The 57671-nt window shown below is 65.9% G+C and carries 51 protein-coding genes (1 of these 51 running past the window's edge); 27 read left to right on the plus strand and 24 right to left on the minus strand.

The annotated features are described in order from the left end of the window. Positions 1-265: 265 nt before the first annotated feature. The 9 genes from CSC94_RS17485 to CSC94_RS17525 all read right to left on the minus strand — a co-directional run bounded on the left by CSC94_RS17485 (position 266) and on the right by CSC94_RS17525 (position 13202). Positions 266-1216: a GlxA family transcriptional regulator gene (locus CSC94_RS17485; protein WP_099307667.1), complete on the minus strand. Its 951-nt coding sequence runs from the start codon at positions 1214-1216 to the stop codon at positions 266-268. Between the two features lie 225 nt (positions 1217-1441). Then, the gene (locus CSC94_RS17490; protein ID WP_099307668.1) at positions 1442-2548 is read right to left on the minus strand and encodes a mandelate racemase/muconate lactonizing enzyme family protein; all 1107 of its coding nucleotides are present in this window, start codon (positions 2546-2548) and stop codon (positions 1442-1444) included. Positions 2549-2602: 54 nt separating this feature from the next. Continuing rightward, entirely contained in the window at positions 2603-4159 is a 1557-nt protein-coding gene (locus tag CSC94_RS17495) for a trimethylamine methyltransferase family protein (protein WP_099307669.1), read from the minus strand. Between the two features lie 251 nt (positions 4160-4410). Continuing rightward, positions 4411-5928, minus strand: a complete 1518-nt coding sequence (locus CSC94_RS17500; protein ID WP_099307670.1) for a sugar ABC transporter ATP-binding protein — start codon at positions 5926-5928, stop codon at positions 4411-4413. Then, positions 5925-7025, minus strand: a complete 1101-nt coding sequence (locus tag CSC94_RS17505; RefSeq protein ID WP_099307671.1) for a hypothetical protein — start codon at positions 7023-7025, stop codon at positions 5925-5927. The genes CSC94_RS17500 and CSC94_RS17505 overlap by 4 nt, the downstream gene beginning before the upstream one ends. Next, on the minus strand, positions 7022-9154 hold the full coding sequence (locus CSC94_RS17510) for an ABC transporter permease (RefSeq protein WP_099307672.1): 2133 nt from the start codon (positions 9152-9154) through the stop codon (positions 7022-7024). Before CSC94_RS17510 ends, CSC94_RS17505 begins: the two co-directional genes overlap by 4 nt. A gap of 70 nt (positions 9155-9224) precedes the next feature. Beyond that, positions 9225-10208, minus strand: a complete 984-nt coding sequence (locus CSC94_RS17515; RefSeq protein ID WP_245408402.1) for a sugar ABC transporter substrate-binding protein — start codon at positions 10206-10208, stop codon at positions 9225-9227. Between the two features lie 59 nt (positions 10209-10267). After that, positions 10268-11239, minus strand: coding sequence for an ABC transporter permease (locus CSC94_RS17520; RefSeq protein WP_099307674.1), 972 nt, complete (start codon positions 11237-11239; stop codon positions 10268-10270). Positions 11240-11516: 277 nt separating this feature from the next. Next, on the minus strand, positions 11517-13202 hold the full coding sequence (locus CSC94_RS17525) for a winged helix-turn-helix domain-containing protein (RefSeq protein WP_165784490.1): 1686 nt from the start codon (positions 13200-13202) through the stop codon (positions 11517-11519). 207 nt (positions 13203-13409) lie between these two features. On the opposite strand from CSC94_RS17525, the gene CSC94_RS17530 reads away from it, so the two are divergent. Both CSC94_RS17530 and CSC94_RS17535 read left to right on the plus strand, forming a co-directional pair. Further along, positions 13410-14090 carry a hypothetical protein gene (locus CSC94_RS17530; RefSeq protein WP_099307676.1) on the plus strand — a complete coding sequence of 227 codons (681 nt, stop codon included), beginning with the start codon at positions 13410-13412 and terminating at the stop codon, positions 14088-14090. Between the two features lie 189 nt (positions 14091-14279). Next, positions 14280-15461: a 4-hydroxybenzoate 3-monooxygenase gene (locus CSC94_RS17535; protein WP_099307677.1), complete on the plus strand. Its 1182-nt coding sequence runs from the start codon at positions 14280-14282 to the stop codon at positions 15459-15461. A gap of 51 nt (positions 15462-15512) precedes the next feature. On the opposite strand, the gene CSC94_RS17540 is transcribed toward CSC94_RS17535, so the two are convergent. The 4 genes from CSC94_RS17540 to CSC94_RS17555 all read right to left on the minus strand — a co-directional run bounded on the left by CSC94_RS17540 (position 15513) and on the right by CSC94_RS17555 (position 21947). Further along, positions 15513-16031 carry a phosphatidylglycerophosphatase A family protein gene (locus CSC94_RS17540; RefSeq protein WP_099307678.1) on the minus strand — a complete coding sequence of 173 codons (519 nt, stop codon included), beginning with the start codon at positions 16029-16031 and terminating at the stop codon, positions 15513-15515. A gap of 16 nt (positions 16032-16047) precedes the next feature. Next, complete coding sequence (locus CSC94_RS17545; protein WP_099307679.1) at positions 16048-16686, minus strand: CDP-alcohol phosphatidyltransferase family protein; 639 nt, start codon at positions 16684-16686, stop codon at positions 16048-16050. An 11-nt stretch (positions 16687-16697) separates the two neighbouring features. Next, positions 16698-18395, minus strand: coding sequence for a 2-hydroxyglutaryl-CoA dehydratase (locus CSC94_RS17550; RefSeq protein WP_099307680.1), 1698 nt, complete (start codon positions 18393-18395; stop codon positions 16698-16700). A 144-nt stretch (positions 18396-18539) separates the two neighbouring features. Next, positions 18540-21947 carry a BadF/BadG/BcrA/BcrD ATPase family protein gene (locus CSC94_RS17555; RefSeq protein ID WP_099307681.1) on the minus strand — a complete coding sequence of 1136 codons (3408 nt, stop codon included), beginning with the start codon at positions 21945-21947 and terminating at the stop codon, positions 18540-18542. A 168-nt stretch (positions 21948-22115) separates the two neighbouring features. Here CSC94_RS17555 and CSC94_RS17560 point away from each other — a divergent pair, with 168 nt between their 5' ends. Then, a complete protein-coding gene (locus tag CSC94_RS17560; protein WP_099307682.1) occupies positions 22116-22583 on the plus strand; it encodes a hypothetical protein in 468 nt (155 codons plus the stop codon). An 18-nt stretch (positions 22584-22601) separates the two neighbouring features. On the opposite strand, the gene CSC94_RS17565 is transcribed toward CSC94_RS17560, so the two are convergent. Continuing rightward, positions 22602-23300, minus strand: coding sequence for a polysaccharide deacetylase family protein (locus tag CSC94_RS17565; protein ID WP_099307683.1), 699 nt, complete (start codon positions 23298-23300; stop codon positions 22602-22604). A gap of 194 nt (positions 23301-23494) precedes the next feature. Here CSC94_RS17565 and CSC94_RS24275 point away from each other — a divergent pair, with 194 nt between their 5' ends. Both CSC94_RS24275 and CSC94_RS17580 read left to right on the plus strand, forming a co-directional pair. Continuing rightward, positions 23495-24547: a glycosyltransferase family 4 protein gene (locus tag CSC94_RS24275; protein ID WP_165784491.1), complete on the plus strand. Its 1053-nt coding sequence runs from the start codon at positions 23495-23497 to the stop codon at positions 24545-24547. A gap of 142 nt (positions 24548-24689) precedes the next feature. After that, positions 24690-26495 carry an LTA synthase family protein gene (locus tag CSC94_RS17580; RefSeq protein WP_099307684.1) on the plus strand — a complete coding sequence of 602 codons (1806 nt, stop codon included), beginning with the start codon at positions 24690-24692 and terminating at the stop codon, positions 26493-26495. 34 nt (positions 26496-26529) lie between these two features. Here CSC94_RS17580 and CSC94_RS17585 read toward each other — a convergent pair whose 3' ends face one another. Then, positions 26530-27837 (minus strand): glycosyltransferase family 4 protein, encoded by a 1308-nt coding sequence (locus tag CSC94_RS17585; RefSeq protein ID WP_165784492.1) that lies wholly within the window; start codon positions 27835-27837, stop codon positions 26530-26532. Positions 27838-28003: 166 nt separating this feature from the next. On the opposite strand from CSC94_RS17585, the gene CSC94_RS17590 reads away from it, so the two are divergent. From CSC94_RS17590 to CSC94_RS17620, 7 genes are all read left to right on the plus strand, one after another. Beyond that, on the plus strand, positions 28004-28810 hold the full coding sequence (locus CSC94_RS17590; protein ID WP_165784493.1) for an ABC transporter permease: 807 nt from the start codon (positions 28004-28006) through the stop codon (positions 28808-28810). Next, entirely contained in the window at positions 28800-30101 is a 1302-nt protein-coding gene (locus CSC94_RS17595) for an ABC transporter ATP-binding protein (RefSeq protein WP_099307687.1), read from the plus strand. Before CSC94_RS17590 ends, CSC94_RS17595 begins: the two co-directional genes overlap by 11 nt. Beyond that, the gene (locus CSC94_RS17600; protein ID WP_099307688.1) at positions 30098-31390 is read left to right on the plus strand and encodes an ABC transporter ATP-binding protein; all 1293 of its coding nucleotides are present in this window, start codon (positions 30098-30100) and stop codon (positions 31388-31390) included. Before CSC94_RS17595 ends, CSC94_RS17600 begins: the two co-directional genes overlap by 4 nt. Positions 31391-31462: 72 nt before the next feature. Continuing rightward, positions 31463-32551, plus strand: coding sequence for an inositol-3-phosphate synthase (locus CSC94_RS17605; RefSeq protein WP_099307689.1), 1089 nt, complete (start codon positions 31463-31465; stop codon positions 32549-32551). After that, entirely contained in the window at positions 32544-33317 is a 774-nt protein-coding gene (locus CSC94_RS17610; RefSeq protein WP_099307690.1) for an ATP-binding cassette domain-containing protein, read from the plus strand. The genes CSC94_RS17605 and CSC94_RS17610 overlap by 8 nt, the downstream gene beginning before the upstream one ends. A 39-nt stretch (positions 33318-33356) precedes the next feature. Next, entirely contained in the window at positions 33357-34508 is a 1152-nt protein-coding gene (locus CSC94_RS17615; protein WP_099307691.1) for an LptF/LptG family permease, read from the plus strand. Next, on the plus strand, positions 34505-35707 hold the full coding sequence (locus CSC94_RS17620; RefSeq protein ID WP_099307692.1) for an LptF/LptG family permease: 1203 nt from the start codon (positions 34505-34507) through the stop codon (positions 35705-35707). Before CSC94_RS17615 ends, CSC94_RS17620 begins: the two co-directional genes overlap by 4 nt. Positions 35708-35750: 43 nt before the next feature. Here the strand turns inward: CSC94_RS17620 and CSC94_RS17625 are convergent, their stop codons facing one another. The 3 genes from CSC94_RS17625 to CSC94_RS17635 form a co-directional block, all read right to left on the minus strand. Next, complete coding sequence (locus CSC94_RS17625) at positions 35751-36635, minus strand: ATP-dependent Clp protease adaptor ClpS (RefSeq protein ID WP_099307693.1); 885 nt, start codon at positions 36633-36635, stop codon at positions 35751-35753. Continuing rightward, positions 36622-37410 carry a glycosyltransferase family 32 protein gene (locus CSC94_RS17630; protein WP_099307694.1) on the minus strand — a complete coding sequence of 263 codons (789 nt, stop codon included), beginning with the start codon at positions 37408-37410 and terminating at the stop codon, positions 36622-36624. Before CSC94_RS17630 ends, CSC94_RS17625 begins: the two co-directional genes overlap by 14 nt. 168 nt (positions 37411-37578) lie before the next feature. After that, complete coding sequence (locus CSC94_RS17635; protein ID WP_099307695.1) at positions 37579-38676, minus strand: class I SAM-dependent methyltransferase; 1098 nt, start codon at positions 38674-38676, stop codon at positions 37579-37581. A gap of 327 nt (positions 38677-39003) precedes the next feature. On the opposite strand from CSC94_RS17635, the gene CSC94_RS17640 reads away from it, so the two are divergent. Both CSC94_RS17640 and CSC94_RS17645 read left to right on the plus strand, forming a co-directional pair. After that, positions 39004-40401 (plus strand): sensor histidine kinase, encoded by a 1398-nt coding sequence (locus CSC94_RS17640; RefSeq protein ID WP_099307696.1) that lies wholly within the window; start codon positions 39004-39006, stop codon positions 40399-40401. Beyond that, the gene (locus CSC94_RS17645; protein ID WP_099307697.1) at positions 40394-41044 is read left to right on the plus strand and encodes a response regulator; all 651 of its coding nucleotides are present in this window, start codon (positions 40394-40396) and stop codon (positions 41042-41044) included. The genes CSC94_RS17640 and CSC94_RS17645 overlap by 8 nt, the downstream gene beginning before the upstream one ends. Before the next feature lie 39 nt (positions 41045-41083). Here CSC94_RS17645 and CSC94_RS17650 read toward each other — a convergent pair whose 3' ends face one another. Together CSC94_RS17650 and CSC94_RS17655 are read right to left on the minus strand one after the other, a co-directional pair. Next, positions 41084-41560, minus strand: a complete 477-nt coding sequence (locus CSC94_RS17650) for a hypothetical protein (protein WP_099307698.1) — start codon at positions 41558-41560, stop codon at positions 41084-41086. Between the two features lie 331 nt (positions 41561-41891). After that, the gene (locus CSC94_RS17655) at positions 41892-42221 is read right to left on the minus strand and encodes a hypothetical protein (RefSeq protein WP_099307699.1); all 330 of its coding nucleotides are present in this window, start codon (positions 42219-42221) and stop codon (positions 41892-41894) included. A gap of 276 nt (positions 42222-42497) precedes the next feature. On the opposite strand from CSC94_RS17655, the gene CSC94_RS17660 reads away from it, so the two are divergent. Continuing rightward, positions 42498-42953, plus strand: a complete 456-nt coding sequence (locus CSC94_RS17660; RefSeq protein WP_099307700.1) for a hypothetical protein — start codon at positions 42498-42500, stop codon at positions 42951-42953. Positions 42954-43093: 140 nt separating this feature from the next. On the opposite strand, the gene CSC94_RS17665 is transcribed toward CSC94_RS17660, so the two are convergent. The 4 genes from CSC94_RS17665 to CSC94_RS17680 all read right to left on the minus strand — a co-directional run bounded on the left by CSC94_RS17665 (position 43094) and on the right by CSC94_RS17680 (position 45396). Beyond that, positions 43094-43516, minus strand: coding sequence for a c-type cytochrome (locus CSC94_RS17665; RefSeq protein ID WP_099307701.1), 423 nt, complete (start codon positions 43514-43516; stop codon positions 43094-43096). After that, positions 43513-43908 carry a Cu(I)-responsive transcriptional regulator gene (cueR, locus tag CSC94_RS17670; protein ID WP_099307702.1) on the minus strand — a complete coding sequence of 132 codons (396 nt, stop codon included), beginning with the start codon at positions 43906-43908 and terminating at the stop codon, positions 43513-43515. The genes CSC94_RS17665 and cueR overlap by 4 nt, the downstream gene beginning before the upstream one ends. 95 nt (positions 43909-44003) lie before the next feature. Beyond that, complete coding sequence (locus CSC94_RS17675) at positions 44004-44366, minus strand: hypothetical protein (protein ID WP_099307703.1); 363 nt, start codon at positions 44364-44366, stop codon at positions 44004-44006. A 46-nt stretch (positions 44367-44412) separates the two neighbouring features. Then, the gene (locus CSC94_RS17680; RefSeq protein ID WP_099307704.1) at positions 44413-45396 is read right to left on the minus strand and encodes a LysR family transcriptional regulator; all 984 of its coding nucleotides are present in this window, start codon (positions 45394-45396) and stop codon (positions 44413-44415) included. A 144-nt stretch (positions 45397-45540) separates the two neighbouring features. Here CSC94_RS17680 and CSC94_RS17685 point away from each other — a divergent pair, with 144 nt between their 5' ends. The 12 genes from CSC94_RS17685 to CSC94_RS17740 all read left to right on the plus strand — a co-directional run. Continuing rightward, complete coding sequence (locus CSC94_RS17685) at positions 45541-46329, plus strand: transporter substrate-binding domain-containing protein (RefSeq protein ID WP_099307705.1); 789 nt, start codon at positions 45541-45543, stop codon at positions 46327-46329. A gap of 59 nt (positions 46330-46388) precedes the next feature. Then, on the plus strand, positions 46389-47180 hold the full coding sequence (locus CSC94_RS17690; RefSeq protein WP_099307706.1) for a creatininase family protein: 792 nt from the start codon (positions 46389-46391) through the stop codon (positions 47178-47180). A gap of 36 nt (positions 47181-47216) precedes the next feature. Continuing rightward, entirely contained in the window at positions 47217-47864 is a 648-nt protein-coding gene (locus tag CSC94_RS17695) for an amino acid ABC transporter permease (protein WP_099307707.1), read from the plus strand. A gap of 30 nt (positions 47865-47894) precedes the next feature. Next, positions 47895-48551, plus strand: a complete 657-nt coding sequence (locus CSC94_RS17700) for an amino acid ABC transporter permease (RefSeq protein WP_099307708.1) — start codon at positions 47895-47897, stop codon at positions 48549-48551. 12 nt (positions 48552-48563) lie between these two features. Next, on the plus strand, positions 48564-49337 hold the full coding sequence (locus CSC94_RS17705) for an amino acid ABC transporter ATP-binding protein (protein ID WP_099307709.1): 774 nt from the start codon (positions 48564-48566) through the stop codon (positions 49335-49337). Between the two features lie 6 nt (positions 49338-49343). Beyond that, the gene (locus CSC94_RS17710; protein ID WP_099307710.1) at positions 49344-50684 is read left to right on the plus strand and encodes an aminotransferase family protein; all 1341 of its coding nucleotides are present in this window, start codon (positions 49344-49346) and stop codon (positions 50682-50684) included. After that, positions 50681-51172 (plus strand): GNAT family N-acetyltransferase, encoded by a 492-nt coding sequence (locus CSC94_RS17715; protein WP_099307711.1) that lies wholly within the window; start codon positions 50681-50683, stop codon positions 51170-51172. Before CSC94_RS17710 ends, CSC94_RS17715 begins: the two co-directional genes overlap by 4 nt. Then, positions 51169-51861 carry a CoA transferase subunit A gene (locus CSC94_RS17720; RefSeq protein WP_099307712.1) on the plus strand — a complete coding sequence of 231 codons (693 nt, stop codon included), beginning with the start codon at positions 51169-51171 and terminating at the stop codon, positions 51859-51861. The genes CSC94_RS17715 and CSC94_RS17720 overlap by 4 nt, the downstream gene beginning before the upstream one ends. Further along, positions 51848-52501: a 3-oxoacid CoA-transferase subunit B gene (locus tag CSC94_RS17725; RefSeq protein WP_425356532.1), complete on the plus strand. Its 654-nt coding sequence runs from the start codon at positions 51848-51850 to the stop codon at positions 52499-52501. The genes CSC94_RS17720 and CSC94_RS17725 overlap by 14 nt, the downstream gene beginning before the upstream one ends. Positions 52502-52517: 16 nt before the next feature. Next, entirely contained in the window at positions 52518-53810 is a 1293-nt protein-coding gene (locus CSC94_RS17730) for an ArgE/DapE family deacylase (protein WP_099307714.1), read from the plus strand. A gap of 116 nt (positions 53811-53926) precedes the next feature. After that, positions 53927-55678, plus strand: coding sequence for a methyl-accepting chemotaxis protein (locus CSC94_RS17735; RefSeq protein WP_099307715.1), 1752 nt, complete (start codon positions 53927-53929; stop codon positions 55676-55678). A gap of 258 nt (positions 55679-55936) precedes the next feature. Then, a protein-coding gene (locus CSC94_RS17740; RefSeq protein ID WP_165784494.1) for a methyl-accepting chemotaxis protein crosses the window boundary here: on the plus strand, positions 55937-57671 show its 5' portion. Its footprint extends 242 nt past the window's final position; the window shows 1735 of its 1977 coding nt (coding positions 1-1735); the start codon lies at positions 55937-55939; its stop codon lies off the right edge, out of view.

Below are 57671 nucleotides of genomic sequence, written 5' to 3' on the forward strand. Positions count from 1 at the left end.
GATACCGTTCGAGTGATCCGCATAAAATACGGAAATTGCGTACTTAATAGCATTCCCTCGCAATCGCTTCATCAACCAATTTACAGATTCCTAATCTGAGGGTCGCAGGTTCGAATCCTTTCGGGTGCGCCATTCCTTTCAAGCCTCATCGCTGTCCAACTCCTTGTCCCCTCGCCCTTCTGGCCAATACAGTCGGCCGGGAGTTCTTTGACCGATGCCCCGGGACGCCATCGCACGACGGCGAAAGCCCGCGATCCGGCCCTGATCAGGAAAGACGCGCCCGCTGGGCGGTCGGCGACACGCCGTAGGCGACACGGTAGGCCCGGGAAAAGTGGCCGAAATTCTCGAAGCCGCAGGCGATCGCCACTTCCGACACCATGTTGTCGGTCTGCAGCAGCAGATGACGCGCGCGGTCGAGCCGCATTTCCATGAAGTATTTTTTCGGCGTCGTGTTCAGGTACTTGGCGAAAAGGCGCTCGAACTGCCGGGTCGAAATGCCGAGTTCCCGGGCGATCTCGGCTTGCCTTATCGGATCCTCGATCCGTTCGCGCATGATCTGGATGGCACGCACCAGGTGCCGGTTGCGCAGCCCGTTGCGCGATTGCAGCGAGACCTTCTGTGCGGCCGTGCCCTGGCGGACCGCGTTGTAGACCATCTGGTCGGCGACCGCGACCGAGAGGTCGTAGCCGTGATCGCGCTCGATCAGGTGCAGCATGAGATCGGCCGTGGCGGTGCCGCCCGACGCGGTGGTGAACGCCTCGTCGGCCACGAACACGTTGCGCACCAGGTTCACTTCCGGGAACTCCTCCATGAAGCTGTCGTGGTATTCCCAGTGGATGGCCGTCGCCAACCCGTCCATGAAGCCCGCCTTGGCCAGCACGTAGGCGCCCGAGCAAAGGGCGCCGATCTTCGTTCCCCGGACCCGCTCGCGGCGAAGTGCCGTGATCAGCCTGCCGTGGTCCTTTTGGCGCATGTGGATGCCGGACAGGACGAAGAGCCGGTGGCTGGCCGGCAGCGTGTCGAAGCGGTGATGAACCCTGAGAACGGCACCGTCGGAGGCCGTTGCCGTCTCGCCGTCCTCGGAAGCAAACGACCAGCGGTAGAGTGCTTCGCCGCTGATCAGGTTGGCGATCCGCAGGGGATCGACCGCGCAGGCGAAGGCAATGTGGGTGAAATCCTCCACCAGGGCAAAAACGACATGCTGCGTATCCGCCATTGGCCGTCTTTCATCCTCTCTGGCACCGCGCACAGGATACTTGAACCTCGAATGTAGACAATATGTATTGGAACGACTTGCCAGGAGCCGTGAACCGATCGGCCGATGGCCCTGGTGCGCGACCGCGATGCCAGGCCAATGCAGCAAATCGGCACCGGCCTCGTGGCGCGCCGGAGGGGTTGGAAGGCCTGCGGAGAACAAGGGCGGAGGCGTGTTTCGCCCGTCTCAGCCGAAGCTGGCCACCGGATTGCCGAACCGGCTTTCATCCGGCTCGATACCGAGTCCCGGTCCCTTCGGCAGGCGGATGTGGCCGCCCTCGATACGGACCCCGTTTTCGCTGTCATAGTGACCCGCGACATGGGGCGCGGCCAGCCAGACCCCCTCGTTCAGGCGGGGCAGGACCGTGGCGCCGGCATGGGCGCAGGCCGCGTTGATGATGTCACCGCCCCACGCATCGTCGCAGGTATGCGGCAGGTTCCGCGCGGCGCAGAGGTCGCGGAACGCGCGCATCGGGTGAAGCCCGCCGATGCGTGTCACCTTCATGCCGAACCCGTCGACGAGGCCTGTTCCGGCCGCCGTGATGGCCGTGTTCAGGCTGGTTCCGTTCTCGTCCATGTACAGCGGATGCGCGATCAGGGGCCGGATCGTCCGAAGGTCTTCCAGGGTGTTGCAGGGCTGTTCGAGGACAAGCGGGATGTCCCGGCAGGCCTGGCTGAGCCGGATGGCATCGCGCGTTGGCAGCCCGCGGTTGCCATCGACGGCCAGGCGCATGCCGGTCGACCCGATCGCCTCCCAGACCTTCTTGACCGTCTCGATATCCGTCTCGACATCGCGGCCGCCGATCTTGACCTGCAGTCGCGGATAGCCTTCGCGCTGCCTTTCCGTCGCCATGCGTGCGATGTCATCGGGGTCGCCGACGCCGGTCGCATAGTAGGAGGGGACCCGTTCGGTGAGCGCGCCGCCGAGAAGGTCGCAGACCCGCATGCCCAGCGCCCTGCCGACCAGGTCATGGGCGGCGATGTCGATGGCGGCCTTGGCGTAGTTGTGACCGTTGAGGAGCGTGTCCATGGCGCGGTGCAGGGGCAGGGGCAGCAACGGCGCGCCGATGAGACCCGGTGCCATCGCCTGCAGCGCGGCAAGCGCGCCGGCGGCATGCGCCTCGGCATAGGTCGGGCCCACCGGACAGGTTTCTCCCCAGCCGGCAAGGCCATGGTCGGCAACCAGTTTTACGAGCGTCGTCGTGAGCGACCGGACTTCGGCATTGGCCATCCTGTAGGGGCCGTTCTGCACCGGAAGGTCATGACGATAGAGATGGATCTCGGTGATGCGCAAGGACGGGTCCCCAAGAGAAGACCCGCCATTCTGCGGGCCAGGTTGCAGGCGAGGTCAGTAGCTCTGGTTCAGTTCGTCCGCGGCGGGAATTTCCCGTTCGCGCCGGGCGATGTAAGCGCGCAGGGCCTCGTCCCTGGCAATGTCGAGGGCGGGCTCCTGGTAGTCGGCCAGCAGCCGGCGGGCATGGTCGAGAGCACGCCGCGTGATCTCCTTCTCGCCTTCCGCCATCCACTGCTCGACGGAATTGTTGTCGAACAGTTCGGGCATGAAATAGGCGGTCTGGAAATTCTCCTGCGTGTGCGGGTGGCCGAGGTAGTGGCCACCGGGGCCGACGTCGGGAATGGCGGACAGCGCCTGGTCGAAATCGTCCCACTTCGGACCCTCCGCCATGCGGTAGGCCATGGCGCATTGTTCCGCGTCGACCACGAACTTGGCGACCGAGCAATGCATGCCGGCCTCGTTCCAGCCGGCCGAGTGCCAGATGTAGTTGGCCCCGGCGTGCAGCGTCGCCGACAGCGTGGTCGCGCTCTCGTAGCCGGCCTGCGCGTCGAATGTCTTGGCACCGCCGAGGTTGGACGAGGTACGCCAGGGAACGTTGTAGTGGCGCGCCATCTGGCCGATCATGAAGTTCATCAGCGAGATTTCCGGCGTGCCGGCCATGGGCGCCCCCGATTTCATCGACACGGTCGAAAGGTAGTGCCCGTAGATCGCAGGCGCGCCCTTGCGGATGACCTGCGTGTAGGCCAGCGCCGAAAGCGCCTCGGCATTGAGCTGCGCGATCGTCGCCGGCACGGATGCCGGCGTGTTGGCGCCGCCCAGCACGAAGGGCGAGCACAGCACCGGCTGGTTGCGCTTGCAGAAGGCGCGCATGGCGCCGAGCATGGTCTCGTCCCACACCAGCGGCGAATTGCCGTTGCAATTGCCGGTCGTGACGGGATGGTCCTCGAGATAGTCCTCGCCGAACAGGATGGCGCACATCTCCATCACGTCTTCGGCGTTTTTCGGGCTGGTCGTCATGCCCATGAACATCTTGTCGGAATGCTTCATCGAGGAATAGGTGATCCGCAGGTGGCGCTGGCTGATCGGGTGGTCGTAGGGCTCGACGATGTGGTGCGCGGTCGAGTGCAGCGCCGGCATCATGTGGCTGAGCTTGTGGAACATGGCGAGGTCGGCAAGCGTCGGGTTGCGGCGCACGTCGTCGAGGTCGCGCAGGAAGGGGGCGCCGGTCATCGGCACGAAGATCGAGTGCCTGCCTCCGAGCTTCACGTTGTTGGCCGGGTTGCGCGCGTGATAGGTGAATTCCGCCGGGATGGTCGCGATCAGTTCGCGCACCAGGCCGCGGTCGAGGTAGACCATCTCGCCGTCCACCTTGGCGCCGGCCCGCTTCCAGTCGGCGATGGCGATCGGGTCCCGGAACAGCACGCCGACGTTTTCCAGGATATCCATGGAGGCATTGTCGATGCGCTCCACCTGGCTGCCGTCCATCACCTCGCATTCGGGAATGCCGCGCGTGAGGCCTGGCAGCATGGTGAAGTCGCGCGTGGTGCGCAGCGTGCGGCGCGCCGACCGGCCGCCGGCGCGCGACCGCAGTGTCGTGGGATGTTCGCTCATTCCGGGTCTCCTCATGTGAAGGCAGGATGAGCGCTCCGCGCGAGGTCCGCTTGCCGGAAACCGAACTTTTCGTGCAGGAAGCGACGCCGCCTCCGGAAGGCGATGATGGCGCTCCGTTCCGGCCACACGTGGCAATCGCTGGCCGCGACCTGGAGCAAGTCCGGCGGACGCGGGGCCCTGTCTGGCGTCCGCAATCGCGTCAGGGTCACGGAAACCGGCATTGGAGCGATCCGGCAGGCAGCGGAAATGGTTCAGTGGATCGCCGCGTACATGATCTTCTTCTCGTCGGCTTCCCCGGCGGAGAACTCCTCCACGATCTTGCCCTGCCGGGCGACCAGGATCCGGTCGGAAAGCGCCAGGATTTCCGGCAGGTAGGACGAGATGACGACCACGCCCTTGCCGGCATCGGCCAGCCGGTTGATGATCTCGTGGATTTCCGCGATGGCGCCGACATCGACGCCGCGGGTCGGCTCGTCAAAGATGATCAGGTCGGGGTCCTGCACCAGCGACTTGGCGATGACGACCTTCTGCTGGTTCCCGCCGGAAAGCTCGATCACCTTCACGTCGCCCGACACCGCCTTGATGTTGAGGGCGGTGCGCCAGGTCTCGCCGAGTTGCCGTTCCTCGCGCTTCGGCGCCAGCGGCTGCGACCGCCACGAGCGCGCGAGCTTGCCGACGTGGATGTTGCGCGGCGGCGTCATCGTCTCGAAGAAGCCTTCCACCTTGCGGTCCTCGGTGATGTAGGCAATGCCGTCGCGGATGGCCGGGGCGGGCGTGCGGTAGCGCACCGGACGGCCGTTCAGGACGACTTCGCCGCCATGCAGGAAGTTGCGCTTCAGCGCCCCGGCGACCACCTTGAAGGTTTCCGTCCGCCCGGCACCGACCAGGCCGAAGACGCCGGTGACCTGCCCGGCGAAGACCGAGAAAGAGGTGTTTTTCACCACGCCGGCCATGCGCAGGTTCTGCACCGAGAGCAGGCGCCGGCCTTCCGGGCGCACCGCGTCCGTATCGCCGCGGCGATGGCCGTAGAACGACTGCGACAGGTCGCGGCCGATCATCGCCTTGATGATGGTCTCACGGTCCAGCCGCCCGGTCGCTTCCGTCAGCACGTGGCGGGCGTCGCGGAGCACGGTGATCCGGTCGGCGATCATCAGCGCTTCCTCGAGGGCATGGGAGATGAAGATCACCGAGACGCCGCGCGCTTTCAGGTTTTTCACCAGCTTGAAGAAATGCTGCTTTTCCTCCGGCGTCAGCGTGGCGGTCGGCTCGTCGAAGATGATGACCCGCACGTTGTGGAGCACCGCGCGGGCGATCTCCACCATCTGCCGCTTGGCAGCCCCGAGCATGGCCACGGTCACGGTGGGGTTCACGTCGAAATTCAGCGACTGGAGGAATTGCTGGGCGGCGATGTTGATCCCGCGCAGCCGGTTGAAGGCCCGTTCCTGGCCGAGATAGAGGTTCTGTGCGACCGTCATGGTCGGCACCAGGCTCGTTTCCTGGAACACCATGGCAATGCCGAGCGCCAGCGCGTCCTTGGGCGTGGATGGCGAGACGGGCGCGCCATCGACCAGCATCTCGCCTTCCGACAGGTGCACGACCCCCGCCATCACCTTCGTCAGCGTGGACTTGCCGGCCCCGTTTTCGCCGAGCAGGGCATGGACCTCTCCGGCCCTGAGGTCGAAATCGATGCCGTCGATGGCCGCTGACCCGCCGTATCGCACGACGGCCTGCCGCAGGCTGACCACGGGTTGCGTGGGTTCGTGCGTCATGCACCGTCTCCTTGCGCGGGTTCCGCGTCCAGTCTCAGCACGGCATCGGCGCCGACCGAAAGGCAGAACAGTGCTTGCCCGATGGCCGCGGCGGCCACGACACCGTGGTTGCTTCCGTCCACGCGGCTGTGAAGCGAGCGGCGAATCCGTCCGCCGGCATCGAGGCGCACGACGAGACCGTAGGACCGTGGCGGCGCCCACGGCTTCAGCACGCCCATCTGCTTGATGCCGCCGCCCTGCAGCGGTTCGAGGAAACTGTGCGGCGGGCGCAGTTGCGGCGCCGGCCAGAGTTCGGGCGCGATGGTCGCCATCATGATCTCGCGGTACTTCCGCTCGCGCAGGATGAATTCCACCAGCTGGGTACGGCAGGCAAAGACAGTCAGCCAGAAGCCGCCTCCCTGTGCAGGCACCAGCCGCGACGGGTAGCCGGGCAGGTTTTCCAGCACCGGTTCCGGGTGCTTGCCGGGCGCGAGCCGGACAACGCGATGCTTCCAGCTTTCCGGAAACAGCAGGCTGCCGTCCGGCTCCACGGCCACGCCGAACGGGTACGCCAGCTTTTCGGCCAGGAGCAGCTCCTGTCCCGAAGCCGGATCGAGCCGGACGATCCGACCACTGCTGCGCCGCTCCATCAGGTCGCGCTGCCAGTCCTCCGGTCCATTGTGGCGGCTGGCATCGCAAACCAGAAGCGTATCGCCATTCGCGGCGATTGCGTTGACGCACTTGAACGGCTGGCCGCAGGCGCTCGTCCAGCGTGTCCCGTCGAAACGCCCGCCATGGATGCGCACCGCCAGGCCCTCGACGCCGATGGCGATCCCGCCGGCAAAGGCCGCGATGGCCGTGATGCGCCCCGATGCGTGGAACACCTCGCGCGGTTGCGCCGGCTCGGCCGGGTCGATCTCCAGGACGCGCTCGCCCGCCGCCACCAACAGGCGCTTGCCATCGCACGCCATGTCCGCCGGGTCGCTCACGCCGGCCCAGGCCGTTGCCCGGTCCAGGGCATGGTTGGGCTTGAGCACGCCGTCGAAGACGGGAACGGTACAGGCGGCATCACCGCGGCCAAGCAGCCGGTCCCTGAAGGAACGCAGGGCGGCGATCATGTCGGCAATCCCCAGCGGCGCGCGTACTGCACATAGGCCGGATCGGCCTCGCTCTCCGGCAGCTTGTAGCGGCCGATGCGATTGTTGGAGAGCCCGCCGAGGTAGAGCCAGCCCTTGTGTTCGCGCATCGAGGTGATCATCGGGTGGTTGATACCCTGCGGGTCCCACAGGCTGTAGAGCACCTTGCCCTCAAGATTGATCTTGAAGACGCAGCCGTTGTTGATGTTGGGGAACATCCACTCGTCGAACGGCAGCCGCTGGGTCATGCGCTTGCGGAACCCGGGCATGCGCATGGCCAGGTCCAGCGCTGGGCCGCGCATGCCGACCAGCGCCACCCAGTAGTTGCCGTCGGATGCCTTGTTGATGTTGTCGGGATAGCCGGGAAGGTTGTCGATCAGCACCTCGATCCTGCCCTTCTTCGGGCCGTCGAACCAGTAGCGCGAGACCGAGGCCGCCGAGGTCTGGGCGAACAGGAAGGATTGCCCGTCGTCGCACATGGAAATGCCGTTCGGGAAGCGCAGCCGGTCGATGACCGTACGCGTCGAGCCGGTGCGCGGATCGTGGCAGATGATCCGGCCGGCCGGCCGCGACTCCAGCGCGTCGACGGCATATTCGCTCATCTCGTAGCGCCGCGTCGCCTCGGAGAAGAAGATGCGGCCGTCGTCGGCGATGTCGAGGTCGTCGGCAAGCCGCAGGCGCGAATCGTCGTTGACGGAGGTCCATGACCGGTTGGTCTCGTCGGTCAGCTTGCGCACCTCGCCCGCCGGCGAGACCTGGTAGAGCCCCATCCCGCCCACGCAGACGTTCAGGTTGTCCTCCCGGTCGAAGGCAAGGCCCAGCGGTTGGCCGCCGATATGGGCGAAAATCTCCATCCGCTTGTAGTCCGGTGCGAGGAAGCGGACGATGTCGCCGTGGCGCGAACCGGAATAGAGGTTGTCGTTGCGGTCGAGAATCACGTCTTCCGGCCCCTCCACCTCGCCGAGGCCGATCACGTCCACGCCGCGCAGCGTGTCGTTGACCGCCCAGGCGTTGCCTGGCTTCGCCTCGCAGGAGGGTGGCGGCGGCAGGTAGAGGTAGTCCGGGCTGACGTAGACGCTGGAAATGATGCGGTGCCGGTTCTTGATCCAGCGGATGTCGATGACTGCGGCGGCGACGAGGATGGCGGCGAGCGTCATGCGGATGGCGCCGCCGGAGGCGGAATAGGCGGTCATGCCGTTGGTGATGATGAGCACGATGGCGAGGCCCACGATCGCCTTGGTGACCGATCCGCGGCCGCCGCCCAGCGTAATGCCGCCGAGCACCGCGGCGGTCAGCGCGGTCACCTCCATGCCGACGCCGATATTGCCGCCCACCGAGGCCAGGCGCGCGCCGAAGAAGATGGCGGCGATGGCGGTCAGCCCGCCCGAGGCGACATAGGTCAGCGCGATCGTACGCCGGACCGCGATGCCGGCATTGTAGGCTGCCCGCCGCGAACCGCCGATCGCCATCAGGTGCCAGCCGGGCCTGAGCCGCGTGAGCAGGACGTGGCAGGCCAGCGCCACGGCCGCGAACAGCCAGACATTGACCGGGATGCCCCGGATGAGCCCGATGCCGAGGAAATCCCACGTCGCCGAGTCGGGCAGCGACATGGCGATGGCCGTGGCGTGGTCCGCCGTCCAGATCTCGTAGACGGCGCGGAAGATGATCAGCGTGATCAGGGTCGTCAGGAAGGCGCGCAGCCTGAGGTAGCCGATCAGGATGCCGTTGACCGCGCCGAGCGCCATGCCGGCAAGGATCGTCACCGCGACGGCCGGCGCGGCGGACCATTCGTATTCGTGCATCAGCAGCAGCACGATGAAATTCGTCACCGCGAAGATCGATCCGACCGACAGGTCCACGCCGCCGGCCATGATGACGATCGACAGGCCGAGCACGATGAACCCGAGTTCGCCGCCCTCGCGCGCGATGATCGACAGCTGGGCGAAGGTGAAGAAACCCGGCACAAGCCAGGACAGGATCGCGAAGGTGGCCACCAGCACCAGGACGGGGATCGCGGTCTCCATCCACGGCTTGGACAGGATCTCGCCGACCACGTGATCGGGCCAGATGCGGTAGCGGATGCGTGTCAGGGTCTCGTTCAGGTGGGCCATGGCGGACCGGTGTCTGGAAACGCGGGAAAGGCGGGCGGCGGGGATCGCCGCCCGTACGATCGGGGATGGCCTACTGCTTCATCGTCCAGCAGATGCCCTCGTCGCCGGCGTTGGCGGCGGTGACCGGCGTCAGCGTCGTGTACATCTGTCCGGAGATCTCGCCGGGCTTCACGCCCGCCGACAGCAGGTACTTGATCGTCGACGCCAGGTTGGCGCCCTGGTTGGGAACCGAGTAGACGACATTGAGATCGTAGGCGCCCGACTTGACCATGTCACAGGCGGCCTTGGTTTCGCCGCCGCCCGAGGTCGCCACGTAGACCTGGTCGGAAAGCCCGGCTTCATCGACGGCGGCCGCCGTGCCGCGGTCCATGTTGTCCCAGAATCCGATGATGCCGCACAGGTCCGGGTTCTGCTTCAGCACCGTCTGGGTGATCGACTTGGCCTTGTCGGACTGCCACGAGGCCGACTGGTTGGAGACCACCTTGATGTCCGGGTTCTCGGCCAGCACGCTTTCGATGCCGGACATGGTGTAGGCGGAGGCCGCCGCCGTCAGGTCACCCTGCACGATGGCGATCTTGCCCGACTTGCCCTTGCAGGCCTCCACGACGTGGCGCGCCTGTACGGCGCCCATCTCGACCCAGTCGACGCCGACATAGGCGGTGGATTTCTGCAGCGAGGCCATGTTGATCTGGACGATCAGGATGCCGTTGGCCTCGGCCTGCTTGATCAGCTTGGCATAGGTGGTGACGTCGGGATTGTGCACCACGATGACGTCGGGCTTCTCGGCGATGAGCTGGGTCAGCGCCTGGGCGCCGGCCTGGATGTTGAAGTTCGGGTCGCGGACGACGATTTCCACGCCCTGCGGCTCCAGTTCGCTCTTCAGGCCGGCCAGCCAGCCGATTGCCAGGTCCATGGCCATGGCGCCGGGAAGGAAGGCAACCTTCTTGCCCTTCAGCGCCTGGTAATAGCCGTCGCGCAGCGGCTCCTTGATGCCCTTGGCCACGGTGACGCCGGGCAGCGCCAGCAGCGCAACACCCATCGCAAGTATTCTCAAGGAATTTCTCATGGTCTCACTCCCCTTGTTGCAGCGCCGTTTGCGCCCTTGATATTGGTTCAGATGTCGCCCTGCTGGGCGGTTTCCTCGTTTCGCGGGTTCAGCACCGTGTCGGCCATGATCGCGGCAAGCAGGACGAAACCCTTGATCAGGTTCTGGACCGGGAAACTGACGTCCAGGATGGTCAGGCCGTTGAGCAGCGTGCCGATGAGCAGCGTGCCGATCAGCACGTTGGTCACGCTGCCGCGCCCGCCCGACAGGCCGATGCCGCCGAGCACCACCACGAGGATGACGTCGTAGATCCAGGTCGAGTTGTAGATGCGGGTCGACATCGAGCCGACCGAGGCGGCCATCACGAAGCCGGCCAGCGTGGCGATCAGGGCCGACGAGACATATTGCACGATCACCATGATGCGCACCGGGATGCCGGCCAGGCGCGCGGCCATCGGGTTGTCGCCCATCGAATAGGTGAAGACGCCTGCCGTCAGGCGCGACAGGAAGGCATGGACCGCCACCGCCACCAGCGCGAAGATCCAGATGGAATTCGGGATTCCGGCCAGCCGGCCGCGGCCGATCGCCGAGAGAAACTGCAGCGGTTCCGGCCAGACCACGGCTTCAGTCGAGAACAGGAAAGCCTGCCCCAGCCCGGCCAGGAACAGGCCGCTCGCAAGCGTCACGAACAGCGGCGGCACCTCGGCATAGGCGATTAGCCAGCCATTGGCCGCGCCGAACAGGGCCGAAAGGGCCAGTCCTGCAATGATGGCCAGCGCCGTGGAATGCCCGGCGTCCGCCAGTTGCAGGGTCAGCGCGACCGGGATGGCAAGAGAGGCGATCATCGACAGGTCGACGCCCCGGCCGATCACGATCACGGCCATGCCGAGGCCCAGGATGCCGAGAATGGCCACGTTCTGGAGCAACGTCAGAAGGTTTTCGGTGTTGGCGAAACCGGGCAGCAGCAGCGACAGGCCGGCGAACAGCAGCACGAAGATCACGCTGACGATCATCTGCTGTGAAAGCTGGAAACGGTGCATCCCTTGCCCTGGCGCGTCGCGCCATCTCCCTTCCGGCGGAGGAGGCAGGAGGCCCGCGACAGCCGGAACCTGGGCACAGCCCATCACGCAGCCGCCCGCAAGGCGCAGGCCGGCAATCGTCCGGAAAACGGGATGCAGCCGCTCCTCCCATGGCTGCAAGATCAATATTGCCTATGATTAGGGAGATTTCACATGAACGTTTTACATGGCGATCATGCTCGCAACCGATCCCGTGCCGTCCACCGGAACGCCGGCGAGCCGGACCGGCATGGCGAAGTTATCGGGGCAGGCCCGCCTTTCGAAGGCCCGCGACGTAGCGGGCGCGCAGGTCTGGCCGTGCGAACCGGACGCGGGCCTCCTCGTCTGCAATTGAGAAGCCGGGCAGGGCGGCCAGCACTTCGGCAATCTCCCATTCGGCATCGTCCTTCCGGTCGAGAAGTCCGTAGATGGAGATCAGCAGCAAACGTCCCTGCTGGAAATTGTTGTTCCGCTCGAGCACGTTTTCGATGATGGCCACGGCCTCGTCGTAGCGCTCCATGACGAAATAGGCATTGCTCAGCGCGTAGGGGTAGATGTAGCCATGGCGCGGGCTCAGCTTCATTCCCTTGCGAATGGAGACGATGGCGTCCTCGGGCCTGCCCGCATAGGCGAGGAAAAGACCCAGCACCACGTGGCCGTCGGCATAGTTGGCATCGAGCGCAACCGCTTCGCGAAGTTCCGCGATGCCGTCCTCGATCCGCCGCTCCGATCCGTAGACCTGGGCGAGCACGTAATGCATCTGCGGCGATCGTTCATCGAGGGCGAGGGCGGCACGCGCGTGTTTCGCAGCCAGCCTGCGCGAAAGGTCAGGGTCGTTCGACCAGCCGAATGTTGCGTCGACAGCGTGCGCCAGGGCCAGTCCGCCCTGGGCGCGTCCGAAGGAAGGGTCCATGGCAATGGACTGTTCGAAGAATTCGCGCGCCTCGGCATTGGCTTCCGGCGAATAGACGGCGACGCGGGCCTGCCCTTTGAGGTACAGGTCATAGGCCGCCGGGTCCACCTTGGCGTATTCGCTCAAGCCGACCTCCTCGTGCGGCGTGAGCCTCACGGAGAGCGCCGTGACGATCTGCTTCGTCAGGTCATCCTGCAGGGCGAAGACATCGGAAAGCTGGCGGTCGTAGCGGTCGGTCCAGAGATATGCCCCCGTCTCGCTATCGACGATATTCACGTTCACCCGGACATGATCGCCGGAACGCCGCACACTTCCCTGGACGAGGTAGCGCGCGCCCAGGTCGCGCGCGATCTGGTCAAGCGGCGCCGGGTCGTCCTTGTAGGCGAAGGTCGAGTTCTGGGCGATGACGAACAGGCCCGAGATCTTCGAAACGTCGGTGATCAGGTCGATGGTGATGCCGTCGGCGAAGTAATCCTGCGTCGAATCCCCGCCGACATTCTTGAACGGCAGGATCGCGACCGATTTTTCCGGGAAACGGCTGACCGCCAATGGGCCGGCTTCATCCACCTGTCCGGTCCGGAACACGGCGAGGATCGCAAGTACGACGAGAATGGCGCCAAGCGCCGTGAGCAGGCGGCGCCTGGCCGGCGTGGTCCGTGGCGTGCTGCCGGCATCCCGTGTCCGGAGAGCATGGCTCCCCTCGTGCCCGGGCAAAGTCACCGGAGCGACCATCCGGTAGCCCTTCTTGGAAACCGTCTCGATGTAGCGCGGATCTCGCGCGTCATCGCCAAGGACCTTGCGCAGTTTCTGCACCGTGCTGGTCAGGGTTTCATAGCTGACGATCGTATCGGCCCAGACAGCCTCTTCCAGCGTCGACCGGCTGATCACCAGGTTTGGATGGCCGGCCAGAAAGACCAGCACGTCCATCATCTTGGGCTCGAGCTTCGCTTCTTCGCCATCGCGGGAAATGCGGCCCGACGGCGCGTCGACCAGCCAGTCGAGCAGGCGAAAGCGCTGTTCGGACAGAGCCATGCTCCCGACAGTGTGGTCGCCCTTGACTGGCCAGAGTTCCCCCGGCATCGCCGTCAGTACTCCTCTGGATATCTAACCCATTGGAAAGTCATGATAATATAAAAATGAGAATAACTCCATCTTTTTCCAATAACGCGCCATGGCGGCTTGGCTACGGTTTTCCCGGAGACCCGCGGAGGCGGGCGGGGTGAACAGAGGGAGATACAGATGGAACGGATGCATGGCCTGGCACGATGTGCAGCGTTCGCGGCAGTCGCCAGCCTCGGCCTGGCGTTTGTCGTTGCCGGAGGCCAGGCGGCAGCGGACCGCGGTGCCGGGTCTGTCAGCGCCCCGGACCAGGGGCGCGGATCCGGACCTGACGCGGGGGATTTCGAACTCGGGTACGACTTTCTTTCCGCCCGGGAAACGCTGAAGGGACAACTCGGGATCGTCTACGAGAACCTGCGGGGCAGTCCGGACGGCAAGATGCCTTTCGCGCTGACCTACATGATGAAGAACCCGGACGGTTCGGTTTCGCAGATCAGGTTCACGCACCTGGCCGAACTGGCGACGTTCATCGCCACGGTCCAGCGCAAAGAAGACCGCTATGCCGATGCGATCCTGGAGCGCGGCTTTCGAAGCATCGCCCGCCGCTACGGCGCCGACGTCACGCAAGCCTGTGCTGGCCACTGGCTGGCAAGGGGTCCCGTGACCGTCGAACAGGATCACTTTCGCCTCGCCATACGCCAGGGAGAGAAGACATTTTCTGGCGCGGCGGTAAGAGACGCGGTGACGGTCATCTCTCCCGGTGGACAGTGGCCGCCGTTGCTTGGAAGGATCGATCGGGAAAACCGGATTGTTCTGAAGGACGACCTGACGGGATGCGTGATCCGCCTGGTGCCCGGCTAGAGGCCAGCGCCGCCGGACCGGCCGGATCGACCCTGCTGGAGAATGTTGTTCCACGCGTGCACGGTTGCGATGATCGCCGCGGCCTCCTTGGGCCTTGCCTGAATTTACTGGCGTCGCGAAGGGCAATGTGGTGCCATGATCGCTGGCGGGCGGCAGGGGTCCGTTGCCGGGGCAGAGGGGAGGCGGCACATGACGGTCACCAGGACGAAGGTTGCCATCGTTGGCGGCGGACCCGCAGGCCTCATGCTCAGTCATATTCTGGGCCGCAACGGCATCGACAACATCGTCGTGGAACGCCAAAGCATCGACCATGTCGCGTCCCGGATCCGCGCCGGCGTCCTGGAATACGGAACCGCCGAACTCCTGAAGCAGCATGGGCTGGCCGAGAGGATGCTGCGGGAAGGAAAACCCAAGGACGGCACGCTGATCGTGTGGGAAAACCGCCCGGATTTCTTCATCGACCTGACGCGGTGGACCGGCAGGCAGATGTGGGCCTGGGGACAGACCTATATCCAGGAAGACCTGCATCGCGCCCTGATCGCGTCCGGGGCACAGCTCGTCCACGAGGCCGGGGATGTTGCACTGCACGACGTCACCGGCAACCCGTCGCTGACCTACGAGAAGGACGGCGTCCGGCACCGGATCGACTGCGATTTCATTTGCGGATGTGACGGGTTCCACGGTCCTTCCCGCCACGCCATCCCCAAGGATGGACGACGCGAGTACGAACGGGTCTACCCGTTTGCCTGGCTTGGAATCATGGTCGAGTGCCCGCCCCTGGAGAATTTCACTTACGCCTACCATTCGGACGGGATGGCGATGGCGGCCCAGCGCAACCCGATGCTCAGCCGCTACTACGTCCAGGTCCCGCTTTCAGACCGCATCGAGGACTGGCCCGACGACCGCTTCTGGGAAACCCTGTTGCGCCGGCTTCCGGATCACTTGGCCGGTCAGGTCCGCACCGGACCCTCGATCGAGAAATCGATGGCTCCGCTCCGGTCCTTCGTGTCCGAACCCTTGCGGTGGGGCAGGCTGTTCCTGGCCGGTGACGCCAGCCACATCGTGCCACCGACAGGCGCCAAGGGGCTCAATCTCGCATTCTCCGATGTCTTCTATCTCAGCCGGGCCCTGACCACGCACTACCTCGAAGGATCGGATCACTATCTCGACACCTATTCGGAGATGGCCCTGCGCCGGATCTGGGCCGCGGAAAACATCAGCTGGCGGCTGACGAAGATGCTGCACGTTTTTCCCGACGAAACCCCGTTCGACCAGAAGCTGCGCGAAAGCGACTACGACCTGCTGCTGCGGTCCGAGGCCGCCCAGCAGGCACTCGCACACGAGTATCTCGGCTTGCCGTTCGAGACGTGATCGCCGGCTTTTCAGGCATCGGCGGTTCGCCGGAACATCGCCGGAAATCCGTCACATCCCCAACGCGGACGCCGGCCAACGGGTGGCGAGGACATGCCAGCCGGCCAGGATCAGCATGGCCCAGCCGGCCGCCAGGATGTCGTCGAGGATGACCGCGAAGCCGGACGTGCCCTGCCGGTCGGGAATATGCACCGGCCATGGCTTCACGATATCGAAAACGCGAAACAGGATCAGGGCTGCCAGCCAGCCGGTCCAGCTTGCCGGTGCCACCAGCAGCGTCAGGGCCATTCCGATCGTTTCATCGATGACGATGGCGTTGTGATCGTGCTCGCCGAGATCGTCGCCCGTCTTTCCCGAGGCCCACGACGCGATCGCGATCAGGGCGGCGAGGACCGCCAGCTGGATCGGCAACGGCAGGAAGGACAGCGCCCAGAACAGCGGGATTGCCCCGAGTGCCCCCGCGGTGCCGGGCGCGTAGGGAGAGAGCCCGAGCCCGAAGGCGAGCGCGATCGCCTGGTGCGGCCTGCGCACCATTTCGCGGAAGGTCGGCTCTCGGCTGTGCGCGGACATGGCCTGCCGCCTCCGCTCAGGTGGTGGGTCCGCCGGTCAGCTCGCTCGAAGGCCTGAGGAAGAAATAGGCCCGCAGGATGCGTTGCAACGCGGTGAAATTGGTGAGCACCGCCAGGATGACGAGGCCGGCGTAGAGGGGGCTGCCGCCGAGCATGGCCGGCAAGCTCAGGACGCTTTCGGCGAAAAGGGCCACCGGCAGGAACCACAGGCGCACCGGCCGCTGCAGGTAGTCCGGCCAGTCCTTGTTCCCGGTCGGCCTTTCCAGCGCCACCCGCGCCTTGGCATAGCTGATCATCATCGATCCGAAGAGGATCACGAACAGGAGGGTCCAGTAGCCCGTCACGATGCCGACGGCGAAATAGACGATGGCCTCCTGGTATCGGTCGATCGTGGCGTCGAAATAGCCGCCGAAGCGCGTCGAACGGCCCTGGTAGCGGGCAACCGCGCCATCCAGCGCGTCGGTCGTGAAGGAGAGCGACAGCCCGACGGCAAGCCAGTAGGGGTCGCGCGTGATGACGTAGGCCGTGCTGTGCGCAATGATCAGGAACAGGCCGATCAGCGTGATCTGGTTCGGCGAGACGCCGGATTCGCAAAGCTGGACGAACGCCCATTTGCCGAACCGCACGACGTGGGAAACGAGGGCCTCGATGATCATAAGGACTTGGCTCAGCTGATCGGTTGCGTCTGGAGCAGACGGCGCGTTGCCGCCAGCGGGCGTTTCATCCAGCCGCCGGAAACGGCATGAAGCTGGGCCACGGCCGTTGCTGCCGTCCGCTTGCGCCAGCGATAGCCGCTGACGCTGTTCAGCCCGGCCCGCTTCAGCCGGAGGCGCGCCTCGTCCGCGTCGAGACCGGTTTCCTCGCAGGCGCGCGCGAATTCCGACCGGGCCATCTCGCGGGCCTTGAAAAGCTGCATCTGGACCCGCGAATGCAGCAGCACAGCCGCGTCGCCGGTCGTTTCCACGGCGCAGAAGACGGCATCGGGATAGAGCTCGCTGACCTGCGACTGGATGCCGTCCGAGATGCCCGAAGACGGCATGCAGCCGAAAGGCTTGATCGAGATCACCATGTGCGCCTTGCGGTACAGCGCCGTCTGGATCAGCTTGCCGACCTCCATGTGGCCTTCGCCGCCACGGATGTGGTTGTCGTAGAACCGGTTGGAAAGCTCCGCCATCTCGTCCATGTCCGGCAGCCGGGCATGGCGCAGGCCGATCGCCCAGGCATAGGTATGGAAGGCCGCCTTCAGCGCCTTCTCGGCGATCCAGAGCTGCACGAGCCGCTTGCGCTCGTCCTTGTCGCCAAGTCCCATCCGGGCGTGGTCGGACTTGCGCAGCATCATGCGCCGCCGCGTGTCCCAGCGGTTCTGCCAGACCTGGTACATCACCCAGGCCATCACCATCTGTCCGTCCACCTCGGCGCCTTCCTGCTCCAGGAAGCGCTGCAGGTGGTAGCAGCCGTCGCCTTCCGTCGTCATCGCCCAGAATTCGCCGATGATCGAGACCTTGGGCTTGGCGCGCATCCAGTCGAGTTCGACCGTGTCGAGCACCGTGCGGCAGCGCCGCATGGCGCGCAGGGAATTCCGCCCGCTCGACAGCGCCTCGCGCAGGATCTTGCGGCACGCCTCCACCGCCTGGTCGGTTGCACCCGGCGTCACTTCGTAGGGCCGCATGCGATAGGCCATCACGTTGAGGATGTCGCCGATCATCACCGCCTTGATCAGCGCGAAGATGAACACCCGGTCCAGGACGAGGCCGACGTCGTCGCCGCAGGCCTGGCGCAGGCCGCCGTTGTTGTCGAGCAGCAGCACGCGGAAACCGGTGTAGCCTGCATCGCGCAGCGCCTTGCGGTATTCCGTGGCATAGGTGCCGAAGCGGCAGGGGCCGCACGCGCCGACCGTCGTGAAGACGTAATTGTCGATGATCTCCTGGCGCGAAAGCCCTTTGCCCTCCAGGTCGCGCAGGTACTTGATCAGGTTGCCGACCGTGAAATAGGTCGGGTTGCACTGGCCGCGGTTGCCGAATTCCTTGCCGAAGCGAAGCGCGTCGTTGTCCGGCGTATCCAGCACGCGGACCTTGTAGCCCAGTCCCTCCAGCGCCCCGCCGATCAGGATGTCCTGCGATTGGGTCAGCCCGCCGAACAGCAGGGTCGTATGCTCGCGCTGGGCCCGGGTGAAACCCTGCGGGTTGGCGTCGAACCAGTGCCGCGGTGCCGCTTTCGCCTCGCCGGCGCAGCTCTGGCAGGACGGTCCGGCCGAAAGGTCGGGCAGAACGGGCCGGGCGGAGGCATCGCTGCGCGCACCGGGGACCCGGCCGTGAACGCCATCGTCCGGTTCAACGAATTGCCGTAACTCGGGACGCTGGTTCATCGGCGTGTTTCTTCTCGCAAGACCTGGCAGGGCACATGGACTTCCCAGTCCCGGCAGCCGCAAGTGAACTGCCAACCGGTTTATTTTACCTCGATTTTCATCGCGGCGACAAGCCGCCGCGATGGCGCACACCATGTGCTGGCGTCATTCGGCCGCGGCGGCTGGACCGACGCTGGCCATCGCCGCTCTCGCCGTTTCGGCGAGCTTCCGCTCGTGGCGGGCAAGCGTGTAGGCAAAGGTCTTGACGCGGATGTTGATCGATCCGCTCGGCCGGTTCGCGTCGATGTCGTGCAGCGCCATGTAGGGCGTGCCCGCCGCGTTGATGATGTTGTCGATGAGGCCGTAGGTCGGCGCATCGTGTCCGCACTTGAAACTCGATAGGTCGAGGACGGCGAGGTTGGGATGCCGCGCTGCGAACTTGGCGGCCCACACCTTTTCCGCGCTGTTGGTCGAGTAGCCTTCCGGCCAGACGTCATTGATGTCGTGGACCGACTGGATGCGCCCGTCGGCCAGGTCGCCGGCAAAGTAGCGCTCCAGGTAGTCCTGGTCCTTCGGGATCGAGCGGATCGACAGGATGGGGTAGCCGAGCGCCTGGAACTCCTCCAGGATGCCGTGGTTCAGGCCACGGTCCGAATGGTACGGCCTCGCCAGGAGCAGCAGGCCCATCCGGCCCTCCTTCTCCAGGCTGTCGAGGATTTTCCGCCCCTTGGCCTGCAGGCCGCTCTCGAACCGCGCCAGCGCCTCGTAGGCCCGGTCGATGGCATGGTCGCTCTCGTCCTGGCTGACGCCCAGCCGGCCGCCCCAATAGTCGAACATCTGTGCCTTGAGGTAGTTCGGCTCGATCAGCGTCAGCGACGGGTCGACATACTCGACCCCGGCGCGCTGAAAGAAGTTGACGTCCTTCGTGAACGCCGCCCGGTTGACCGCAGCGGCTCCGGAAATGATGGGGCACGAGGCCGAATCCTTGGTGTATTCGAGAAACGAAGGGATGTGGGTCAGGCCGGGCAGGAAGATGTAGTCCACCTTGCCGCGCCGGTCGGATTCACCGGCCAGCAACTGGTGGATATGCGCCTGGACGACCTTGGCCGGGTAGCACGGGTCGACGGATCCGTACTTGCCGCCCTTGAGCCAGAGTTCCTCGTTGGTCTCGGTCGAGAACACCACGTTTTCCGGCCGCAGCCCCAGCGTCTGGAAATAGGCGCGCCAGAACGGGCCCGTCGAATGCATGCTCAGGACCCGCGGAATGCCGATCCGGACCGTGTCGCGGCGCCGGGCGGCATCGGCGTCCGAGCGCATGAAGCCGCGCCTGATCGCCTTGCGCCGGACCGCTCCGAGGATCGTCCGCGACACCTTGATGTCGTCGATCAGGGTGCCGTCCGCCGGCAGTTCGGACGCCGTGGCCGGTTCCCGGAACGCCGCTTCGGCTTCCAGTTCCACCATGTTGGGAAACTGCCGCTGCAGGCCCTTGCGCCGCTGGGCAATCGTTTTCAGTTCCCCTTTCGAGGCCACGGTGCCGTTCTCGCAGGAAAAACCGGCGATGAATCGCGTCGTGTGCCCGTCCGGCGTCTCGGCCATCGTGAACGTGCGCTGGCAGTGGTTGGTGCAGAAATCGCAGACCGTCGAGGCGTCGTTACGGGTCGTGTAGGTCAGCTTCCCGGTCATCTCGAGCCCGATGAACCGGCTCTTGCCGCGCCGCAGCACCTCGTTGCGCGCTTCCAGTGCCGCACCGAGCGCGCCGGCCTCGGCACAGAACGGGTGCACATGGACCTCGGCATCCGGCACCCGTTCGCGGATGTAGTCCACCTGCGCCTTGACCGCGGCCAGGTTGTACTGCGTCCCGCCCTGCAGCACGAAACTCCGCCCGAGTTCGGCCATGCGTGGGATCTGCACGACATATTGCCAGATGTTCTTGGGCAGGACCTGCGCCAGCCCGGCCATGATTTCCTCGCGCGTGTAACCCTCGCGCTGGAAATTGACCCGGTCCGCATCGAGGAACACGGCGCAGCCATAGTTGAATTTCGGCGCGAGCCGGGCCTCGAAGGCCAGGTCCGCGTAATCGGTCATCTTCACGCCGAACTGGCGCGCCATCGCCTGCAGCAGCATGCCGTTTCCGGCCGAGCACTGGTTCGAGAGGCGGAAATTGCGGATCTCGCCATTGACCAGGAACAGGATCTTGATGTCCTGGCCGCCGACATCGCAGATGACGTCGACATCGGGAAAGTGCTGCTTGGCCGCCAGCATGTGGGCGACGGTCTCCACCAGGTTGACGTCGGCCGACAGCGTCGCCTCCAGCACGTCGCCGGCATAACCCGTGACGCCGAGGCCGTCGATGCGCAGCCGCCCGCCGCGCGACCGGATGTCCTCCTCGAGATCGGCCATCAGCGCCTTGGCATCGGCGATCGGGTTGCCCTTCGACAGAACGTAACGCTTGGCGATCACCTCGCCGTCGCCGGAAATCAGGACGGCCTTGGACGAGGTCGAGCCGCCGTCGATGCCGAGGTAGCCGCCCGTCTCGCCGTTCAGGGCGGGCGGCTGGAAGGGTGCCGGTGCATAGGCCTGCCGGAAGGCCGCGAGTTCCTCCGCATTGGCCGAAAGCGGCGGCCCGGAGACGCTTTCCAGCCCGGCCCGCTGCCCGAGTTCGGCATACTGGCGCAGCCGCTCCAGCCCCGCGAAGCGGCCAAGGGTCTCCGGCTGCAGAAACCCGAACAGGGCGGTGCCGTAGGCCGGGTAAAGCACCGGGTTGTCCGGCACGATGATCAGGTCTTCCAGCGGGATGTCGCGCGGAAAGGTATAGGCCCGCTCGATCCAGCTCTCCCGGATGCGTTCGCGCCAGGCCGCCTGGAGAAATGGCAGGTAGGTGATCGGGCCGCCAAGCAGGATGACCTTGTGTCGCAGCGTATTGCCGCGCGCCAGCACGGACAGGTTCTGCAGCACGACGGCGTCGGCGAGCGAGCACGCGATCTCGTCGCGCGCGACGCCGGATTTCATCAGGTTGACGATGTCGGTCTCGGCGAAGACGCCGCATTTCGCGGCCACGTGGTGCAGCTTGCTGCTGTCCCAGGCCAGGCCCGGCAGCTCGTCCTCGGCGATGTTGAGCTTCTCGAAGCACTTGTCGATCGTCGCGCCGGTGCCCGATGCGCACTTGTCGTTCATCGACGCGATGGTCTGGCGCTCGCCGGTTTCCCGGTTTTCCTTGTAGATGACGATCTTGGCGTCCTGCCCGCCGAGTTCGACCACGCTTCCGGCGTCGGGATGAAGCGCTTCGACCGCCAGCGTCAGGGCGTTGACCTCCTGCACGAATTGCGCGCCCAGCAGGGGCGCCAGCGGTCCCGCGCCCGACCCGGTCATGAAGATCCGGATGGTCTCCGGTTCGCGCGGAGAAAGATCGCTGAGCAGGCGCTCCAGCTGGCGCAGCACGGTCCGCGCCTGGTAGGTCTCGTGCCGCTCGTAGCTTGACCAGAGGATCGGATGATCGCCCGTGCTGTCCACGGCGGCCATTTTCACCGTCGTGGAACCGACGTCCACGCCTATGACGATTTCAGCGCTTTCCAAGTCCGAACTCCGGGTTCCGGGCATGCCCGCCAGTCCTTCTCGCGACCATTGGCCGGCAAACACGATCCGGCCCGTCGCATTCCCATCGATGACTGGTATCTTTTAGGCCAAATCAGATAGATATTCCATTTTGAAATCGACACGGACCGCGGTGGGGCAGCATCTGGAATGAAACAGGAGACACGGCAGGGCAGCTGGCATGGAAGGCTCTACGCCCTCATTCATCGCACCTTCGGCGCCCGCATGGAGGATGACCCGGACGGCTTCACCTACTGGACGCTGGTTGCCCTGGCCGCGCTCTTCCTGGCCGCAAGCGCGATCATTTTCGTCGTCACCAACATCTGCACACTGCCGTTCGGCGTTTACGCGCGCCCGGCCTGGGAAAATCCCAACCGCTTCGTCCTGCTGTTCTTTCCCAAGCGCGTCCCGGTCATCGCCGTGGCCGTCGGCATCTATTTCGTCCTGATCGCCGCCCGGCAATGGTCGGAGCGCGGCCTGTTCGCCACCGTCGGTCCGTTCGTGGTCATGATCGCCGTTCTCGTTGCCTCTTTCGGCGGGTTCATCGCGCTCAACCGTCTCCTGTCGGCGAGGCACGAAACAGGCCGGAACGCCGGTACCGGGTCCGCGCAGGAATGACGGGCCCTGGAACCTGCCTCACAGCTCCGAGATGAGCGTGGTGCGGGCGCCGGCATCGGCGAAATGGTCGATTGCGCTGTCCAGCGCGGCCAGTGCGCCGTCACCGGTGCCGAACCGGCAATCCAGCGGGATGGGCGCGCTGCGCATGTCGACGAATTCCCAGGGGTGAAAGAAGAGGACGGCCGGGTCGCTCAGGCTGGCAAGCACCCGCCGGCTCAGGAAGGCCGGCAGCCGCGTGGCCGAGGGCGTTGTCGATGCCGGGACGGAGCGCACGCCGGAGAAGACCTCCGCCCCGGCGAAAAACGAGCCGCGCTTGTATTTCGCCCGCGAGGAATCGTGGACGTAACCCGCATCGCGCAGGATGGGATAGTATTCCCGGGGAAAATCGAGGTTGGGTGCCCGGAAGCTGGTAACGGCGGAAAACGCCCGCAGCGTCCTCGATGACGCGTCGATCTCCCGGAAAGCCTCGTCCGCCGACATGGCCGAAAACCGCTTGTGCGTATCGCCATGGCATCCCAGTTCGTGCCCCTCGTCGACCAGCCTTCGGATCAGCGCGGGAAACCGGCGCGCCACGTCCCCGGTGGCGAAAAACGTCGCCCGTACACCGCGGGCCGAGAGCAGGTCGAGCAGCCTGGGAAGCCCTTCCGCCATGCCCTGGTAGCTGGTCAGGTATGGCGGGCAGTCATGCTCCAGGTCGATCGTGTAGGAAACGCGCATCACGGATCCACTTGCGTTGCCAGCTAACAAATCAGCGCCATGCGTTGAATATCGGGAAAAACTCTATAGAACGGCTCGCGATCAGGCACAATTGCTGCGCCTTGCCCCGAACTGCCGCTGGTTGGACATGGAAACGGAATATGCGTATCGCGTTGGCCAGTGACTGGTTTTGGCCGCGCAGAGGGGGGCTCGAGATGCAGGTGGCCAATCTGGCCCTGCGTCTGAAGGCAGCCGGTCACAGCATCGAAATCATCTGCGCCACGCCCGGAATGCCCGATTTCGAGGGTATCCCTGTGCGCCGTCTCGATGTCGGCCCGCTGCTTCCCGGCGTCGAGGCCGCCTGGCTTCCGCGCCTCCTGTCGGTCACCCTGGAGGCCGTCAGGGCCGGGGGATACGATATCGTCCATGCACACAGCGCCTATTCGCCGATCGCGCTCGCCTGTTGCCGCGCCGCGCGGATGACCGGCACGGCGAGCATCCTGACCGAGCATTCGCTGTTTCGCGGCGCCGAACGCTGGCCGTTGCGGTTCTTCGATCTCCTTTTCCGCTGGCGCCATTTCCCCGACGAGATTACCGCCGTGTCCTCTGTCGCCGCCCGTGACATCGGCGAACTGACGAACCGGCCGGTGTCTATCCTGCCGAACGGGGTCGACATCTCGAAATGGTCCGGGCGGGCCGGCGTCCCGGCCGGCAAGATCGTCACGGCGATGCGCCTTGTCCCGCGCAAGCGTCCCTTTGCCTTTCTCGAGGCGGCCGCGAAGGCGAAGCAACTGCTCGGGCCTGGCCATGCGGCGGAATTCACGGTGATCGGAGACGGCCCGTTGCGTGCCAGGCTGGAACGGAGGGCCGAGGAACTGGGCCTGCGGGACTCGCTGCGCTTCGCCGGCTGGCTGGACCATGAGGCGATGCGCGGCGAATACGCGAATGCCGCCGCGTTTGTCAGCATGGCGACGAAGGAAGCCCTGTCGATCGCGACGCTCGAGGCCCTTGCCAGCGGCTTGCCGGTCGTCGCCATGAAGGCTGGCGGCGTGCGCGACATCCTTGACGGCAAGGGCGCCGGCGTCCTCGCCGGAACGGAAGAGGAGGCGGCCATCGCCATGTCCCGTTTCCTTGGAGACAGGGCCTTCCGCCAGAGCCATGCCGCGAACACCTGTGCCACCGTGGCGCCCTTCGACTGGGGACCGGTCCTCGAGCGCCACCTGGCGCTCTATCGAAAGACGCAGGCCCGTGTGCGCGAGACGATCTGAAGCAGGCCGGACAATTTGTCTCTCCGGCCTCTCGCTTGGAAATCGTAAGCCGGCAGGGTAAGTAGGACCATGCGATAGGCCTTGGTAAGGCAGGACGGACACGGTGAAGAGCCCGCCGCTGATATTGGAAATCCGACGGTTTTTGACGATCCCGGTCGTCCTCGTGCTGGCGGCGCTGTCGGCCTATCCGCTGGTCTTCCGCCTTCTCCACATGGACGAAACCGGTCTCCCGTTGCGTCACTACGATCATGTCGGGATCGCCAGCGACCTGGCGGTCGGCCTGATGGTCAGCGTGCTGTTGATCCTGTTCGCCCGGAAAACCCGGTTTGCCTGGGTCGTGGCCAGCGGCGTGTGGGTCGTGCTGAACGTCGTCAACTACGAGTTCCTGCGCGAGTTCGGCTCGACGAGCTTTGCCGTCGAGGCGGCGCAGGTCCTCGAGCCGGTCTTCATGGCGGGATCGGGAACCAACATCCATCATGCCTGGCTTGCCGCAGCCCTGTTCGCGGGTCTCGTCGGGTCGCTCGCCGTGATCCGTCGCAAGCCGGATGCCGGGCAGTGGCAGCGCATTGCGGGCGTGGCCTTCCTCTGCCTGCTCGCGGTCGAACTCTACCCGCGGAACATCAACGTGGTCGAATGGCGCCAGCGCGATTTCGTGGTCACCAATCTCCGCGACCTGTTCGAGCGCATGACGCGGCCTGCAGTGGCGCTGGACGCTGCCCTGCTTCATTCTCCGCAGGTCGAAGCCGTGTTCCAGGCCGACCTGGACGGCATGCCGCTGTTCGGCCCGGCGCAGAAGCGGGCCAAGAACGTGCTCCTCGTTTTCATGGAGGGGGCGAGCGGGGCCTTCGTCCCGTCGGTCGCGGCGGTTCACGGGATCGACAGCCGCAACAAGATGACCCGGCTCGACGAGATTGCCCGCGCCAATATCACGTACACGCAGTTCATCACCGCCCAGCGCAAGTCCGATCGCGGCATCTACAGCGCGCTCTGCGGCGACCTGCCGACGCTGACCTATACGACGCCCAAGATGTCGCAGATCGCGAACGGGAAGGACTCCGCCTGCCTGCCGGGGCTCCTGGCCAGCGCGGGCTATTCGACGCTTTTCATGAAGTCGGCGAACATCAGCTACATGCAGATGGACACCTTCGCCCGCAAGGCCGGCTACGAGCGCGCTTACGGAAACAAGGGGTTCGACCCCTCGCTGCCGAGGCAGCAATGGGGCGTCTCCGATGAAATCCTCTATTCGGCTGCGTTCGACGAGATCAACGCGCTGGAGAAATCCGGCAAGCCCTGGTTCGTGACCCTGTTCACGTCATCGACCCATCACCCATTCAACATTCCAGACAGTTTCACCGGGATGCCCGATGAGATACCGCGAATCCGCAGCTGGGCCTATGCCGACAAGGCCGTGGGCGATTTCGTGGACCGCTTGCGCAGCAGCGGCAAGCTCGACGATACGCTGGTGCTGATCACCGCGGACGAGGCGTCGCTGGGTCTTGCCAACAGGCGCGACAAGGAGGAATCGCTGCATGGCCTGACCGAGAACTGGGGCGTGATGGTCGCGGTCTCACCGGACCGGACGCCGCTGCGGATCGACGACACCTTCCAGCAGGCCGACATTTCCCTGTCCATCCTCGACTATCTCGGCCTGGACCGGATGGCCGGCGGCTTCCTCGGGCGCAGCATGTTCCGCCGCTATGCGCACCCTCGGAACCTCTACTTCGCCAACAATTACAAGCACGCCTTCTACGAGCTGGATACCGCGCGCCGCCTGACCACCTGCGACGACCATCTCAAGGACTGTGTCGCGACGACGCGCCCGGACCTGCCGCTGTTTTCCAGCGCGTTCGAACATGCCAACGGGCCGGCCGAGGCCAGCGAGCGGATGATTGCCGTCCAGGCGAGAAGCCTCGGGATCCGCAGCCGGCCCGCGCGCGAAACCAATTGAGGGCCGGCCCGGGCGCCTTGCCGCTGGAAACGCCCTATTGCGCGGCCTGCAGGGATGCCTTCGCCGTCCTGCCGTCCAGTTCGCCGAAGAAAGCGACGATCTGGTCGGCCGTTTGCGTCCACGGAACGGGTGCGAACTCGCGGTGGATCACGGCCTCGCGCTTTTCGATGAATCCCGGCTCGAAGAGCGCCCGTTCGATCAGGCGATAGGCCTCGTCTTCGTCGGTGGGGGGGAAGTAGTCGCAGAACCGGCCGCCGGCTTCCGGAATGGAGGTCGCATCGGAAGCGATGCAATACTTGCCATGCGCCAGGCTTTCCGACACCGGCAGCCCCCATCCCTCGCACAGGCTGGGAAAGACGGTGAACAGGCAGGCGTCGTAGGCCGCCTGGATCTGGGCGTCGGAGAGGTTTTCAACGACCCTGATCTTTCCGTCCAGCCTGCCGGTTGCCTCCAGTTCGCGCAGGAGGTCGGCGATCTGCCAGCCGAGCTTGCCGGCAAATACCAGGGCAGGAACGGCGTCGCGGCCGTGCGCCTCGATCAGGCGCTTCCAGATCCGGACCAGCGCGAGATGGTTCTTCCGGATTTCGATCGTCGAGACGAAAAGGACATAGGGCGCCTCGCAGACCGGCGCGATGCCGGCGTCGCGGCGCGGGGCAACGAGACCGTCGCCGTAGCGCACCGGGCGGATCGCCGGGATCGCCATGCCGTGTTCCGCGAGCCAGTCCTCCAGGATCACCCGGGTCGCCCGCGACGGTGTCAGGATCGCGTCGCACAGCGGCATCATCGCCGTCAGCCAGCGGGCGAAGTTCGGCGCATGCACCGGGCTGACCAGCCCCGGATGCGACACCGGCAGGATATCGTGGACGAAAAGCACGAAGCGGAAACCGTGCTGCTGCTTCAGGGCACCGAGGGCCGCGGCATAGTGCGGATTTTCCCAGGAGGCGCCGAAGTTGACGACGAGGTCGCCCGGACGGATGTCGGTGGCAAATTGTCGCGCATGCCCGCCCGGCGCGGCCGCGGATGCCCAGCGGCCGACCGTTCGTCTTGCGGCCCGCAGGGCCTGCGCAACGCGGATGCGCGCCCGCTTGGCCGGCGTGTCGCCCCTCAGCGCCCGCATGCGTGCGACGAGCGCCCGCACCTCGCGGTGGCTCACCGTGCGCACGTCGCCGGCCGAATGGCCCAGCCGGAACAGCCGGATCCGGTCGCCATGGCGGTCGAGCAGGGCAGGGATCAGTTCCATCTGGACGCGGCCGATCCCGGTCGGCGTCAGGGACCAGTCGAACATGCGCATGAAATCGTCGATTTCAATCCAAATGCGGCAATCGGGAACGGGCGGTTTCATCGGCGTCGGCGGGACCTCTTGCAGAGGTTCTCTCCTATTGGACTTCGGGTGACTAGCCAATACCATGATTTGGACTTATAGAGACGGGTATGGGCGGGAAGCGAGGCTCCGTCGGAAAGTAGTTTTGGGCCATGCCCAAGTGGCAGGCCGGGGCTTGAGGCATTTCGTGGCAGTTTGGATCAAACCGCTGCATTCTCTGTTCTCCAACAGGCAGCTTTACTGGGAACTTCTCGTCAGGGACATCCTGACGAACGTCCGCGGCAGCATGCTCGGCCTCGCCTGGGTGCTCATCACGCCGCTGGTTCTCGTGGCCATCTACACCTTCGTCTTCGGTGTCGTGCTCAAGTCGACCTGGATCGGGCAGACCGAAAGCCCGCTTGAAGTGCCGCTGATCTACTTCCTCGGTCTCGTCACCTTTTCCTTCTTCTTCGAAATCATTACCCGGTCGCCGGAATTCATCCGCTCCAACAAGACGTACGTGACGAAGATCGTCTTTCCGGTCGACATCCTGGCGTGGGTTGTCGTCGGCACGTCGGCGATGAAACTGCTCGCCAGCATTGCTTTGCTCGCGGTGTTCATGGTGCTGGTGATGGGTCATCTCCCCGCGGGCCTGCTGCTGCTGCCCGTGATCTACCTGCCGCTTCTCTTCCTGTGCACCGGGCTGGCCTGGATCCTCAACGCGATCGGCACCTATGTCCGCGACCTCTACCAGTTCCTGCTCGCCGTCGCACCGGTCTTCATGTTCGTCAGCCCGATCTTCTACTCGATCGAACAGGTGCCTAGCTCCGCCCGCGCCGTCTTCTGGTTCAACCCGCTGACCTTCGTGCTGGAAAACGCCCGGGCCGTGCTCTTTTTCGACGGACGGATCGACTGGACCGGCTACCTGACCTTCTGGGCCGGAGCCCTGTTGGTGTTCTTCGCCGGATACGCCTTTTTCCAGAAGGCCAGGCGCGGTTTTGCCGATGTCATCTGACGTCGAACTGTCGGTCCGTGGCCTCGGCAAGGTGTACGACCTTCATGACAGCCCCTGGAAGGCCCTGCTGTCGTCGCTGTTCGGCTGGCACGCCGCCACCCGCAAGGCTGCGCTGGAGGACGTCAATCTCGATGCCCGCCCCGGCGATGTCATCGGCATCGTCGGCGCCAACGGCGCCGGCAAGTCGACGTTGCTCGAAATCATCGCCGGGACGCGAACCCCCACCTCCGGTTCGGTGACCGTCCGGGGGCGCGTGGCAGCCTTGCTCGAACTGGGGGCCGGCTTCAATCCGGACTTTTCCGGACTGGAGAACGCCAGGCTGAGTGCCGTCGCCTACGGCCTCACCCCCGCCCAGTTCAGGGAACGCTGGCCGGCCATCGTGGCGTTCGCCGGAATCGGGGATTTCATCCGCCGGCCGACCCGCGAATATTCCAGCGGCATGTTTGCGCGCCTGGCTTTCGCGGTCTGTGCCCACGTCGATGCCGACATCCTGATCATCGACGAGATACTGGGCGTCGGCGATGTCCAGTTCCAGCAGAAATCCATGCGCTTCCTGCGCGAGGCCGCCGCCGACAAGATCATCCTCTACGTCTCGCACAACCAGACCGCCGTCACCGCGCTCTGCAACCGGGCAATCTGGATCGACGACGGGCGCGTCGTGAAGAGCGGCGCGCCGAAGGCGGTCGTCCATGCCTATCACCGGGCGACGGCACGCGGCACCGGCGCCGCCGGCACGTTCAGCGAACTGGGCGACCTGGTGACGGGGGACGACGCGGCGCGGGTCTTCGGCGAAGCCGGGCAGGAGGCAGCGGGTGCGCTGCCCCTGGTCGATTTCGGCACTGCGGACATTGACGACGATGGCACCCTGGTGATCGAGGCCGGGCTGGCCGTCAACGGCAAGCCGGCCTCCTCCTTTCACGGCGGAGAACCGGTCACGCTCTCGATCGCCTGGACGGGAGGGCCGTCCGAGGCGCTGGTGGCCTTTGTCGTTCGCGACCCTCTCGGGCAGGTGCTGTTTTACCGGGACACCGGGGGCATCGAAGCGACGAAAGGCGTGAAGCCCGCCGGAAGCGGCCAGGTCCGGTTCGACTTCGTCCTGCCCTACCTGGCATCCGGCGCCTATGCGATCGACGCCGCGGTGGCGGATGCCGGCACCGGCCCGGCGCGCATCATGGGCCGCAAGGAATTCGCCGCCAGCTTCCAGGTCTCGTCGCGCCATATTTCCGCCGGCCTGGCAAACCTTGCCATGCGCGCAGCCGAAATCGCCGTCGTGGAAGGCAGCGAACCATGACCGCCCGCAATGCCATTGTCGCGCGGGGGATCACCAAGACCTTCAGCCGCAGCTCCAACCAGGTCGCGAAACTGTGGCATGTCCTGTCCGGCGGCCGCAGCAGGAACGCGTTCCGTGCGCTGGACGGTATCGATCTGGAGGTGCCTTTCGGCGAAGCCGTGGGCATCATCGGCCGTAACGGCTCGGGCAAGTCCACGCTCCTGCAGATCCTCTACGGCACCATGGAACCGTCCGCCGGGACGGTGGAACTGAACGGGCGCACCAGCGCGATGCTCGAACTGGGCGCCGGGTTCAACCCCGCCTTCAGCGGCCGCGAAAACGCGCGCCTGTCGGCCGCGGTCCACGGTCTGGCCGCTGACGAGATCGACAACCGGATGGAGGACATCGAGCGGTTCGCCGACATCGGCATCTACTTCGACCGCCCGTTGCAGGAATATTCCAGCGGCATGTTTGCGCGCCTCGCCTTCGCCGTGTCGTCCCACGTCGACGCCTCGATCCTGATCGTCGACGAGATCCTCGGTGTCGGCGACAACGCGTTCCAGAAGAAATGCCACGCCTTCATGCAGGGCTTCGTCGACAGCGGCAACACCATCGTCTTCGTGTCCCACGATCCCGCCGCCGTCATGTCGCTGTGCCGGCGCGCCGTCTGGCTGGAGAACGGGCGCAAGGCGGCCGAGGGCGATTCCTCGCAGGTGACGAAAGCCTATGTCGATGCGCTGTACGGTCTGGATGGCAGCGGCGGCGACGGCCAACCCGCCGGCGCACCGGTCGAGATGCCGGCGGAAGACTGGCAGTGGCAGAAGTCCTGCGAGATCGAGGTCAGTCCCTTCCGTCCGGAATCCCCCTCGCACGGCTTTGGCGGCTGCGTGATCGAGGACTGCTGTTTCACCGGTGAGGACGGCGGGCGGCTCGGCCGTCTCGTGGCCGGCATGCAGGTCACGCTCATTATCCGCGCCAGGGTCGCGCGGCGCGTCGACAGCCCGATCTTCGGCTTCATGTTCCGCGACGAAAACGGCCAGAACCTCTTTGGCGACAACACTTACCTCGCCTACAAGGACGAGCCCGTCAGTGCCGGCGCGGGGACGGTCCTGGAAGGCCGGATGCAGTTCACCATGCCCTATCTGCCGGTCGGTCGCTATTCGCTTGCGCCGTCGGTGATTGAGGGTACACAAAGCAATCACATTCATCTTGACTGGCGCGAGGAGGCCGTCTTTCTGGATGTGGTGAGGTCGCCCGTGACGGCAGGATGCCTGGGCCTGGTCATGCAGAAAATCGAGGTGGACTGCTGACCGGTGCCTGGCGGATGCTGGGCGGGAAAACGCGAGGCGGACAGGGGATCTGTCCGGGTGCAAGAGGGGAAGATGATCAGGACTGCGGTTTTTGGAATCGGCAATTGTGCCAGCTCGCTCGTTCAGGGGATCAGCAGCGTGCGCCGGCGCGGGACCGACACGCCGGGCATCATGTTCGAGAAGCTTGGCGGATACGGTCCGGAAGACATCGAGATCGTGGCGGCATTCGACATCGACCGGCGAAAGGTCGGACAGCCGCTCAACGAGGCCATCTTCGCGGCGCCGAACAACACGCTTGTCTTCGAGGACCAGCCGCTTTTCGCCGATGTCACCGTTTCAGCCGGACAGATCCTCGACGGCATTGCCGACACGATGCTCGGTGCCGATCCGGACCTGTGTTTCGAACCCATCGAAAGCGGCGAGGCAAGCCGGGAGGACATTATCCGGCAGCTGAAGGAAAGCGGTGCGGAGGTCGCGATCAACTTTCTCCCGGTGGGTTCCCAGCAGGCGACGGAATTCTATGCCGGCTGCGCACTCGAGGCCGGGCTCGCCTTCGTCAACGCCATCCCGGTGCTGATCGCCAGCAACGACGAATGGAGCGGGCGTTTCAGGGCGGCCGGCCTGCCGGTGCTCGGCGATGACATCAAGGCACAGGTTGGCGCGACCATCGTGCACCGCGCGCTGGTGTCGCTGTTCAAGAAGCGCGGCGCGGACCTGGAACGCTCCTACCAGCTCAATGTCGGCGGCAACAGCGACTTCCTGAACATGATGAGCGCGGGACGGCTGACCACGAAGCGCAAGTCGAAGACGGAATCGGTGCAGAGCGTGACGCGCGAACGGCTGGCCGACAACGATCTGCGGGTCGGCCCGTCCGACTATGTCGCCTGGCTGAACGATCGCAAGGTCGCCTTCATCCGGCTGGAAGGGCTCCTGTTCGGCGGCGCGCCGATCAACGTCGAGGTCCGCCTCGACGTGGAGGATTCCCCCAATGCCGCGGCGCTGGCCATTACCGCGATCCGCGCGGCCAGGATCGCCCTCGACCGGGGCGATTGCGGCGCCCTGCCGGATCTCTGCGCCTACCTGTTCAAGCATCCGCCGGTCCAGATGGACGACGGCGTGGCGATGGACAGCCTGTTGGCCTACACGGAAAACGATGGCTGAACCCGGGCCGCAAGAGGTACTCCTGGGCCGCGGCCTGCGCAGGGTCTACGGCCAGCGCGACATCCTGTTCGATGTCGACGTGGCCGTGGAACGCGGAAAGGTGACCGGCCTGCTCGGGCCTTCCGGTTCCGGCAAGTCGACGATCTTCAGGATCCTCTGTGGCGTCGAGCGCCCGGACAGCGGCGCTGTCACCATGGGCAAGCGCGACATCACGCGCCTGGGCATCGATGCGCGTGCCCGGCTCGGCATCGGCTACATCCCGCAGTTTCCAGAGCTCTTCATGCAACTGACGGTCCGCGACAACCTGCAGATCGCGCTGGAAGGCCGCCGTCTCGACCGCGACCGGGCGGCAGCCGTCATGGGCCGGATCAGCAAGGCCTTTTCCCTGCAGCCGATGCTGGGCAACCCGGTCGCCACCCTGTCCGGCGGCCAGCGGAAGCTGGCGGAGATCGCCTTCGCCATGTGCTCCTTTCCGCGCTTCCTGCTGCTCGACGAACCGTTCGCGCGTCTTGATCCGATCAACGTCGCCCGGGTTTCGGCGATCCTGCGGGGCCTGGCGCGATCCGGCATCGGCATCCTGCTGTCGGACCATTCGGCGCGCGATGCGCTTGCCCTTTGCAGCACCGCCAGTATTATCCAGCACGGCGTCGTCATTGCCTCGGGAACGCCAGCGGCAGTCTCGCGCGATCCGCAGGTCCAGGCCATTTTCCTCGGGCCGGGTTTTGGCGGTCAGGCAGTCGCTGGAGCCGGTTCCGGGCACTCTTGAGTCGTTTCTGACGCACTCCGGACACGGCAAGGGGGAGCTGTGACTTACCTTGTGAACGCCATTCGCCGCACGGGTCTCATCTTCCTCGGCCTGTTCGCCGGACTGCTGCTGATCTTCGCCATCGAGCGCGCCGAGTACATCATCCAGCGATCGATCGCCTACGATGTTTCGCCGCTCGTTTTCGTCAAGCTCTTCGTCTTCTACGTCCCGCGGGTGATGAGCTACATCGTTCCGGTGTCGGTGGTGACGGCGGTTTATTTCGTGGTCCTTTCCTGCCGCGAGAACCGCGAGTTTCTCGCCCTCGAAGCGGCGGGAAGCAGCCTGAAGCCGATCACGCGCCTGACGCTGCTGCTGGCCGGCGGCGCGTTTCTCGTCAACCTGCTGATCACCGGCTACATCATGCCGGGGGCCGCCCATGCCTATCGCGCCGAGACCTACAAGGCGCGCGCCGCGTTCGCCGCGGGCGGTCCTAGATCCGGCGAGTTCATGACGGACGGCGGCAACGTGTTCCAGGCCTCTAGACCGGACGCACGGGGCAACCGGACGCTGCGTGTTTTCCAGTTTGGCGAGGACGACGCCCTCGACAAGATCGTCGTGTCCAGTTGCGCCAGGCTGGTGGTTGGCCAGGGCGGCATGCTGTCGAACATGTGTGCCGCCAATGCCTATCTCTTCAACGGCGCCCCCTTCGCCCCGGCGCCGGCAGAAGGAAGTTCCACGGCCGGCAGCGACGGAACCGTGACGACGCTTCAGGCAAGCGAATCGAGCGTCTTTTTCTCGCTCAACAGCATCGTCCCGGCGCTTCTGACCGAACGGCTCAACGAACGCCCGCTGACCCGTCTCTTCGCGCTCGATCGCAAGGGGGAATTCGCCTCCGCCGCCGATGCGCGCAAGGGGATCATCGATCTCTCGTCGGCGTTCAGCAGCGCGATTGCCGTGGTTCTCGGCGTCGTGGCCGTCGCGCTGACTTCGTCGCGCAGCCGGTTCTTCGTCCTGCCCGGCGCCGTCGCCGCCACCATGCTGATCAACATGACCGCCGTCTCCGGCATCCTGGTGCCGCAGGACGTCATCCCGGGAAAAACAGGCGTCCTTGTCGTTCTCGCCTCGATGCTGCTCGGCCTCGGGTTGGCCGTTCATGCCATCTTCCGGCTCTTGCACAATCGCTTGCTCGTACCGGGCCTGAGGCGCACATGAGGCGGACGCCGGTACCGAGAACCGTCTTCCCGGGACAGCCGAAATGGCTGCAGCATTTCCCGAGGACCTATACCGGGTACATGGTGCGCCACCATGCCTGGTTCATCCTGGTCTGCTTCGTCGGCATCGTGGCGACGGTGACCGCGATCGACGTGGCGCCGGAGATCAGCCGCGTCTGGCAGGAACAGTCGCAGCAGGGCACCCGGGCGGGGGTGTCCCGCACCTTGCTGTTCATCGTGCTCCGGCTGCTCGACAACGGCACCCAGTCCTTCCCGATCAGTTTCGTCCTCGGGATGCTCTGGGGCGAGGTCGCCCACGCCTGGAATGGCCGCCTTGCCATGATCCGCACCTCCGGCATGCCCTTCCTGCGCCGCACCTATCCGGTCCTGCTGATCGCGGCGGCCAGCGTTCCGGTCCTCTTCACGCTCGACAATTTCGTCCGTCCCGCGGCTTTCATGACGCAGAGCCGGCAGGGGCTGGGCGAATACGGCTGGAGCTTCGAGAAGAAGCGCACCGAGCGCACGCTCTGGATCGCGCGCGGAGACACCGTCGTGCACGGCACGCTGAACTATGACCCGCGGCCCCATTTCCAGGATGTCATGCTGTTCTATTTCACCGACCGCGGCTCGATGACGGGTATCGCCCATGCCGCGCGCCTGGAGCCCTCCGCCGATCCGGCCGGCGAATGGATCCTGAAACAGGCCGATGTCCGCTCGGTCGCCGCCTCGGCCGGGCAGGCGGGGGAAGGGTCGGCCGCCTCGGCCGTCGAGCATTTCGTGAGCCACCCGTCCGGCATCAGGATCAGCCGGCTCTGGCTCGACTACCTGCGGATCCATCCGAAATACATCCCCTTCGGCGATCTCGTCCGCCTGTCCGGCGACACGGCATTGCCGGACGATCATCCGGCCTACCGCGAATGGCTGATGATCCGCCTGTTCCAGTCGCTGGCGCCGGCGCTGATCGTGCTGTCGCTGAGCGCCATCTTCGCGCTCCTGCTGGACCGGTACGGCCTGCTGCGGGCCACGGTCGCCTCGTTGTTCGCCGCCTATGCCCTCTACTCGGTCACCCGCATATCGGCGGTCATCATCGAGAATTCCCCGGCCTCGCCCTTCCTCGTCACCATGGCGTTTCCGCTGCTCTGTACCGGCCTGTTCGTGGCGCTGCTGGCTGCGGTTTCGCGCGCGGACGAGATCCCCTGACCGCTCTCTGCCTGCGGCGCCGCCAGCCCCGGCGCGGGGTCGCTTACCAGTCCGCCTTGAAATGGGCGATGGCCGCGGCATCGTTCTCGCCGGACTTGTTCACCCCGCCCGACAGGGACCCGAACAGCGCGGCAAGCGATTCGACCGGGAACGAGCGCGCCGGCGGGATCCTGCGCGCGACGTTCCGTCGGGCGAGGTGACCCGATATCCAGATGTCGTCCGCCCACCGCACCGCGTCGCTGGCGTGTGAAAAGTCGTGCACCTGGCCGTCGAACATGGCGGCGGTCACCGCGTAGCCCCAGGTACCGAACAGCACGTCCACGTCGCGCGGTTCGCCGACCGCGCTGGCAAAGACGTGATGCAGGTCGACGTAGCGGGTGGCCGGCACCAGCGTCACGCCGCGGTAGCCCCACGCAACGTCCGGCGCGCGCCGGTGCGCCGCCTTGAGCGTCGCGACGAAATCGCGCGGATAGACCACGTCGTCATCGACGACGATGATCAGCGCGTCGGGTTCCGCCGACAGCGTCGGCAGCAGCTTGGTGGCCGGCCCGACGTCGTCGCAGCGGTTGATGTCGACGCCGGGCGGCAGGCCGAGAGCCCCGGGGTCGGGGTAGGCGTCCCGTGTCCTGCCGGAGACGCCGGGATAGTTGAGCACGATCCGGTCCGCGGGCTCGCTCTGATCGAGGAGGCTGCGCAGGGTCGGCAGGATGTGGCCGAGACGGACCGGGATCGTCGTCAGCGAGATGACGACGCGGAGGCCGGGCCCGGACGTGTCCGCTGCAGTGACCGGCGCCGCGCTGCCGGCGGCCTTGCCCCGGTGCAGGCGGAGAACTCGCCAGTACTGGCGCACCACATCGGAAAGCCGCAGGTTGCCGAATCGCTCGCCGGCGCGCTTCAGGTCCCGGATCAGCCAGTCAGTGAGTGCCATCGGCCGCTTCATCCTGCAGGAATTCGGACTGGCTTCTGGTCAGGGTCGTCACGAACGGATTGACCAGCCGATTGCGTTCGATCCACCGCCGGGAGAGCGGCTGTGATCCGGCCCTGTCCTTCCAGGACCCCATCGTCCAGTGCCGCGCGTGCATGGCGCGGTTGATCGGCCATGCCGCCGGGTAGTGGAGCGGCGCCATCAGCACGACGGGCCGGGCGACCCGCAGGTCCGGGTAGGCGGTTTCGTAGAAGAGACGCGTCAGCATGCGAGGACCGGTGATATCCTCGATATCCGCCACCGCCACGCTGTCCCGTTCCGAAAGGAGGGCAAAGGCCCGGTCGAGCGCTGCCCGCAGGAAAGGGTGGCGCGGCACCGCGCCGAAGATGCAGTTGGCGATCTGGTACGGCCGCGCGTAGCCCAGCTCCTGCCGCCGCCGTTCGGTCACGATGGCCTCGACGGCAAGCAGGCAGCCCGGCTCGAACAGGGCTTCCGGCAATCCCTTCAGGCATTCCATGTCGAGGTCGGCGTAGTATCCGCCATCGCGCCAAACCACGGCGTAGCGGTAGATGTCGGCCTTCATCACCGGGAAAGGCAGGCGGTCGTAGGCGTCGATCTTCCCGGGAATGACATCGTGGACGATGTCCCGGGCCGCGGCATCGTCGTGGATGCGGCACTCCATGCCGGGATTGTGTCGCACCCAGCTGTCCCGGTAGGCCGCCAGCGGGCCTGGAAGCTCGCTGGTTTTCCAGGTCTGTGACAGGATGCGCGGGATCATCGCAAGGTCTTCAACGGTGGCGGGCCGCGCAATGGGCGGTTGATCGTTGCTGGCTACCCGGAACGGCGCGACTTCACAAGCAAAACCCGATCGCGGAGCCTGTCTCTTTCGCAAAGGCAGGGCGGTGGACACAGCTCAACCGTTGGTGACGGGCAATCCGCCATGGCGTCAGGACCGCAGGCGCAGCGCCAGGCGGCGGCCGGCATAGGCGATGGCACTGACGAGCGTCATCGCCAGGGAAGCGAGACGGCCAGGCCATCCTGCCTGTCCCTGCTCCATGATCCGGGGATTGCGGATCATCCGGACGGTCCTGCTGAATCCGCGGTTGTCGGTCTCAAGACTTGAGTTCCGCGGGTCTTCGCTGTCGATGAGATGCAGCGCGGCGCCGCTGAGCACGATGTTCCAGGGCCGGATATCGCCGTGGATGCGCGCCGGGTCGTGGTTGGAAATGAGCCGCCGTTCCAGGGCGTCGACGATGCTTTCACGCTCCGGCAGCTGGCCCCCCATGAGCAGGAACGTCCGGAGGTTGAGACCGGGGATGAAGGGGCGGACTTGCTGCCGCTTCAGGTCCTCTTTGTCCGAGCTTGCCCAGTCCGACCGGATGCGAATGTGGTCGATCTCTGCCGGCGCGGCACGGTCTTCGACATGGTAATACGGCCGGCGCAGGCTTTTCGTCCGGCCAGTGCGGTCGAAGACATAGAGAAATCCCGGTTCGGCACTGGTATGGCGGGCGGTCCGGTAGATGTCGGGCGAGCCGCCGGCGGCATCGAGCTGCGCTTTTAGCCGGGCCGTGGTCTGCGGGTTGCAAGCGCCCTCGTCCGCCGGAGACGGAACTTCGATCACCACCAGGCTGCCCAGGTCGAGCAGCGATTCGATGACACCGGTTATGTCTTCCAGGTGGTGCGCCACGTTGAGTGCCAGCACGACGTCGAAGTGCTCGCACTCGGCGAGGCGGGCGATCTTCTCGTTGGTGAGCTTGTGCCGCAGAAAGCAGAACCGGTCGCGCGAGGCGGCTTTTTTCAGCCGCGCCACCAGCGAGCGCTGCTTGCGCCAGTCGCCTTCGAGGAGGACGGCCACGCTGTCGAACTCGTCCAGCGTGCGCAGGGCGAAATAGCCCTGGTCGCATCCCAGGTCGATCAGTGAAAACCGCCGCTTGAACCGGCGGAGGTACGGCTCCAGGACGGCGTACCGGTCCGGACATGACGGGTTGAGCCCTGCCGCCAGTATCTCGCCATCCTGGTAGATGTCCTGGTAGGGTTCAGACATGGGAGAGGGCTTTCCGCGAAGACGTCCCGACGGTGAGGGCAGGCTTGTGCAAGGTCAACAGGATCTCCCGCAAATCCGGACCCCTTGGGTTTTCTGATACGCACGCCGTGAGCACAAGCAAAATCGTCTTCGCGCCGGAAATCGGCGAAAGACCGGCGAGGCACGCGGCAAGCTCTCCCATTCACGCGATGGCGGACGCGGACCAGGCGGCTTGATTGCAAGGCCGGGAACTCATTTCCGACCTTGGTCGGGCGGCGCATGGGCCTCGGTCCGTTGTAACAGTGGCACCGTCTGGCATAGCTTGGCGCACCGAACTGGAAACGGAGCATGCTGGACACATTTCGCCGCAGGGCAGAGACCTGGAGCCTGAACAAGCGGTTCCTGATCATCGGCGGGCTGGTCATCCTGCTGTCGATGACACTGGTCGGCTCGTGGATCACCAGCCGGATCGCCGGCAACGCGGTTGCCGGGGCGGGATCGGCGACGGCGCTCTTCATGGACAGCTTCATCACGCCGCTGGCCCAGGAGCTGGATACCGCCGACGTGCTGTCCATCGGCCCGATCCGTGCTCTCGATGAACTCATCGCCTCGCCCAGCCTGCAGGGACGTGTCGTCTCCATCCGCATCTGGAAGCCCGGCGCCATCCTCGCCTATTCCAGCGACGAGACCGGCCTGGGCCGCAAGGCGGAGCCGCGCGAGGACATGCTGCGCGCCTTCGATGGCACCGTCGCCGCCACGCTGGTCGATTCGATCCACGATGGTCCTGCCAGGATACCCGCAGGACAGCCCCTGCTGGAGGTCTACAGTCCCATTCGGGCCAACTGGACCGGCAAGATCATTGCCGTCGCCGAGGTCTACGAGGCGGCCACCCGGCTCCAGGCCGGCATCCGGCGGACGATCATGGAGGGCTGGATCGCCGTCCTGGCGGTAACCGCGGCGATCGGGGCGAGCCTGTTCGGCATTGTCGCCAACGGCAGCCGCACGATCGAGCGGCAGCGCGCGGCGCTCCAGGAGAAGGTGGAGCAGGGGCAATCCATGCTCGCCGAGATCGACCGGCTGCGCCAGCGCTCCATGCGCGCCTCGGGCAAGGTCTCCGATATCCTCGAAGCGCGCATGCGGCAGGTCAGCGCAGACCTGCACGACGGACCCGCGCAACTGCTGGGCCTTGTCGCCCTGCGCCTCGATTCGCTAGCGACGCTGGACGATCCGCAGGCCCGCCGGGCCGAGATCGCGGTGATGGAAGGCGCGCTGGCGGAGGCGCTGCAGGAAATCCGCCACGTCTGCCGCGGTCTGTCCCTGCCCGATCTCCAGGCCGTTCAGCTAAATGACATTCCCGACCAGATAATCTCCCTCCATGAACGCAGAACGGGGGTTGTCGTGGAAAAGGACATAGCAGTGGCGTCCCGCCCGGTACCCCACGCCGTCAAGACCTGCCTCTACCGGTTCATCCAGGAAGGGCTGAACAACGCCCACCGCCACGCCCCGGGCGCGGCGGTTCGCGTCACCTGCCGTCTGGCGGGCGACCGGCTGGAAGCGAGGATCGCCAATGGCGCGACCCGCGACCTGCCTCCGGCTCCGCCAAGGGAGTCGACCGGGCTTGGCCTGACCGGCCTCAAGGAGCGCATCGAGAGCCTCGGCGGGCAGTTCGGTTTCGAACTGGCCGGACAGGGCGCCGCCGTGCTGACGATGGACCTGGACCTTTCGGGAGAAGCCTTCCATGCCTGATGCGGTACACGTGGTCGTGGCGGATGATCACCCGCTCTATCGGGCCGGGGTCGTGCGCACCCTGACCGAAGCCCCGGATTTCACCGTCGTCGGCGAGGCCGGCAGTGCAGATGCGGCTGTCGAGCTGGTCGGCCGGCAGCGCCCCGCCGTGGTGCTGCTCGACATTTCCATGCCCGGGGGCGGAATTGCCGCCGCGGCACGCATCGCCGATGCCAGTCCGGACACGGCCATCGTCATGCTCACGGCCTCCGAGGAGGAAAGCGACATTCTCGATGCCCTGGCCGCGGGCGCCCGGGGATACGCCCTCAAGGGCGCCGGTGCGCAGGACCTGCTGCAGATCCTGCGGACGGTCGCGGACGGCGGATCCTATGTCTCGCCGTCGCTGGCCGGCCGCATGCTCCTGACCATGCGCAGGGATGCCGCGAAGCCCGCCAGCCAGGACGGCCTCGCCGGGCTGAGCGAGCGCGAGAGGCAGATCCTCGACCTGGTGTCCAGGGCCATGAGCAACAAGGAAATCGGGCGGGCGCTGGATCTCCAGGAAAAGACCGTCAAGCATTACATGACGGGGATCCTGCAGAAGCTGCAGGTGCGCAATCGCACCGAGGCGGCCCTCGTGGCGACGCGCGCACGCGACGGCCAATGACGGTTCACGCCCTGCGGCCTGCTGCCGCGAAACGGGGCACTACCGGCCTTCGGCTGCCTTCAGCCGCTTGAAATCCGTGTCATTGGCCGGGCGCTCGATGACCGGGCGGCCGGTGCGGTCGAGCAGGCTGTAGGTGCCGCCGATGATCTGCTCGGCCCATCCGTCGCTGTAGCGAACGACGATATTGCCGGCACCCGTCCGGCTGCTCGTCACCGATCCCTGCTGTTTCAGGACGTCGAGAAACCGTGCAAGCGCCGAGGGGCCGTCGTGACGCGTCGTGACGGGTTGGTGCTGCCTGTCGCTGCCATTCGCGCCGCCGCTCTCGCCTTCGCCTTCACCCTCGCCACCGCCTTCGTCGGCATGGGCCATGCCGATCAGGCCATGGTGCGCATCGAAGACCAGTGCGGACGGCTGCACCATGGCCAGCAGGGCGCCCGCCAGGGCTATCCCCATGCCGCGGCGCAAGGCGCGGAAAAAGCCTTGGGCAGTCCGGGCTTTCGCGATCGTCTTCCTCATGCCGTCTCAACGCCTCCTGTCCGCACGCGCCGCGCTGCAGCCCCTTCCTTGCCACCCGGGCCGGAGAAAAGCAAAGCGCAGCCGGCTTCGATCCCTGCGGATGAAGCCGGCTGTCTCGCGGGCGGCCGTTCGAGCGGCGGTTCGGGTCCGCCCGCGTGCCGGAACCGAGGGGATGGTTCCGGTCAAGTCGTCCCGGCCTCCATGCGGCAGTCAAGACGCAGCAACAGGGCTTGTCTTGCCGCGTTTCACGGCGGGAACGCTTGAATGACACGGAGACGGCCGGGCAGGGTGGTGGGCCGGACGCCCGGCCGTCTCCGTTCCAGGCAGGGCGTCAGCCGTGGTTTTCCGACCGTCCGCGCTCCTGGATTCCGGTCTCGTTGCCTTCGGCATGGCCGTGGCTGCCCGTCTCGGCGCCATGGCCGGTTTCGCCGGTCGAGCCATGGCCCTCCGAACCGGAATGGCCTTCGCCGCCTTCCGAGCCAGAACCCGAGCCGCTGCCCTCGCCGTCGCCGTCGGACTCCGACCCGCTCTCGGAATCGGCGAAGGCCTTGGTCATGGAAAGCCCGGGCGTTGCGCCGTGAAACTGGATGGTCGCCGGGAAGGCGGCCAGGCCATAGGCGAGGGCGAGGGTGCTGGCGGCTGTTTTCAGGAATGTGCTCATCGGGATTGTCCTCCGGTTCGGGGTTTCCACGGGCTGTCGGTGAACCCGCTGAAAGAACGCTACGGACAAACCCGGCCGGGTTGAACGGGTCCGGGACCGATGCGCGGCCCCGTTCGGCCTTCGGTCCGGTGCGGTTTCAGACCCTGGTCCGGTCGATCTCTGGTCCTGGCCCGACCAAGGCCCCGGAATCCGCGCTGCCGCGGTTGACCTTCCAGCAGGAGAAAGGCTCACTTGGAAGACGGAAACCGAACCGATCAACCTCTCGGCCGACCCGCCATGACGATTCGCCTACCCGAGTTCTGGCTGGCCTTCTTCTCGTTCCTGCTGCATTTCGCCTGGGAGATGCTGCAGACGCCGACCTATGCCGGCATGGCGGAAATGCCCCATTGGGACGCCACGATCCTGTGCCTTCAAGCGACCCTTGGCGACGTCCTGTTCGCGCTGATCGCCTTCTGGCTGGCAAGCGCGGCTGCCCGCTCGCGCCGCTGGTACCGCGCCTGGCCGGTCCTCCCCACGCTCGTCTACATGGCGGCCGGGCTGCTGCTGACCATCGGCTTTGAGTTTTATTACACCGAGGTCAGCCTGCGCTGGACCTACTCGGATCTCATGCCGCGCCTGCCGCTTCTTGGCACCGGCGTGAGCCCCCTGGTGCAATGGATCCTGATCCCGCCGCTGGCGCTCTGGCTGACGCGCCGGCACCTCGTGACCTGGCAGAAGGAGACCGCACGATGATGGACGGATATGGATACGGCATGGGGTTCGGCGGCATCGGCATGCTGCTGATCCTCGTTCTGGTCGTGCTGGCGATCGCCGCCCTGATCAAGTACCTGCGCAGTTGAGGAGCCGGCGGCGGCGCCGCCGGTCCTGGCCGCCTATTCGATGCCGTTGGCGCGCTGCAGCGTCCGCACGTAGGCAATGACCTTGCGCACGCCCGCCTCGTTGATGCCGGGCACGGGCGGCATGTTGCCGAAACTCCAGTGGTGGGACTGTACGCCGTTGCGCGCGGCGATCACGAAGGCCGCATCGGCATGGTGGTTCGGCCGGTAATAGGGATGGACGAGCGGCGGACCATAGCCGTCGCGGCCAGAAGCATTGGCGCCGTGGCAGGTGGCGCAATTGGCGTCGAACAGCACCTTGCCTTCCTGCGCGGTCCCGGCAAGCGCCGGCACGCTGACGTTGACGATCGGCGCGCCCGAGGCCATGGCGGGTTCCCGCCCGCCGGCGAGATAGAAGCGAAGCCCGAGCAGCACGGCCACCATGGCCACGATGCTCAGGAGAACAGTCCGGTTGTTCATTGGTCGGCTTCCCCCGCCAGTCCGTCGATGATGGGGCAGTCCGGCCGGTCGTCGCCGTGACAGCTCTTCACCAGCACCGACAAGGTTTCGCGCAGCGATTTCAGTTCCTCGATCTTGCGGTCGATCTCGCCGATCTTGTGCCGGGCGACGGCCTTCACGTCGGCGCTGGCGCGATGCTTGTCCTCGTAGAGGGAAAGCAGCGTGCGGCATTCCTCGATGGTGAAGCCGAGGCTGCGGGCCCGCTGCAGGAAGCGAAGCCGGTGGATGTCGGCATCGGAATAATCGCGATAGCCGTTCAAGGCGCGATCCGGCTTGATCAGCGCGATTTCCTCGTAATAGCGGATCGTCTTGGGCGGAAGGTTGGCGCGTTGCGCCGCCTGGCCGATGTTCATGGGGTCTTCCTCTCGTCGTTCCGGGTGCGGACGTGGCGTCCGGCTGGCCCGGATGGTGCATCTGTCCTGCCGCAGGGGCGGCATTCGCGAACGGGTCAGGCGGACTTGGGAGGATGGGGAATGACCGCGGGATCGGCCCCGCTTGGCTGGTCGCTTGCCGCCCCCGGGGCGACGCGGTGTGCGGACGCCGCCAGGACGGAAGCGTCCGGCGGCAGGAAGCCGCCGTCGAGGCTGCAATGGCCGGCCTTCCCGTGCGCGGCTCTGCCGGAATCCATCGACGGACAGCAGGAGTGGCCTGCCGTCGCCAGGAGGCTGGCCTCGTCTGCGTGGCTTGCAGGGTGCGCCTGCCCGGACACGTTCGACGCGGCCATGGGCGCGATCGTCACGGGTCCCGCCGCCACGCCCGGATGGACGGACGCGAACAGGAACACGAGACACAGGGCAAGGAACCGGCGCATGGCGGCTATCTAAACCTTCCATCAACAGGAAGGTCAAGCAGGAAGGTCAGTCCGCCCGGGTGGCCGCAGCCGTCTGGCCATAGGTCCGCTCCGGAAACGGCCGGCCGGCGATCAGGTCGTCGAAAATGGCGAGCACGAGATTTTCCGCAGCCGTCATCTTCCGCTTCGGGTTGCGCAGCAGATAGATGTCGACGGCCGGCAGCCGGGTATAGGGCGGCACTTGCCGCAGCAGGCCGGCCTTCACGTCCCGCTCCGCCACGTGCACCGGCAAGGCGCCGATGCCGATGTTGGCAACGATCATGCGCCGCACCTCGGTCAGGTTCGACGACACGCCGCGCGGCCCCGGCGCGAGCTTCGCCCGTTCCCGCAGCCGGGCGACCGAGTCCAGCGGGCCACCCTCGATCTCGGTCTGGAACGACACCGAGTCCTCGCCCTTCAGGTCCGCGATGGTGAGATGCTCGCGGTTGAACAGCCGGTGGCGGGGACCGCAGTAGAGGCCGAAGAATTCCCGGAACAGCACGCGCGCGTCGAGGGTCTTGGGAATGGTGTCGACAAGGCAGACGCCGAAGCTCGCCCGGTTCTGGCTGATCCGGCTGACGACGTCGGCGCTTTCCGTGACGGCGATGGAAAAGGTGACCCGGGGATTCTGGCGCGCGAACCGCTCCAGCGCCGCGTCGAGGTGCGGCGACACGACGTGGCTCGCCATGACGATTCCGACATGGCCCGTCATTTCCTCCTCGCTCGCATCCAGCAGCGCCGGCAATTGCGACACCGCGCCGAAGATCGCGGCGCATTCCGAATAGAGCAGGGCGCCGGCCTGCGTGACACGGAACCGGTTCGGCTTTCGCTCCACCAGCAGATGGCCGGTCGTCTCTTCCAGCCGTTTCAGCGCGCTGGAGATCGTCGGCTGCTTGAGGCCCAGGAAGTCGCCGGCCCGCGAGATGCTTTTCTGCTCCACCACCACCATGAAGGTGCGCAGCAGGTTCCAGTCGAGATTCCAAGGAAAGCGCTGTTCGTAGGGTTTGAGCATTGAGCCAATCTATAATCAGAATTTCATATATCTATTTGCATGATGATCTCTCCCATGCAAGCGTTCTGACCGGGAACAAACGCCGGATGGCCGGACCCGGGACAGGAACCCGGTCGGCCCGAAAGGCAGCCAAGGGAGACTGACATGAAAACTCGCAGAACCATTCTCAAGGCGGTCGTCGCGGCCGGTTTCGTGGCGACGGCCGGACTGGGCGCAACCGGCGCGGCCTCCGCCGACGAACTGGAAGCGCTCAAGGAAAAGGGCTCCATGCGCATCGCCATGAGCGGCGCCTATCCGCCCTTCAACTTCGTCAACGAGCAGAACGAGGTCGTCGGCTTCGACCCGGCCATCGGCACCGAGATCGCCAAGCGCATGGGCCTGGAGACGGAGATCGTGACCACGGCCTGGGACGGCATCATCGGCGGCCTGCTCGCCAACAAGTACGATGCCATCGTCGGCTCCATGTCGATCACCGAGGAGCGCGCCAAGGTGGTCGATTTCGTCGGCCCCTACTACACCACCAAGCGGGCCATTTTCACCAAGCCGGATTCCAAGATCACCAGCGTCAAGCAGATCGACGGCGACGTGAAGGTCGGCGTGACGCTCGGCGAGACGCACGAGGAATGGGCCCGCGAACAGGGCTACAACGTGCGCACTTACAAGGGCCTTCCCGAACTGCTGCTGGAACTGAAGAACGGCCGCGTCGACGTCATCGTCAACGATTCCATCGCCGCCATCCTGGCGATGAAGAAGAACGGCGACGATTTCCGCATGCTGCCGGATCTCGAGACCGACCAGATCGGCGCCGGCATCGCCATCCGGCAGGGCAACCCGGAACTCAAGGCGGCCATGCAGAAGGCGCTCGACTCCATGATGGAAGACGGCACCTATCTGGAGATCGCCAACAAGTGGGTCGGCGGCGACATTCGCTGACACGCCCTCTTGCGCCCGCCGGCCCTGGGTCGGCGGGCGTTTTCCGGGAAAGGCCGGCCATGAAGACCGCATATGGAAAACTGACCTGGGAAGAGGTGCGCGACGCCGACAAGGACCGCGTCGTCATCCTCAATGTCTCTGCCACCGAAGACCACGGCCCGCACATGCCGCTCGACACCGACACCGTGCTCGGCATGGCGGTCGCCAACGGCGTGGCGGAGGCGGCGCCGGACGAGGTTTTCGTCATGCCGGCCATCCCCTACGGTTTCAACGAGCACCACAAGGATTTCCCCGGCGTCATTTGGATCCAGCCGGAAACGCTGATCGCCTTCGTCACCGACGTGGCGAAATCGCTGGCCCACCATGGCTTCCGCCGGATCCTGTTGCTGAATTCCCATGGTTCCAACCACCCGGTGCTGGACCTTGCCGCGCGCAAGACGGTCATCGAGACCGGCATCATCTGCGTCTCGGCCTCCTACTGGAACCTCTGCGCCGACCGCATCAACGAGCACCGCAAGTCCGGGATCGGCGGTATCGCCCATGCCGGCGAGTTCGAGGCGGCGATGTACATGCACCTGCATCCCGGCGACGTCTATCCGGAAAAGGCGGCGAACCAGAACCTGCACAATCCGGACAGCCGCTTCTTCAACCTCGACCTCGCCAAGGGTGGCGGCAAGGCCATGCTGATGCGCTGGTGGTCGGAAGTGTCGCCGGACGGCACCATGGGCGATCCGACCGTGGCCGATGCCGAGACCGGCCGGAAATTCCTCGCCGCGGCCATCGAGGAGACCACCGCGCTGGTGCGCGAGATCCGCGCGCTGCCGATCCTTGAGCGCAAGGACCATCACTGAGCCCGGCCGGGCGGGACAAGGGGAGGACGCAGCACCATGGACACGGACCTGATGCTCAAGGTCTACCCGTTCTTCCTCAAGGCGGCTTGGGTGACGATCGAGCTCTCGCTGCTCACGACGATCCTGGGGCTCGCCTGCGGCGCGCTCGGCGCGGCCGCGCGGCTGTCGCGCCTCGCCTTCTTCCGGTTCCTCGGCACGGCCTATGTCAGCCTGTTCCGCGGCACGCCGGCCCTGATCCAGCTCTTCCTGCTCTATTTCGGCGGCCCGCAGATCGGGATCCAACTCGATGCATTCCAGGCCGGCGTCATCGGGCTCGGCATCAACATCGGCGCCTACATGACCGAGACGATCCGCGGCGCCATCATCGCCGTCGACAAAGGCCAGACCGAAGCGGCCCGGACGCTGGGCATGAGCCGCTTCCAGACCATGGCGCGGGTGATCCTGCCGCAGGCCGCCCGCCTGATGATCCGTCCGCTCGGCGTCAACATCAACGCGCTGATCAAGGGCACGGCACTCGTCGCCGCCATTTCCGTGGTGGAACTGACCTATACCGCCCAGCGCTACATCGGCTCCACCTACAAGCCGTTCGAGATGTTCATGCTCTCCGGCGCCCTCTACATGGTCATCATCTACGTGGCTGGCCGGGCCATCGCCTGGGCCGACCGGAAGGCGAGGATCGCATGAGCGCGATGATGCAAGCCACGGGAGGCCGTCATGGGTCTTGATTTCTCGGTCGTCCCGAAATTCATGGATGTCATCCTGCTGGGCGGCCTGTGGACGGTTGCCATCACGGTCTGCGCCGCGCTGCTCAGCTTCTTCGGCGGCATCTTCTTCGCCGTCGTCGCGCTTTATGCGCCCGCCGTCATCCGCCTGCCGATGCGCGCCTTCGAATGGGTGTTCATGGGCACGCCGCTGCTGCTCCAGCTCTTCCTCATCTATTTCGGCCTCGTCCAGGTGGGCATCGACCTGCCGGCCTTCGTCGCCGGCGTCATCGGCCTCGGCCTGCACTTCGCCGTCTACAATTCCGAGCTGATCCAGACGGCCATCGTCGCCGTCGACAAGGGCCAGATGGAAGCCGCCCGAACGCTGGGGCTGAGCCGCGGCCAGGCGCTGCGCAAGGTGGTCGTGCCCCAGGCGGTGCGCGATGTCATCCCGCCCATCGGCAACAACATGATCGCGCTTCTGAAGGATTCCGCGCTGGTCTCCGTCATCGGCGTGTCGGAGCTGACGCTCTCGGCGCAGCTTGCCATCGGCCGCACCTACCGGCCGTTCGAGTTCTACCTCGTGGCGGCCGTCGTCTACTACATCATCAACCTGGGCATGGAATACGTGCTCCGGAAGATCGAACGCCGCATCGCCCTGGCGCGGTAAGGGAGGCAGGACATGAACGACAAGACACCCTTCCTTGACATCCGCCACGCCCGCAAGAGCTATGGCTCGCTGGAGGTCATCAAGGACATCAGCCTGACCGTCGACCGCGGCGAGATCGTCGCCATCATCGGGCCGTCGGGCTCGGGCAAGAGCACCTTCCTGCGTGCCATCAACGATCTCGATCCGCTGACCGGCGGCGAGGTCTGGCTGGAGGGCACGCAGGTCAACAAGAAGCTGCCGCACCGCCAGTACGAGAAGCACATCAACCAGGTGCGCCAGGACATCGGCATGGTGTTCCAGCACTTCAACCTGTTTCCGCATCTCTCGGTGCGCGGCAACATCACGCTGGCGCCGAAGATGCTCAAGGGCCTGTCGGACGCTGATGCCAACAAGCTGGCCGAGGAGCAGCTCGACCGCGTCGGCATGCTCGATCGCATCGACTTCATGCCGTCCCAGCTTTCCGGTGGCCAGAAGCAGCGCGTCGCCATTGCCCGCGCCCTGGCCATGAAGCCCAAGGTCATGCTCTTCGACGAGGCGACCTCGGCGCTCGATCCTGAACTGGTCGAAGAGGTCAACCAGGTCATGAAGAAGCTGGCCAGCGAGCACATGACGATGATCATCGTGACCCACGAGATGGGTTTTGCCGAATCCGTCTGCGACCGCGTCCTGTTCATGGATCAGGGCGTCGTCGTGGAAGAGGGCCCGCCGAGCGTGATCTTCCGCAACCCGGAAAGCGAGCGGACCCGCAATTTCTTGCGTAAACACCTAGAGGGCGTCAGGAGCTGACAGGCGATGTCCAACCTATTCTACCAGTCGCGCCAGCCGCGACCCTTCCTTGATCGCGGCGAAGGCATCTATCTCTTCGACGAGCACGGCAAGCGCTACATCGACGGCTCGTCCGGCGCCATGGTCTCCAACATCGGCCACTCCAACCCGCGCGTGCTGGAGGCCATGAAGGCGCAGATGGACAAGGCCACCTTCGGTTACCGCCTGCACTTCCGCACCGAGGCCTCAGAGCGGCTCGCCACGAAGACCGCCTCGCTCATGCCCGATGGCCTCGACCGTGTCTTCTTCGTCTCCGGCGGTTCGGAAGCGGTGGAAAGCTGCGTCAAGCTCGCCCGGCAATATGCCCTGACCCAGGGTCAGGCCAGCCGCTGGAAAGTGATCTCGCGCTTTCCCTCCTACCACGGCTGCACGCTCGGCGCGCTCGCCCTGACCGGCTATGACCCGCTCGCCCTGCCGTTCGCGCCGATGATGCAGGTCATGCCGAAGATCGCCGCGCCGACCTGCTACCTCGACCGTGACAACCTGACCGACGAGGCCCGTGGCCTGAAATACGCCGACCTGCTGCGCGACGAGATCATCGCCCAGGGGCCGGACACGGTGCTGGCCTTCATCATGGAGCCGATCGGCGGCGCCTCCACCGGAGCGCTGGTCGCGCCCGACAGCTATTACGCCCGCATCCGCGAGATCTGCGACGAGTTCGGCATCCTGCTCATCTACGACGAGGTGATGACGGGTGCCGGCCGCACCGGCCGCTTCCTGGCCGCCGAGCACTGGGGCATCACGCCGGATATCGTCGCCCTGTCGAAGGGCTTTGCCGCCGGCTACGCCCCGCTCGGCGCCATGGTGGCGCGCAACGACATCGTCGAGGCCATCCTCGATGCCGGCGGCTTCCTGCACGGTTTCACCTATGCCGGCAACCCGCTCGCCTGCGCCGCCGGCCTTGCCGTGCTGGAGGAGATCGAGCGCGAGGGGCTGGTGGCCAATGCCGCGCGCATGGGCGAAGTGCTCAAACAGCGCCTGGAAGGGCTGATGCGGCGTTATCCGATGATCGGCGACGTGCGCGGCAAGGGCCTGATGACCGCCTTCGAACTGGTCAGCGACCGCGAGACCATGGCGCCGCTGCCGCGCGGGATGAACGCATACCTGCGCCTCGTCGAAATCGCCTACGGCAACGGCCTCATCATCTATTCGCGGCGCACGCGCGGCGGCGCCGAGGGCGATCACTTCCTGGTCTGCCCGCCGCTGATCATCACCGAGGCCCAGGTCGACGAGATGATGGGCCTGCTGGTCCGCTCGCTGGACACGTTCTGCGCCGAATCCGGGCTGGCCGTGGAGAACGCCGCGTGACCGCGACGGTGACCCTCAGGCCGGCTGCGCCGGGCGATGCGCCGGCAATTGCCGGCATGCTGGCCGAACTGGCCGGCGAACTGGGCGAGGCCGGCCGCTTCGCAACGACGCCGGAGACCGTCCGGCGCGACGGTTTCGGTCCGGAGGCCGCCTTTGCCTGCATCCTGGCGACCAGGGACGCCGAACCGCTCGGGCTGGTCCTCTTCCTGCGCTACTATTCCACCCACCGCGCCGCCAGCGGTGTCTACGTCCAGGACCTGTGGGTCGCGCCGGCGGCCCGCTCCCGCGGCCTCGGCGAACGGCTCCTGCAGGCCGCCGCCCGCCAAGGCGCGGTCGCCTGGGGTGCGGCCTTCCTGCAACTGACCGTCCACGACCACAACGCGGCCGCCATGCGCTTCTACGAGCGCCTCGGCTTCGGTGCCCATGGCGACCGGCCGATGTCGGTGACGGGCGGCGCCTTCCGGGCGCTGGCCGGGAGCACGGCATGATCCTGCCCGACAAGAGCGTGGCGATTGCGGAGGCGGTATCGCGCATCGGCGACGGCGCCACCGTGATGGTGGGCGGCTTCGGCGTACCGGGCACCCCGTTCACGCTGATCCGCGAGATCGTCCGCCAGGGACCGAAGAACCTGACGCTGATCAAGAACGATGCCAACGAACGCGACCTCGGCATCGACCACCTGCTGGCCAGCGGCCAGGTCCGACGCCTGGTCACGACCCATATCGGCCTCAACCCCCGCGCCATCGAACTGATGAACGGCGGCCGGCTCGAAGTCGAGTTCTGCGCCCAGGGCATCCTGGCCGAACGCATCCGCTCCGGCGGTTCCGGCCTGCACGGCTTCCTTACCGATGTCGGGGTCGATACCGAACTGGCGCGCGGCAAGACCACGTTCGACCTGGATGGCAAGACGGTGCTGCTGGAGACCGCCCTGCGCGCCGACGTGGCCATCGTCCATGCCGTCCGGGCCGACGTGTTCGGAAACCTCCAGTACGTGGCCACGGCGCGCAATTTCAATCCGCTCGTGGCCATGGCGGCCGACTGCGTCATCGCCGAAGCCGAGGAACTGGTGCCGCTCGGCGGCATCGCGCCGGACGCGGTGCACACGCCAGGGCCCTTCGTCGATTGCGTGGTGGAATTGCAAGAGCTCAGCAGGGAATACGACGTTGTCCGACGCTAGGACCAGGATGGTGGCCCGCGCCGCCCGCGAGATCGCGCCCGGGATGGTGGTCAACCTCGGCATTGGCCTGCCGACGCGCGTCGTGAACCATCTGCCCGCCGACTTCCCCTTCTGCCTGCACACCGAGAACGGCCTGTCGGGCATCGGTGCGACCCTTCCGCCCGAACGGGCCGACCGCAATCTGATCGACGCCGGCGGCGCCTATGTCTCGACGATTCCCGGCAGCGCCTTCTTCGACAGCGCGGTCTCCTTTGCCCTGGTGCGCAGCGGCCGCATCGACCTGACGATGCTGGGCGCATTCGAAGTGTCCGAGACCGGCGATCTCGCCAACTGGAAGATTCCCGGCAAGTTCTCGCCCGGCGCCGGCGGCGGCATCGAACTGGCGCAGAAGGCGCGGCGCGTGGTGGTGCTGACCACCCACACCGACCGCGACGGCAACCCGAAGCTTCTGTCCGAATGCACCCTGCCGCTGACCGCCAGCGGATGCGTCAGCCGCATCTTCACCGATCTCGCCGTCATCGACGTGACGCCGTCCGGCTTCGCCCTGCGTGAACTGGCCGCGGGCGTCTCGGCCGGCGACGTGAGGCACGCCACGGGCGCGGCGCTGGAAATTCCCTCCGGCGAGATCCCCGTCTTTTAAGCCTGGAAGGCACGCAATGGATACCGAGCAGCAAACCGCCATCCTGTCCGCCGTCGACCGGCTGTTCGACGAGCAGATTGCCTTCCTCGCCGAACTGACTGCATTTTCCTCCACCCGCGGCAACGAACAGGCGGCACAGGACTTCATGGCCGCTGAACTTGGCGAGCGCGGCTATGCGGTCGACCGCTGGCAGATCGACATCGACGACATCAGGCACCTGCCGGGCTTCTCGCCCGTGGCCGGTCCCTACGAGGATGCGGTCAACGTCGTCGCCAGCCACCGTTCCTCCACCGCGAAGGGCCGGTCGCTTATCCTCAACGGCCATATCGACGTGGTGCCCGAAGGCCCCCTCGACATGTGGGACAGCCCGCCCTTCGCCCCCCGCGTGGACGGCGGCTGGATGTACGGCCGCGGTGCCGGCGACATGAAGGCGGGCCTGGCCTCCAACCTGTTTGCCCTCGACGCGCTGCGTTTCTGCGGCTTCGCGCCCGCGGCGGATGTTTTCGTCCAGTCCGTCGTCGAGGAGGAATGCACCGGCAATGGCGCGCTCGCCTGCCTGCAACGCGGCTATCGCGCCGATGCCGCGCTCATTCCCGAGCCGTTCAGCGAGCGCCTTGTGACCGCCCAGGTCGGCGTGATCTGGTTCCAGGTCCACCTGAAGGGACTGCCCACGCATGTCGCCTATGCCGGCAGCGGGGCCAATGCCATCGAGGCGGCGGTACCGCTGATCGGGGCGCTGCACAAGTTGCAGGACCGCTGGAACGTCGGCAACCATCGCCACGGCGCCTTCGATCACGTCCACCACCCGCTGAACCTCAACATCGGCCGCATCACGGGCGGCGACTGGGCCAGTTCCGTGCCCGCATGGTGCGTCTTCGATGTCCGCATCGGCATCTTCCCCGGCCAGGACATCGCACAGGCCAGGGAGGAGATCGAGGCGGCGCTGAACGAGGCGGCCGGAGACAATGCCTTCCTGCGCGACAACCTGCCCCAGGTCGTCTATCACGGCTTCCACGCCGAGGGTTACGCGCTGGCCGACGACCGCCGCGACACGACGCTTGATGTCATCGCAACGCTGGAGGACGCGCATGGCGCGGTCACCGGGCAGGCGTTGGACCGTGCGGCCATCACGGCCACCACGGATGCCAGGTTCTTCGGGCTTTATGCCGACACGCCCGCCCTGGTCTACGGCCCCCACGCCGAGGCGATCCATGGGTTCAACGAGCGCGTCGACCTGGAAAGCATGCGCCGCGTGACCCAGGCCACGGCACTGTTTATCGCCGGCTGGTGCGGGCTCGAAGGGCTCTGACGGCAGGGCGATGCCGGGATGGCATTGGCTAAGATTAGCTGTTTCAAGAACAGTAATAGTTAATCCATCACCCCTAATCAGAAAGGGTAGACGGGGCTTGTGGGGAAGGTCACTCAATGAAACGGCTTTTCGGCACGGGAAACCATGATGCGGGGGCCGTCATTGCTGCCCTCAATCGCTCGCTGGCCATCATCGAATTCGACATGACGGGCCACATCCTTTGCGCGAACGACCGGTTCTGCAAGGTGACCGGCTACGACGTCGGCGAACTGGTCGGCCAGCATCATGCCATCCTGATGGAGGCCGGGGTCGCCGGGAAACCGGGATACAAGGCCTTCTGGGAAGCGCTCGGGCGCGGTGAGCCCAAGTCCGGCGATTTTCGCCGCTTCGCCAAGGACGGCCGCGAGATCTGGCTGCACGCCACCTACAACCCCGTCCTCGACCGTAACGGCAAGGCGGTGAAGGTGGTCAAGTTCGCCTCCGACGTGACGGAGGAAAAGCGCGTCGCCGCCGAGCAGAACAGCAAGCTGGACGCCATCTCGCGCGCCCAGGCCGTCATCGAGTTCGACCGCGAAGGAAGGATACTCACCGCGAACAGGAATTTTTGCGACGCCATGGGCTATGCGCTCGACGAGATCGTCGGGAAGCATCACGCCATGTTCGTCGATGCCGGCTATGCCGCGAGCGCCGATTATGCCGCGTTCTGGCAGCGCCTTGGCAAGGGCGAGTACATCGCCAACGACTTCCGCCGGATCGGCAAGGGCGGCAAGACGGTCTGGATCAAGGCGTCCTACAACCCGGTCTTCGATGCGGACGGCGCGGTGGTGAAGGTCATGAAGATCGCCACCGACCTGACCGGCACCATGGCCGACGTCGCTGTCCTCGAGGCCGGTCTCGGCCGCATGGCCGACGGCGACCTCGAGCACGAGATCACCCGGCCGTTCGTGCCGTCGCTGGAAACCCTGCGCGCGGATTTCAACCGCTCGCTGGAAAAGATGCGCGAAGCCCTGGGCGTGGTCCGCAAGAATGCCGAGGCCATCGACGGCGCCTCCGGCGAAATCCTGTCCGCGGCCGACGACATGGCCCGCCGCACCGAGCAGCAGGCCGCCGCGGTGGAACAGACGGCTGCCTCCATCGAGGAGGTGACCACGTCGGTCACGGAGACGGCGGAGCGCTCGCGCCGTGCCGGTATCCTGGTCGGGCGCACCCATGAACGGGCAAACGACTCCCGCACGGTCGTCGACAGTGCCATCGCCTCGATGGCCCGCATCGAGGAATCGGCGGCGCAGATTTCGAAGATCATCGGCATGATCGACGACATCGCCTTCCAGACCAACCTGCTCGCCCTCAATGCCGGCATCGAGGCAGCCCGCGCCGGCGAGACCGGCCGTGGCTTCGCCGTGGTGGCGCAGGAAGTTCGCGAACTGGCGCAACGCAGCGCCACCGCCGCCAGCGACATCAAGGAACTCATCACGACTTCCGAGGGCCACGTGCGCAACGGCTCGCGCCTCGTCGGCGAAACCGGAAAGGAACTGGAAGCGATCGCGACCGATGTCTCCGAGATCAATGCCAATGTGGCAGCGATCGCCGAGGCGGTGGACGTTCAGTCGACCAGCCTGCAGGAGATCAACCGCGCGGTCACGGAAATCGACCGTAACACCCAGCAGAACGCCGCCATGGTCGAGCAGTCGACGGCGGCAAGCCACAACCTCGCCCACGAGGCCGCCGCGCTGGCCGAACTGGTGGCCCGCTTCCGGGTCGGCGGTGACAGCAACACCGGGCCGGCGGAACGGCCGTCCGGGCGCCCGAAGATCCAGTTGGTGCAGGGCAATGCCGCGCTCGCGGCCCGGGAATGGGAAGAATTCTGACAACGAACGGGGCCGGTCACGGGCCCTGCCGGGAATGCCGGTCCCGACTGGTCGTCCGCGGCTGGTACGGGCCGCAGCGAACAGGTGTCCGCATCCTTAAAAACGACTTAGCCTGATTAAGGCGTTTTTAATCGAAGGCGGGATAGATCGAAAGACCACCGCGGAAAAGTCCCCTTGTTGGACGAGGCATGTGAGGCCGTTTCCGCGAACCGGGGTAGCCGGAATGTCATTGAAGAAATGTCTTCGGAGTGCCCCCTCATGGCCTTTCGGACCGATGCGTCCGGCGATGTCGGTAATCAGTGGAATTTCCTGACCATCCGCAACGTCGCGATCACGCTGTGCATTGCCAGCATGGTGAACATTGCGCTGCTTTTCGGCCTGTCGCTGTATCGTGACAGCGTCGGACAGATCGGCAGTGGCAATTTCCGGCGCATCATGGCCGACCAGAAGGTGATCGCGAACATCCAGCCGCCGCCGTCCTTCGTCATCAACGCCTACAAGGACCTGTTCGAGGTCGTCGCCGAGCCGGAAAAGGCCAGGGAGCATTTCGCCGAGTTCGAGAAGCACAAGCAGGAATTCCTTGACCAAGTCGAAACCTGGCGCGCCCTCGATATCGACGCCGGCACGAAGCAGCTCCTGACCGTCGCTTCGCCAGCGTCGCTGGAACCCTTCTGGGATGTTGCCGAGAACAAGATCTTCCCGGCCTTCATCGAGAACCCGAACACGATTCTTTATGGCCTGACCGCCGAATACGCGGCCGCCAAGAAGGCCTTCACCGAGCACCAGAAGATTGCCGCCGAGATCCTGCGCCGCTCCAACGAGAGCACTGGCGAGCATCTCGCCGAGGTGTCGGGTGCCGTCAACTGGCTGAACAACCTCTACTACGCGGTCGGCGCCTTCGCGCTGCTGAGCGCGATCGCCACGGTGCTGGTCGTGCTGAAGTTCCTGATCAGGCCGCTGCGGCGCATCCGCGATGTCACCAATGCCCTGGCCGAAGGCCGACAGACCGAGGAAATCCCCTACGTCGAGGCCGCTCACGAGATCGGCGAGGTGGCCCGGGCGCTGACGGTTTTCCAGTCCGCCGCCCGCGACCGCCTCGAAAAGGAACGCCAGATCAACGCCGAGCGCGAGCAGAACGCGCGCCTGAAGGAAGAGGCTGACCGCCGCGTGAATGCCGAGGCCGCCGCCACCAATGCCGCCGTCGGCGCGCTGCGTGACGGCCTGCGCCGCCTGGCCGCCGGCGACCTGACGACCCGCATCGAGCAGCCCTTCGACGGCAAGCTTGACCAGATCCGCGACGACTTCAACGAGGCCTGCGCGACCATCAACGCCACCTTCGGCCGCGTCGTCGCCACCGCGCAGACGCTGGATGGCGGCGTCTCGGAGATCGTCACGGCTTCCGACGACCTGTCGCGCCGCACCGAGCGCGTTGCCGCCGCGCTGGAGGAGACCGTCGCCACCCTGCGCGAGATCAACGGCACGGTGGAGCGCTCCTCGCAGAGCCTGGAGAAGACCCGCCAGCGCACCGCCGCCGCCCGCGCCGACGCCGAGGCCAGCAGTGCCGTGGTCTCCGACGCCCTCGCCGCGATCGGCGCCATCGAGACCTCGGCATCCGAGATCAACCAGATCATCGCCGTGATCGACGACATCGCCTTCCAGACCAACCTCCTTGCCCTTAACGCCGGGGTCGAGGCCGCCCGCGCCGGCGATGCCGGCCAGGGCTTCGCCGTGGTCGCCTCGGAAGTGCGCGCGCTGGCCCAGCGCTCGGCGACGGCCGCCAAGGAGATCAAGGAGCTGATCTCCAAGTCCACCGAGCAGGTCGCGACCGGTTCGCGCCTCGTCGGCGAGACCGGCAACACCCTGCATCGCATCGCCGAGCAGGTGCTGGAAATGAGTACCGACATCGAGGAAATCGCCGCCCGGGCGCGCGAGGAAGCCGTCGCGCTGAAGCAGCTTGGCGTGGCGACCGACGAGATGGACCAGATGACGCAGC

Source organism: Zhengella mangrovi (genome assembly GCF_002727065.1).
GTDB lineage: Bacteria > Pseudomonadota > Alphaproteobacteria > Rhizobiales > Rhizobiaceae > Zhengella > Zhengella mangrovi.

Coding starts and splice junctions, on each gene's coding strand:
- CSC94_RS17600 (WP_099307688.1), top strand. CDS start 30,098: ATGACCGCCCGCAATGCCATTGTCGCGCGGGGGATCACCAAGACCTTC.
- CSC94_RS17500 (WP_099307670.1), bottom strand. CDS start 5,928: ATGACGCACGAACCCACGCAACCCGTGGTCAGCCTGCGGCAGGCCGTC.
- CSC94_RS17530 (WP_099307676.1), top strand. CDS start 13,410: ATGGAACGGATGCATGGCCTGGCACGATGTGCAGCGTTCGCGGCAGTC.
- CSC94_RS17630 (WP_099307694.1), bottom strand. CDS start 37,410: ATGATCCCGCGCATCCTGTCACAGACCTGGAAAACCAGCGAGCTTCCA.
- CSC94_RS17730 (WP_099307714.1), top strand. CDS start 52,518: ATGGATACCGAGCAGCAAACCGCCATCCTGTCCGCCGTCGACCGGCTG.
- CSC94_RS17605 (WP_099307689.1), top strand. CDS start 31,463: ATGATCAGGACTGCGGTTTTTGGAATCGGCAATTGTGCCAGCTCGCTC.
- CSC94_RS17685 (WP_099307705.1), top strand. CDS start 45,541: ATGAAAACTCGCAGAACCATTCTCAAGGCGGTCGTCGCGGCCGGTTTC.
- CSC94_RS17540 (WP_099307678.1), bottom strand. CDS start 16,031: ATGTCCGCGCACAGCCGAGAGCCGACCTTCCGCGAAATGGTGCGCAGG.
- cueR (WP_099307702.1), bottom strand. CDS start 43,908: ATGAACATCGGCCAGGCGGCGCAACGCGCCAACCTTCCGCCCAAGACG.
- CSC94_RS24275 (WP_165784491.1), top strand. CDS start 23,495: ATGCAGGTGGCCAATCTGGCCCTGCGTCTGAAGGCAGCCGGTCACAGC.
- CSC94_RS17485 (WP_099307667.1), bottom strand. CDS start 1,216: ATGGCGGATACGCAGCATGTCGTTTTTGCCCTGGTGGAGGATTTCACC.
- CSC94_RS17610 (WP_099307690.1), top strand. CDS start 32,544: ATGGCTGAACCCGGGCCGCAAGAGGTACTCCTGGGCCGCGGCCTGCGC.
- CSC94_RS17710 (WP_099307710.1), top strand. CDS start 49,344: ATGTCCAACCTATTCTACCAGTCGCGCCAGCCGCGACCCTTCCTTGAT.
- CSC94_RS17620 (WP_099307692.1), top strand. CDS start 34,505: ATGAGGCGGACGCCGGTACCGAGAACCGTCTTCCCGGGACAGCCGAAA.
- CSC94_RS17640 (WP_099307696.1), top strand. CDS start 39,004: ATGCTGGACACATTTCGCCGCAGGGCAGAGACCTGGAGCCTGAACAAG.
- CSC94_RS17700 (WP_099307708.1), top strand. CDS start 47,895: ATGGGTCTTGATTTCTCGGTCGTCCCGAAATTCATGGATGTCATCCTG.
- CSC94_RS17645 (WP_099307697.1), top strand. CDS start 40,394: ATGCCTGATGCGGTACACGTGGTCGTGGCGGATGATCACCCGCTCTAT.
- CSC94_RS17675 (WP_099307703.1), bottom strand. CDS start 44,366: ATGCGCCGGTTCCTTGCCCTGTGTCTCGTGTTCCTGTTCGCGTCCGTC.
- CSC94_RS17560 (WP_099307682.1), top strand. CDS start 22,116: ATGAAACAGGAGACACGGCAGGGCAGCTGGCATGGAAGGCTCTACGCC.
- CSC94_RS17545 (WP_099307679.1), bottom strand. CDS start 16,686: ATGATCATCGAGGCCCTCGTTTCCCACGTCGTGCGGTTCGGCAAATGG.
- CSC94_RS17535 (WP_099307677.1), top strand. CDS start 14,280: ATGACGGTCACCAGGACGAAGGTTGCCATCGTTGGCGGCGGACCCGCA.
- CSC94_RS17520 (WP_099307674.1), bottom strand. CDS start 11,239: ATGCACCGTTTCCAGCTTTCACAGCAGATGATCGTCAGCGTGATCTTC.
- CSC94_RS17595 (WP_099307687.1), top strand. CDS start 28,800: ATGTCATCTGACGTCGAACTGTCGGTCCGTGGCCTCGGCAAGGTGTAC.
- CSC94_RS17650 (WP_099307698.1), bottom strand. CDS start 41,560: ATGAGGAAGACGATCGCGAAAGCCCGGACTGCCCAAGGCTTTTTCCGC.
- CSC94_RS17510 (WP_099307672.1), bottom strand. CDS start 9,154: ATGGCCCACCTGAACGAGACCCTGACACGCATCCGCTACCGCATCTGG.
- CSC94_RS17655 (WP_099307699.1), bottom strand. CDS start 42,221: ATGAGCACATTCCTGAAAACAGCCGCCAGCACCCTCGCCCTCGCCTAT.
- CSC94_RS17690 (WP_099307706.1), top strand. CDS start 46,389: ATGAAGACCGCATATGGAAAACTGACCTGGGAAGAGGTGCGCGACGCC.
- CSC94_RS17665 (WP_099307701.1), bottom strand. CDS start 43,516: ATGAACAACCGGACTGTTCTCCTGAGCATCGTGGCCATGGTGGCCGTG.
- CSC94_RS17565 (WP_099307683.1), bottom strand. CDS start 23,300: ATGCGCGTTTCCTACACGATCGACCTGGAGCATGACTGCCCGCCATAC.
- CSC94_RS17585 (WP_165784492.1), bottom strand. CDS start 27,837: ATGAAACCGCCCGTTCCCGATTGCCGCATTTGGATTGAAATCGACGAT.
- CSC94_RS17735 (WP_099307715.1), top strand. CDS start 53,927: ATGAAACGGCTTTTCGGCACGGGAAACCATGATGCGGGGGCCGTCATT.
- CSC94_RS17550 (WP_099307680.1), bottom strand. CDS start 18,395: ATGAACCAGCGTCCCGAGTTACGGCAATTCGTTGAACCGGACGATGGC.
- CSC94_RS17695 (WP_099307707.1), top strand. CDS start 47,217: ATGGACACGGACCTGATGCTCAAGGTCTACCCGTTCTTCCTCAAGGCG.
- CSC94_RS17495 (WP_099307669.1), bottom strand. CDS start 4,159: ATGAGCGAACATCCCACGACACTGCGGTCGCGCGCCGGCGGCCGGTCG.
- CSC94_RS17680 (WP_099307704.1), bottom strand. CDS start 45,396: ATGCTCAAACCCTACGAACAGCGCTTTCCTTGGAATCTCGACTGGAAC.
- CSC94_RS17625 (WP_099307693.1), bottom strand. CDS start 36,635: ATGGCACTCACTGACTGGCTGATCCGGGACCTGAAGCGCGCCGGCGAG.
- CSC94_RS17720 (WP_099307712.1), top strand. CDS start 51,169: ATGATCCTGCCCGACAAGAGCGTGGCGATTGCGGAGGCGGTATCGCGC.
- CSC94_RS17635 (WP_099307695.1), bottom strand. CDS start 38,676: ATGTCTGAACCCTACCAGGACATCTACCAGGATGGCGAGATACTGGCG.
- CSC94_RS17525 (WP_165784490.1), bottom strand. CDS start 13,202: ATGGCTCTGTCCGAACAGCGCTTTCGCCTGCTCGACTGGCTGGTCGAC.
- CSC94_RS17505 (WP_099307671.1), bottom strand. CDS start 7,025: ATGATCGCCGCCCTGCGTTCCTTCAGGGACCGGCTGCTTGGCCGCGGT.
- CSC94_RS17660 (WP_099307700.1), top strand. CDS start 42,498: ATGACGATTCGCCTACCCGAGTTCTGGCTGGCCTTCTTCTCGTTCCTG.
- CSC94_RS17705 (WP_099307709.1), top strand. CDS start 48,564: ATGAACGACAAGACACCCTTCCTTGACATCCGCCACGCCCGCAAGAGC.